44 protein-coding genes, 1 tRNA gene and 2 pseudogenes are annotated in these 43,021 nt (G+C 64.4%); 24 read left to right on the forward strand and 23 right to left on the reverse strand.

What is annotated here, in order from left to right; translation table 11 throughout:
* The first annotated feature begins 85 nt into the window (after positions 1 to 85).
* Positions 86 to 325 (forward strand): type II toxin-antitoxin system CcdA family antitoxin, encoded by a 240-nt coding sequence (locus tag BFE01S_RS29975; protein ID WP_042339043.1) that lies wholly within the window; start codon positions 86 to 88, stop codon positions 323 to 325.
* A 59-nt stretch (positions 326 to 384) separates the two neighbouring features.
* On the opposite strand, the gene BFE01S_RS42095 is transcribed toward BFE01S_RS29975, so the two are convergent.
* Positions 385 to 744: a DUF7673 family protein gene (locus BFE01S_RS42095; protein WP_052421026.1), complete on the reverse strand. Its 360-nt coding sequence runs from the start codon at positions 742 to 744 to the stop codon at positions 385 to 387.
* 117 nt (positions 745 to 861) lie between these two features.
* Here BFE01S_RS42095 and BFE01S_RS29985 point away from each other — a divergent pair, with 117 nt between their 5' ends.
* The gene (locus tag BFE01S_RS29985) at positions 862 to 1,176 is read left to right on the forward strand and encodes a cyclic-phosphate processing receiver domain-containing protein (RefSeq protein ID WP_028228674.1); all 315 of its coding nucleotides are present in this window, start codon (positions 862 to 864) and stop codon (positions 1,174 to 1,176) included.
* A gap of 34 nt (positions 1,177 to 1,210) precedes the next feature.
* On the opposite strand, the gene BFE01S_RS44715 is transcribed toward BFE01S_RS29985, so the two are convergent.
* Positions 1,211 to 1,960 (reverse strand): hypothetical protein, encoded by a 750-nt coding sequence (locus BFE01S_RS44715; RefSeq protein ID WP_156967204.1) that lies wholly within the window; start codon positions 1,958 to 1,960, stop codon positions 1,211 to 1,213.
* Positions 1,961 to 2,373: 413 nt separating this feature from the next.
* Here BFE01S_RS44715 and BFE01S_RS40755 point away from each other — a divergent pair, with 413 nt between their 5' ends.
* The 3 genes and pseudogenes from BFE01S_RS40755 (at position 2,374) to BFE01S_RS43565 (ending at position 3,714) form a co-directional block, all read left to right on the forward strand.
* Positions 2,374 to 2,667, forward strand: coding sequence for a DUF2442 domain-containing protein (locus BFE01S_RS40755; protein ID WP_245621230.1), 294 nt, complete (start codon positions 2,374 to 2,376; stop codon positions 2,665 to 2,667).
* A gap of 12 nt (positions 2,668 to 2,679) precedes the next feature.
* Positions 2,680 to 2,832 (forward strand): annotated as a pseudogene (locus BFE01S_RS43560) (DUF3363 domain-containing protein); the annotation flags it as partial.
* A 141-nt stretch (positions 2,833 to 2,973) separates the two neighbouring features.
* Entirely contained in the window at positions 2,974 to 3,714 is a 741-nt protein-coding gene (locus BFE01S_RS43565; RefSeq protein ID WP_174464472.1) for a hypothetical protein, read from the forward strand.
* 64 nt (positions 3,715 to 3,778) lie between these two features.
* Here the strand turns inward: BFE01S_RS43565 and BFE01S_RS43570 are convergent, their stop codons facing one another.
* Positions 3,779 to 3,937 (reverse strand): DUF2442 domain-containing protein, encoded by a 159-nt coding sequence (locus BFE01S_RS43570; RefSeq protein ID WP_084170245.1) that lies wholly within the window; start codon positions 3,935 to 3,937, stop codon positions 3,779 to 3,781.
* Positions 3,938 to 3,991: 54 nt separating this feature from the next.
* Between BFE01S_RS43570 and BFE01S_RS30010 the strand changes: the two genes are divergently transcribed.
* Positions 3,992 to 4,798, forward strand: a complete 807-nt coding sequence (locus tag BFE01S_RS30010) for an IS5 family transposase (protein ID WP_028228677.1) — start codon at positions 3,992 to 3,994, stop codon at positions 4,796 to 4,798.
* Between the two features lie 134 nt (positions 4,799 to 4,932).
* Here the strand turns inward: BFE01S_RS30010 and BFE01S_RS42100 are convergent, their stop codons facing one another.
* The 3 genes from BFE01S_RS42100 to BFE01S_RS30025 all read right to left on the reverse strand — a co-directional run bounded on the left by BFE01S_RS42100 (position 4,933) and on the right by BFE01S_RS30025 (position 7,903).
* Positions 4,933 to 6,666 carry a DUF6538 domain-containing protein gene (locus BFE01S_RS42100; RefSeq protein ID WP_084170246.1) on the reverse strand — a complete coding sequence of 578 codons (1,734 nt, stop codon included), beginning with the start codon at positions 6,664 to 6,666 and terminating at the stop codon, positions 4,933 to 4,935.
* A 121-nt stretch (positions 6,667 to 6,787) separates the two neighbouring features.
* A tRNA-Pro gene (locus BFE01S_RS30020) sits at positions 6,788 to 6,864 on the reverse strand.
* A gap of 46 nt (positions 6,865 to 6,910) precedes the next feature.
* The gene (locus BFE01S_RS30025; RefSeq protein WP_028228678.1) at positions 6,911 to 7,903 is read right to left on the reverse strand and encodes a polyprenyl synthetase family protein; all 993 of its coding nucleotides are present in this window, start codon (positions 7,901 to 7,903) and stop codon (positions 6,911 to 6,913) included.
* 334 nt (positions 7,904 to 8,237) lie between these two features.
* Between BFE01S_RS30025 and rplU the strand changes: the two genes are divergently transcribed.
* The 4 genes from rplU (at position 8,238) to proB (ending at position 11,399) form a co-directional block, all read left to right on the forward strand.
* On the forward strand, positions 8,238 to 8,549 hold the full coding sequence (gene rplU / locus BFE01S_RS30030; RefSeq protein WP_006025184.1) for a 50S ribosomal protein L21: 312 nt from the start codon (positions 8,238 to 8,240) through the stop codon (positions 8,547 to 8,549).
* A 26-nt stretch (positions 8,550 to 8,575) separates the two neighbouring features.
* Positions 8,576 to 8,839, forward strand: a complete 264-nt coding sequence (gene rpmA, locus BFE01S_RS30035) for a 50S ribosomal protein L27 (RefSeq protein ID WP_028228679.1) — start codon at positions 8,576 to 8,578, stop codon at positions 8,837 to 8,839.
* A gap of 232 nt (positions 8,840 to 9,071) precedes the next feature.
* Positions 9,072 to 10,208: an Obg family GTPase CgtA gene (cgtA, locus tag BFE01S_RS30040; RefSeq protein ID WP_028228680.1), complete on the forward strand. Its 1,137-nt coding sequence runs from the start codon at positions 9,072 to 9,074 to the stop codon at positions 10,206 to 10,208.
* 72 nt (positions 10,209 to 10,280) lie between these two features.
* Positions 10,281 to 11,399: a glutamate 5-kinase gene (gene proB / locus BFE01S_RS30045; RefSeq protein ID WP_028228681.1), complete on the forward strand. Its 1,119-nt coding sequence runs from the start codon at positions 10,281 to 10,283 to the stop codon at positions 11,397 to 11,399.
* Positions 11,400 to 11,524: 125 nt separating this feature from the next.
* Here proB and BFE01S_RS30050 read toward each other — a convergent pair whose 3' ends face one another.
* Complete coding sequence (locus BFE01S_RS30050; protein WP_028228682.1) at positions 11,525 to 12,088, reverse strand: CNP1-like family protein; 564 nt, start codon at positions 12,086 to 12,088, stop codon at positions 11,525 to 11,527.
* Between the two features lie 128 nt (positions 12,089 to 12,216).
* On the reverse strand, positions 12,217 to 12,888 hold the full coding sequence (locus tag BFE01S_RS40765; RefSeq protein WP_062871688.1) for an RNA pyrophosphohydrolase: 672 nt from the start codon (positions 12,886 to 12,888) through the stop codon (positions 12,217 to 12,219).
* 279 nt (positions 12,889 to 13,167) lie between these two features.
* Between BFE01S_RS40765 and BFE01S_RS30060 the strand changes: the two genes are divergently transcribed.
* Positions 13,168 to 14,904, forward strand: a complete 1,737-nt coding sequence (locus BFE01S_RS30060) for a proline--tRNA ligase (RefSeq protein ID WP_028228683.1) — start codon at positions 13,168 to 13,170, stop codon at positions 14,902 to 14,904.
* An 18-nt stretch (positions 14,905 to 14,922) separates the two neighbouring features.
* Positions 14,923 to 15,522: a MarC family protein gene (locus BFE01S_RS30065; RefSeq protein WP_028228684.1), complete on the forward strand. Its 600-nt coding sequence runs from the start codon at positions 14,923 to 14,925 to the stop codon at positions 15,520 to 15,522.
* Positions 15,523 to 15,647: 125 nt separating this feature from the next.
* On the opposite strand, the gene BFE01S_RS30070 is transcribed toward BFE01S_RS30065, so the two are convergent.
* Entirely contained in the window at positions 15,648 to 16,199 is a 552-nt protein-coding gene (locus BFE01S_RS30070) for a hypoxanthine-guanine phosphoribosyltransferase (protein WP_028228685.1), read from the reverse strand.
* A gap of 150 nt (positions 16,200 to 16,349) precedes the next feature.
* Positions 16,350 to 17,717 carry a signal recognition particle protein gene (gene ffh / locus BFE01S_RS30075; RefSeq protein ID WP_028228686.1) on the reverse strand — a complete coding sequence of 456 codons (1,368 nt, stop codon included), beginning with the start codon at positions 17,715 to 17,717 and terminating at the stop codon, positions 16,350 to 16,352.
* An 84-nt stretch (positions 17,718 to 17,801) separates the two neighbouring features.
* On the opposite strand from ffh, the gene BFE01S_RS30080 reads away from it, so the two are divergent.
* From BFE01S_RS30080 to BFE01S_RS30105, 7 genes are all read left to right on the forward strand, one after another.
* Positions 17,802 to 18,734 carry a cytochrome C assembly family protein gene (locus BFE01S_RS30080; protein WP_028228687.1) on the forward strand — a complete coding sequence of 311 codons (933 nt, stop codon included), beginning with the start codon at positions 17,802 to 17,804 and terminating at the stop codon, positions 18,732 to 18,734.
* Between the two features lie 60 nt (positions 18,735 to 18,794).
* A complete protein-coding gene (locus tag BFE01S_RS30085; RefSeq protein ID WP_028228688.1) occupies positions 18,795 to 19,157 on the forward strand; it encodes a PP0621 family protein in 363 nt (120 codons plus the stop codon).
* Positions 19,154 to 19,762 (forward strand): 1,6-anhydro-N-acetylmuramyl-L-alanine amidase AmpD, encoded by a 609-nt coding sequence (gene ampD, locus BFE01S_RS30090; protein WP_028228689.1) that lies wholly within the window; start codon positions 19,154 to 19,156, stop codon positions 19,760 to 19,762. The genes BFE01S_RS30085 and ampD overlap by 4 nt, the downstream gene beginning before the upstream one ends.
* Before the next feature lie 574 nt (positions 19,763 to 20,336).
* Positions 20,337 to 23,342 carry a ribonucleoside-diphosphate reductase subunit alpha gene (locus BFE01S_RS30095; protein ID WP_028228690.1) on the forward strand — a complete coding sequence of 1,002 codons (3,006 nt, stop codon included), beginning with the start codon at positions 20,337 to 20,339 and terminating at the stop codon, positions 23,340 to 23,342.
* A 479-nt stretch (positions 23,343 to 23,821) separates the two neighbouring features.
* Positions 23,822 to 25,045 (forward strand): ribonucleotide-diphosphate reductase subunit beta, encoded by a 1,224-nt coding sequence (locus BFE01S_RS30100; protein WP_028228691.1) that lies wholly within the window; start codon positions 23,822 to 23,824, stop codon positions 25,043 to 25,045.
* 101 nt (positions 25,046 to 25,146) lie between these two features.
* Positions 25,147 to 25,458, forward strand: a complete 312-nt coding sequence (locus BFE01S_RS46060) for a hypothetical protein (protein ID WP_084170249.1) — start codon at positions 25,147 to 25,149, stop codon at positions 25,456 to 25,458.
* Between the two features lie 34 nt (positions 25,459 to 25,492).
* Complete coding sequence (locus BFE01S_RS30105; protein ID WP_028228692.1) at positions 25,493 to 26,059, forward strand: histone H1-like DNA-binding protein; 567 nt, start codon at positions 25,493 to 25,495, stop codon at positions 26,057 to 26,059.
* Positions 26,060 to 26,370: 311 nt separating this feature from the next.
* On the opposite strand, the gene BFE01S_RS30110 is transcribed toward BFE01S_RS30105, so the two are convergent.
* From BFE01S_RS30110 to BFE01S_RS30155, 10 genes are all read right to left on the reverse strand, one after another.
* Complete coding sequence (locus BFE01S_RS30110) at positions 26,371 to 26,847, reverse strand: outer membrane lipoprotein (protein WP_028228693.1); 477 nt, start codon at positions 26,845 to 26,847, stop codon at positions 26,371 to 26,373.
* Positions 26,848 to 26,885: 38 nt separating this feature from the next.
* On the reverse strand, positions 26,886 to 27,827 hold the full coding sequence (locus BFE01S_RS30115; RefSeq protein WP_028228694.1) for a carbohydrate kinase family protein: 942 nt from the start codon (positions 27,825 to 27,827) through the stop codon (positions 26,886 to 26,888).
* 68 nt (positions 27,828 to 27,895) lie between these two features.
* Positions 27,896 to 28,396, reverse strand: a complete 501-nt coding sequence (gene tpx, locus BFE01S_RS30120; protein WP_028228695.1) for a thiol peroxidase — start codon at positions 28,394 to 28,396, stop codon at positions 27,896 to 27,898.
* Between the two features lie 108 nt (positions 28,397 to 28,504).
* Entirely contained in the window at positions 28,505 to 29,722 is a 1,218-nt protein-coding gene (locus BFE01S_RS30125) for a zinc-ribbon and DUF3426 domain-containing protein (protein WP_028228696.1), read from the reverse strand.
* Positions 29,723 to 29,776: 54 nt separating this feature from the next.
* On the reverse strand, positions 29,777 to 30,673 hold the full coding sequence (prmA, locus tag BFE01S_RS30130; RefSeq protein WP_028228697.1) for a 50S ribosomal protein L11 methyltransferase: 897 nt from the start codon (positions 30,671 to 30,673) through the stop codon (positions 29,777 to 29,779).
* Between the two features lie 3 nt (positions 30,674 to 30,676).
* Positions 30,677 to 32,044, reverse strand: coding sequence for an acetyl-CoA carboxylase biotin carboxylase subunit (accC, locus tag BFE01S_RS30135; RefSeq protein ID WP_028228698.1), 1,368 nt, complete (start codon positions 32,042 to 32,044; stop codon positions 30,677 to 30,679).
* 151 nt (positions 32,045 to 32,195) lie between these two features.
* A complete protein-coding gene (gene accB / locus BFE01S_RS30140) occupies positions 32,196 to 32,660 on the reverse strand; it encodes an acetyl-CoA carboxylase biotin carboxyl carrier protein (RefSeq protein WP_028228699.1) in 465 nt (154 codons plus the stop codon).
* A 104-nt stretch (positions 32,661 to 32,764) separates the two neighbouring features.
* The gene (gene aroQ / locus BFE01S_RS30145; RefSeq protein WP_028228700.1) at positions 32,765 to 33,217 is read right to left on the reverse strand and encodes a type II 3-dehydroquinate dehydratase; all 453 of its coding nucleotides are present in this window, start codon (positions 33,215 to 33,217) and stop codon (positions 32,765 to 32,767) included.
* A 193-nt stretch (positions 33,218 to 33,410) separates the two neighbouring features.
* A complete protein-coding gene (locus tag BFE01S_RS30150; RefSeq protein WP_042339065.1) occupies positions 33,411 to 33,956 on the reverse strand; it encodes a TlpA family protein disulfide reductase in 546 nt (181 codons plus the stop codon).
* A gap of 52 nt (positions 33,957 to 34,008) precedes the next feature.
* Positions 34,009 to 34,677 (reverse strand): hypothetical protein, encoded by a 669-nt coding sequence (locus BFE01S_RS30155; RefSeq protein ID WP_028228702.1) that lies wholly within the window; start codon positions 34,675 to 34,677, stop codon positions 34,009 to 34,011.
* Positions 34,678 to 34,886: 209 nt separating this feature from the next.
* Here BFE01S_RS30155 and mpl point away from each other — a divergent pair, with 209 nt between their 5' ends.
* From mpl to mtgA, 5 genes are all read left to right on the forward strand, one after another.
* The gene (gene mpl, locus BFE01S_RS30160; RefSeq protein WP_028228703.1) at positions 34,887 to 36,278 is read left to right on the forward strand and encodes a UDP-N-acetylmuramate:L-alanyl-gamma-D-glutamyl-meso-diaminopimelate ligase; all 1,392 of its coding nucleotides are present in this window, start codon (positions 34,887 to 34,889) and stop codon (positions 36,276 to 36,278) included.
* Entirely contained in the window at positions 36,275 to 36,895 is a 621-nt protein-coding gene (locus BFE01S_RS30165; protein WP_028228704.1) for a YqiA/YcfP family alpha/beta fold hydrolase, read from the forward strand. The genes mpl and BFE01S_RS30165 overlap by 4 nt, the downstream gene beginning before the upstream one ends.
* Before the next feature lie 132 nt (positions 36,896 to 37,027).
* Positions 37,028 to 39,139, forward strand: a complete 2,112-nt coding sequence (locus BFE01S_RS30170; protein ID WP_028228705.1) for a ribonuclease catalytic domain-containing protein — start codon at positions 37,028 to 37,030, stop codon at positions 39,137 to 39,139.
* Complete coding sequence (aroE, locus tag BFE01S_RS30175) at positions 39,136 to 40,014, forward strand: shikimate dehydrogenase (protein ID WP_028228706.1); 879 nt, start codon at positions 39,136 to 39,138, stop codon at positions 40,012 to 40,014. The genes BFE01S_RS30170 and aroE overlap by 4 nt, the downstream gene beginning before the upstream one ends.
* Positions 40,015 to 40,055: 41 nt before the next feature.
* On the forward strand, positions 40,056 to 40,778 hold the full coding sequence (mtgA, locus tag BFE01S_RS30180) for a monofunctional biosynthetic peptidoglycan transglycosylase (protein ID WP_028228707.1): 723 nt from the start codon (positions 40,056 to 40,058) through the stop codon (positions 40,776 to 40,778).
* Positions 40,779 to 40,878: 100 nt separating this feature from the next.
* Here the strand turns inward: mtgA and queF are convergent, their stop codons facing one another.
* The 3 genes and pseudogenes from queF to BFE01S_RS30195 all read right to left on the reverse strand — a co-directional run.
* Positions 40,879 to 41,703, reverse strand: coding sequence for an NADPH-dependent 7-cyano-7-deazaguanine reductase QueF (gene queF, locus BFE01S_RS30185; RefSeq protein ID WP_028228708.1), 825 nt, complete (start codon positions 41,701 to 41,703; stop codon positions 40,879 to 40,881).
* Positions 41,700 to 42,626, reverse strand: a complete 927-nt coding sequence (locus BFE01S_RS30190; protein ID WP_028228709.1) for a 5'-nucleotidase — start codon at positions 42,624 to 42,626, stop codon at positions 41,700 to 41,702. The genes queF and BFE01S_RS30190 overlap by 4 nt, the downstream gene beginning before the upstream one ends.
* Positions 42,627 to 42,644: 18 nt before the next feature.
* A pseudogene (locus BFE01S_RS30195) lies at positions 42,645 to 43,021 on the reverse strand (threonine ammonia-lyase, biosynthetic); the annotation flags it as partial.

Below are 43,021 nucleotides of genomic sequence, written 5' to 3' on the forward strand. Positions count from 1 at the left end.
CCGTATTTTGCGTTCTAGAATCTGGGAAATGGATACGCAATGACGTTGAAGCTGTGCTGACCGAAGATCAGTCTGGAGATTGACGATGGCAACCTATACCTGCATCCCGAAAAGAATGGTGGATGCCTTGTCGACTGAAGACCTTTTCTCGGAAGCCAAAGATCTTGGCATTGATGTATTGAAAGTCACCGAGGCTGAGTTCGCCAGAGCCGTGTCCGACAAGCGTGCCGAGCGATGGCTGAAGGAAAACGCAGAAGCCATCGAGAGCTACAACGCTTATGTTGAGCAACACGGGCTGCCGCTCGAAAAGTACCGGATGTTCTGACGGAACGGTTCCGTGTCCTGGCTTTTTCCCCGTGGCATTGCCACGGGGAACCGCTTCCGTTAATCAGTCGAATCAATGAAGCCCCAGTCGATGGCCAGTTGCTCAAAGCGTTTTACGCCGTGGGCGAAGTAGTGGGCAACGTTATGCGAGCAGGCTCGCGTATCCATTTGCAGGACGCGCAGGACATCGGCGAAACATTCCTGGTCTAGCATGCGCAGATCTGCAAGCGGAAACGGGAAACGCTTCTGGTCATAGAGGCCGAGCAGGAACTCGGCCGCGACGTAGCTCGAACCGCCATCTTCGTGTGCGATGGCAAAGAGCCGGCGCAGCGCAGGCAGTCCGGCATCGATGAGATCCTGATTGGGGTTGCCGTGCAGGACCTTGTTGAGAAATTTCCGGAAAGGGTCATGGGGTGACATGCGATGGCTCCGATAGGTTGTCGTGGCACATTGGTCATGTCGAACAGCGGCGAATAAGAATCCGGGCCATCGAGAAAAAGGCAGACTTCGGTGATCGGGATGAACCAGGGGGGCACAATGAAAGTATTCCTGGATGATGAGCGTTCGACTCCCAATGGGTGGGTCCGAACGTTTTGGCCCGAAGAGGTCATTGCGTTGCTTAAAACAGGGAAAGTGACCGAGTTGTCGCTTGACCATGATTTGGGCGATGACGCGCGAGGTACCGGCTACGCGGTTTTGCTCTGGCTTGAGGAGCAGGTGGCCTTGCACGCGATGCTGCCGCCGCGTATTCATATTCACTCGGCGAATTCGTCTGCCCGGCTGAAAATGGAAGCAGCTGTTGCGTCGATAAATCGACATGCCTGTTGGAGGTGTGCGGATCAGCTTCGCTAACGCCGTTCGCACCAAATCCAGAAATCCTCCATTTTCAACCATGGCCTCGGGCCATTGGTGTTCCCGCCTGATCGGGAAATGCACTCAGGAAAGCTTGCCGTCGCTCTGCGTGGGTGAGCCCGTTGATTACTGGCTGGTCTGGCAGAAAACGGATATAAGCCAGGAAAGAACGCTCCGACAACTGCGGGCCATTGGATGGCCGCAGTCGTCTCCAGTCACGCCGCAATTCGCCGACGAGCTTTCCGACCTGCCGGCGCACGAGACGAAAACCCGGCTCGGCGTAGAGCCGGTCGAGCAGGATTTCGGCGTCGGCGTCCCGCAGCACGCCGTCGATTTCAATGTATCGGCGCCGATCCGGGGACAGTGACGCGATCCGGTGAATTCGGTCGAGACATTGGTTGTAGCTGCGATGAGTCAACCGCCATGACCAGGTTTTGCCGTCGTGGACCAGTTCGTGTTGCTGATCGGATGATTTCAGCCGTGAATGCGGATCGCGCAGATCCTGGAGCTGCTCGCGCTGGATCACGAGACCACGGCCTTCGCTTACCAGTAACACCCAGTCGACAGACCGTTGTCCGTTTTCGCTCCGGGTAGTCAGGCGTACACCATGAAGGAGACTGCTGGCCTCACCGGCCAGCCGGCGCTTGTGCTTGGTCTGGCGGCTGAGTTCCGTGCCATAGACATCGGCGAATTTTTTCGTCAGCCGGTCGAAGCCCGCGAGGTCTGTTCGCCCCGATGTATAGAAGAAGTGCTGATGGGTCGCAGCCTGCTGGAGGCGCTGCATGAAACGTATCTTGTCAGGATGGAGCATACTACCACACCGGGAATGATTTACATGATTATAAATTCGGAAAACTGATTAATCAGGGTTTAAATTTATTATTACAATTATCAATACGTGTTATGGGTAGTGTGCGGTGCCGCTCAAATCGAAGCTCCGCCGCGCGAATGTGCAATGCGATATGTACAGTGCGCAGTGCACATTCGCTGGATGAGTATCGGCCAGTCCGATGTAAACGGGGACGGCATAAAGAGACATCATATGTGTCACGCGGGTTTGTGGTCGTAAAAATGGGTCGCCGCAGGCGACATTATTAATAGAGGTTCCGGTTTTGCGATTTCGATCGATAAATCGCGCGAGTGGATGCTTGGTGGGCAGCGATTTTTGCGTAGGAAATTGACAAAAAACTCAAGGTTTTGACTGATCAATGCAGCAGAACATTTGGCGAGTTTGTCGACGAGGTTTGGGATGAGAGCTACGGTGAGGCACCGCGTTTTGATGAGCATACGATGTGGGGCGAACTATCGGAAAGCCGCACGCTGGGCGTGCTGCTCACGTGGTTTACGCGGCGGCTGAACGCCACGCCTGAACAACGTGCCGGGTACGAAATTGGACGCTACGGCCTGTACTGGGCTGCACTCGATGAAGACATTTCTATCGGAGGCGTGCTTGCTGGACGCGGCGACATGGCTCACCGTCCCAAGTTCTAGCCATACCCTGAGCGTTATGCCATGCTCGATGACGGCATGGGCCTCTCGCTTGTGCCGTGGAAGCCGGTGATCGAACACTGGCTGGGATGGCAACTTGTCGCGACAATGCGTGGCGGTGGCGTGTCTTGGGGGATCGGACGACAACGTGGTTTGGGCATTGATTAACTTCGTTAAGGCCACGATTCCCGGTGCGGTTCAAAGATTGAAGCAGATCACTGATGACCTATTGTGAATATGAAAAAAATATATGCTACAGCGAAGAAGTTCTTGATACGGGAACTCGCGCGATCGGACGCGCGAGAGATCGTGGAAAGTTACCTTATAGCTCCAAATGCGAGCATCGCCCCAGCGTCAATTAATGACCTGTTTGGCCGTCTGCTCAGCTCGGCCCAGAATGCGAACATGAAAGCTGCCGTTATCGGTAAGTCAATCGGTGGCGTGGAGAATCTGAGCCGTGCCCTCTTTCGCTTTAATCCGAAGAAGGTCAAGCGTGAATTTGATGATGATCCAGATGGGCTTCTTGCCCACATCATTGAGACGCTGAATCCGAGCGGTCAGATCCGGACGACTTCTCGTAGTATTTGGCCTAAATACTGCAAAACTATCCTGTCAGTCGCGACGTTTCTCGGTCAATTCAAGGATGGCAAAGATTTCTACGATTGGGCAAATCATTTCTATTCTGACAACAAATCTATAGCTGCTTTGCCCATGATCTTGGCAGCCGAGATTGAAGGAATCGGATATCCACTAGCTTGTGATTTTCTTAAGGAGCTCGGCTTCGTCAGTTACGGTAAGCCTGACGTACACGTGCGACAGATATTCGAGGGAATTGGGGTGTGCCCTGAAAAATCCACTGCGTATCAAGTTCAAAAAGTTATCGTCCAGATCGCTGAAGCCTCAGGTGTTTCAGCATATAACGTTGATAAGATCTTCTGGCTTATAGGTAGCGGCAAATTCTATAAGCATCCTCATATCGGAAAAGCAGGTCACATTGGCCGAAAAAAAGCTCAATTTATCAGAGAGTTCAGTACCTTAGATCGACATTGATCTAGTTCGTCGGAAACGACCGCGCGAGCTATATGGTATGCAAGGAGGAGGCTTAGTGGGCCGCTTAGGGTCGAGAAGCGCCGCGCGCGTCGCCGCGACCGGCCAACAGACCGTCGATAGAGATGTCCTCATCAATGGATTCCCAATGAAGTCCATAACGGCCAATATCGCAAGCGGCTCGTTGCTCTGGTGTCGCGTGCAGCAAACGAGGGAACCGGGCCATTGGAACATCTAGAGCGTGTTAGGCACTTTCGTTCAAACCTGGTAACCTGGCGGAATGCCAGAACGCAAGCCATACCCCACGGACGTTTCGGACGAGGAATGGAGCTTTGCCGCTCCATACCTGGTCTTGATGAACGAAGATGCGCCGCAGCGGCGATACGAATTGCGTGAAATGTTCAACGCGCTGCGCTGGATGGCGCGCGCCGGTGCGTCGTGGCGCATGCTGCCGACCAACTTTCCGCCTTGGGAGATGGTCTACCAGCAAACGCAACGCTGGCTCAACGCGGGTTGCTTCGAGGCGATGGTCAACGATTTGCGCTCGGTGCTGCGCGTGGCCCAGGAGCGGCAGGGCCAGCCCAGTGCGGTCATCATGGATGGCCGCACGTTGCAGTCCACGTGTGAAAGCGGTCCGCGCGCGGGCTATGACGGTCATAAACGCAAGCGGGGCAGTAAGGTCCACATGGCTGTCGACACGTTGGGCCTGCTGCTTGCGGTCCACATTACGCCGGCCAACGAGCAGGAGCGTGCACAGGTGGGCGAACTGGCGCGTCAGGTTCAGCACGTCACCGGTCAAACGGTGAAGCTCGCCTTTGCTGACCAGGGCTATACGGGCAACACGGCCGCCCAGGCCGCACGTGACGAAGGCATGGAGTTGCAGGTCATCAAGCTGCCCGAGGCGAAAAAGGGCTTCGTGCTGCTGCCGCGTCGCTGGGTGGTCGAGCGCAGTTTCGGATGGCTCAACCGCTTCCGGCGGCTGGCACGCGACTACGAGCGTTTGCCTGAAACCTTGGCAGGCCTGCACTTCGTCGTCTTTGCCATGCTCATGCTCGTCCATGCCGTGCCCATTATCCAAAGTGCCTAACACGCTCTAGCGTGCGGCCGTCAGATAGTTCCACCCACATGGTGCAATAGTCGAATCGAACTTCTTGAACCGAAATGCTCATTCCATGCTTTCTCGATTTCGTCACGATGTGCCTCTGACAGTGCGGATCAGGTTTAGCTGCCCTGGGCGATGCGATTCTGAGATCTGCCTATACACGTAATCCTGGGCCATTCAAGACGATCTAGTGCCTCACGCATGGTCTTGGGGCTTGCTGCCTTGGTGTAGTCCACGCGACCGCTAGAACCCTGCGCCGCATGGCCCGTGATTGAGTCCGACGTTTCGGTGCCGATTCCCTTGTCGGCCAGTGCCCCGCGTATCCAATGGCGGAACTTGTGCGATCCGTGAAGGCGGCCAGTCGGCAACCCGAGGACGCGCCTAAGCTCCAGGAACCATTTGCCCAAAGTGTCGCCCGGTGCGCTTGCCCGGCCGCTCAATGACGGGAATGCATTGCCCGTACCACCTGCGATTCTCTCATGCCACGCGGAGAACCATGGGTCTGCCAGCAGGTGAGAGGCCAGTGCAACGATACGCTCCGATTCGTCGGTCTTTACCGTCCCAGCCTCAGCGGTAATGCGAATGGTCTTGATGCTGTGGCGGATCTGAAAGTCCTCGCGGCGTAGCTGTGCTATCTCGCCGATGCGGGCTCCGGTATGCAGCAGTAGCAGCAGGGCGGCGCGTCCATCTTCAGGCGTCACATTGTCCCAATGCTGTACCTCTTCCATCTGGTCGGAGAACAGTGGCGACCCGAACAATATAGCCAGTTGGTCATCGGTCCATCCTTCGCGTTTCTTCGCGCCCTTGGTCTTGTCGAATGAAACCGTGAACTGGTTGCGGTCGAGGATGCCATCCTTGACCGCAGTGTTCACTAAAGCATTTACGGACGTGTAGTGATTGTGAGCGGTCTTGGCCCCGAAGCCTCGCGCCTTGCTGTCCAGCAGGAACTTGACGAAGGCTGCTCCGGTCGCTCGCGTCAGATCGCTCAAGGGGACTGTGCCGCAGGCTTCCTCGAATAACGCTAGCGCCTTTCCGGTGCGCTTTACGGGGTTGTCTGTCACAGCATATCCGTTCCACTGCTGCCAGGATGGCACCATGTCCCGGACGGTTTTGGGTGCTTCGCGAGACTTCTTTGCGGGTTCGTCGTCGGGAGTGAGTCCCTTGGGGATGACGGGGGTAGGCGGCGTATCCACGGGTTCACCTTGGCTTCTCTGTGCCACTGCATCCATGGTCCTAACCAGAGTTCGCGTGATGCGCTGAAGTGCCAGGCGTCCCTCGGTCGTGTCCCATTCCACCCGAATAGACAGAGGGTCGCAAACGAAGTCTACGTACTCACGGGTGGCCGAGAAATCCCCCCGAGCTAATGCTGCCTTCCAGGCCTGCGCCTGTTCCTGGTCAAACCGTTGCACCGCTACGGCCTGCTCTTGGGTCAGGAAATCCCCTGTTTGTTCCCATGTGCCCTGATCGGTATTGGGGCGGTGGCCCCTGTAGGCGCCCACCAGTAGCGGGGTAACGCGGGTTTGTTCATCCAGCGTCAAGACCAGGTTTTGTACAGCCTGGGCGATGTAAGCCTCTAGCTCTTCTGACAGCGGGACGAATGGCGCGGGGCGCGTCCGGTCCTCCAGCGCCTGAAACCGGACTCGGTATTCGGCTATTAGCCGGTGTGCAATGGTGATCGCTTCAGCGCGGTTGCGGGTCTTGAGGCTGGCTCTGTATGCGTCGGTCGCCAACTTGCCGCTCCTCGTGCGAGGGAACAGGTGTCGAAGGTGCCTGGGGATGCCGATACGGAGCTGATAGACACCGCTTTGGGGATGCGGTTCCAGTCCAGGAGGCAGTGTCGTCATGTCGTCCATCCGCAGATTTTGACACGCGAATTGACAAGGTAGATTGACAATGCCGGAAAAGACAAAGGCCCGTAAGTCCTTGACTGGCTTGGTTTCCCAATTCAATCAATTACTTACGAGCCTTAAATTCTGGTCGGGGTGAGAGGATTCGAACCTCCGGCCTCTACGTCCCGAACGTAGCGCTCTACCAGGCTAAGCTACACCCCGAATTGACTGCCGAAACTGCTGGACTCTTCAACGTACTTTGTCTTGTTCAAGACTGGCGCGTCGTCGAGTAAGAACATAATTCTAGCAGGCTCTCTTTGTAAATGGAAGGGGGGAAGGCGCAAATCGCGTCCGCCGCGGCCTGTGCTTCTTCCCTTGCGCACTTGAGCGTATGGTCGAGTGCGCCCGAGCGCGTGATCGCCGCGAAGATGTCGGCGAAGCGCGTCGTGCCGCCCTGTTCGATGGCTTCGCGCGCGAGGGCCGCCTCGGCGGCCGTGCCGTGTTCGATCAGCCAGATGAGCGGCAGGGTGGGCTTGCCTTCGCGCAGGTCGTCGCCGGCATTCTTGCCCATCGCCTCGGCGGTGCCCGCGTAGTCGAGCCAGTCGTCCATGATCTGGAAGGCCGTGCCGATGCGCCGGCCGAATTCCGCCGCCGCCTCTTCCGTGCGCGCATCCGACCCCGAAAGCACCGCGCCGAGTTGCGCCGCCGCTTCGAAGAGCTTGGCCGTCTTGTAGCGGATCACCTGCATGTAGCGCGATACGTCCACGTCCGCGTCGTGCATGTTCAGCAACTGGAGAACTTCGCCTTCGGAGATGATCGTGGTCGCATGGGAGAGGATCTCCATCACGCGCATCTTGCCCACGCCCACCATCATCTCGAACGAGCGCGAATACAGGTAGTCGCCCACCAGCACGCTCGCGGCGTTGCCGAAGAGCGCGTTGGCCGTCTTGCGGCCGCGCCGCAGATCGGATTCGTCCACCACGTCGTCGTGCAGCAGCGTGGCGGTATGGATGAATTCCACCACGGCGGCGAGCTCATGCCGGTGCGTGCTGCGGTCGCCGAGCGCCCCCGCGACGAGCAGCAGCAGCGCCGGACGCAGCCGCTTGCCCCCCGCGCCGATGATGTACTCGGAGATCTGGTTGATCAGCATCACCTCGGACGCCAGGCTTTGCCGGATGACGCGGTTGACCTGCTCCATGTCAGCGGCAATCGGGGCGAGCAGGGCTGCTGCGCTGGGGGTGTGGGTGGCGGTGGACGACATGATGGCAAATAGGGGTAGTGCCGCGGATTATAAGGCGAATCGCGCGACAGTCGGACGCCGGGCCGCGGTATCGCCGTCCATCCGGCCAGGGGATTTCCTCGGGAAACGCCTGCCAGGCGGCGCTTTCGGCGCGCCAGGGCGCGCGCACGGGCGGATGCCGTGCCTCGTGCGGTGCGACAGGACGAAGCCGCTGTCAAGGCGTTTTGACTGTGCGGCTAACTCTATGTATAATCGACGGTTTCCAGCGCGCAATGCACCTTGATTGTCCGTGCAGGGCAGTCTGGCAGTGCAGTCTTTCAACAGGCTGGAAAAGTTACTCAGAGTGAGGTTCTCAATGTACGCGGTCATAAAAACCGGCGGCAAGCAGTACAAGGTTGCCGTTGGCGAAAAACTTAAAGTAGAACAGATACCGGCTGACATTGACGCAGAAATCACGCTCGACCAGGTTCTCGCAGTGGGCGAAGGCGAATCGATTAAGTTCGGTACGCCGCTGGTCAGTGGGGCTTCCGTCAAGGCCACCGTTGTGTCGCACGGTCGTCACGCCAAAGTGACCATCTTCAAGATGCGTCGCCGGAAGCACTACCAGAAGCATGGCGGCCACCGCCAGAACTACACCGAACTGCGCATCGACGCGATCAACGCGTAAGCGCACGAAGGTAAAGGAGCAAACAAATGGCACACAAAAAGGCAGGCGGCTCTTCCCGTAACGGCCGCGACTCCGAGTCGAAACGACTTGGCGTGAAGGTGTTCGGCGGCCAGGCGATCCTCGCCGGCGGCATCATCGTTCGCCAGCGCGGCACGCGTATGCACCCGGGCCTGAACGTCGGCATCGGCAAGGACCACACGCTCTACGCGCTGGTCGACGGCCACGTCGCGTTCACGACCAAGGGCGCAGCGAACAAGCACACGGTCAACGTCGTCCCCGCAGCGGCCTGAGTTCCGGCCCGCTCGCGAGCGGGCTGAAACGCGACGCAAGGAAAGCCCCGCGAAGTTTGCGGGGCTTTTTGTTTATCCGGGCGCTTTCCAGGACGTCTGTCCGGGCCCGGTTGCGCGGGCGTTGCGCTTCGCCGGCCCATCAGCCATTCGGCCAGGTGGGCAAGGAAAGCGGCGGCGAGCACAATACGTGGGCACAATAACGACACTCACCGATTTCGGGACGGAGTAACGCATGAAGTTCATTGACGAAGCGAAGATCGAAGTCATCGCCGGAGATGGGGGCGATGGCAGCGCGTCGATGCGGCGCGAGAAGTTCGTCCCGTTCGGCGGGCCGGACGGCGGCGACGGCGGGCGCGGCGGCAGCGTCTATGCGGTCGCGGACCGCAACATCAACACGCTGATCGACTACCGCTATACGAAAAAGCACCTGGCGCGCAACGGCGAAAACGGCCGCGGCTCGGACTGCTACGGCAAGGGCGGCGACGACATCACGCTGCGCATGCCGGTAGGCACGGCCATCAGCGACATGGACACGGGCGAGCTCATTGCCGACCTGACCGAGCACGACCAGCGCGTGATGGTCGCACAAGGCGGGGCGGGCGGCCTCGGCAACCTGCACTTCAAGTCGTCCACTAACCGCGCGCCGCGCCAGAAGACCGACGGCAAGCCGGGCGAGCGCCGCATGCTCAAGCTCGAACTGAAGGTGCTGGCGGACGTGGGGCTGCTCGGCATGCCGAACGCGGGCAAGTCCACCTTCATTTCGGCGGTGTCGAACGCGCGGCCGAAGATCGCCGACTACCCGTTCACGACGCTCGCGCCGAACCTCGGCGTGGTGCGCGTGGGGCCGAGCAAGAGCTTCGTGATCGCCGACATTCCGGGCCTGATCGAAGGTGCCGCGGAAGGCGCGGGCCTTGGCCACCAGTTCCTGCGCCACCTGCAGCGCACGAATCTGTTGCTGCATCTGGTCGATCTGGCGCCGTTCGACGAAAGCGTCGACCCGGTGACGGAGGCGAAGGCGATCGTCGAGGAACTGCGCAAGTACGACGAAACGCTCTATGAGAAGCCGCGCTGGCTCGTGCTGAACAAGCTCGACATGGTGCCCGAAGACGAGCGCGCCGCACGGGTGGCCGACTTCGTGAAGCGCTTCGAGTGGGATGGCCCCGTGTTCGAGATTTCGGCGCTGACCGGCCAGGGCTGCGAAAACCTCTGCTACGCGGTGTACGACTACATCGCGGCGCATTCGGACGCGCGCCGTGCGGAGCAAGCCGAAGATCTCGCCTCGGACGTGCGCTTTCGCGACACGCCGGAGCGGAAGGGCGATCCTGGCGGCGAATTCAAGGGCGAAGGCGCGGCAGAGCCGCAGGAGTAACGCTGCATCTTTGCCGGCGCGCAGCGTGCCGGCCGCTTCACGCGTCATCAGTCACTAGGGAGACCGCGCAGTATGCGTTCCGTCATCGCCGATTCGCGGCGTCTGGTAGTGAAAGTCGGCTCGAGCCTCGTCACCAACGACGGGCGCGGGCTCGACCATGCGGCGATCGGCCGCTGGGCCTCGCAGATCGCGGCGTTGCGTGCGCAGGGCAAGGAAGTCGTGCTCGTGAGTTCGGGCGCGATTGCCGAGGGCATGCAGCGGCTTGGCTGGAGCAAGCGCCCGCGCGAGATCGACGAGTTGCAGGCGGCCGCCGCCGTTGGCCAGATGGGCCTCGCTCAGGTGTACGAAAGCCGCTTCGCCGAGCACGACATCCGTACCGCGCAGATCCTGCTCACGCATGCCGACCTGGCCGACCGCGAACGCTATCTGAACGCGCGTTCGACGCTGCTCACGCTCCTGCGTCTCGGGGTCGTGCCGATCATCAACGAGAACGACACGGTCGTGACCGACGAAATCAAGTTCGGCGACAACGACACGCTGGGCGCGCTCGTCGCAAACCTGATCGAAGGCGACGCGCTCGTCATCCTCACCGACCAGAGCGGCCTCTACACGGCTGATCCGCGCAAGGACCCGGCGGCGACGCTCGTTCGCGAGGCCGATGCGGGCAAGCCCGAGCTCGAAGCCATGGCGGGCGGCGCGGGCTCGAGTATCGGCCGCGGCGGCATGCTCACGAAAATCCTCGCCGCCAAGCGCGCGGCCCATAGCGGCGCGAACACGGTGATCGCGAGCGGTCGCGAGCCGGAGGTGCTGGTGCGCCTCGCCGCAGGCGAGGGGATCGGCACCCAGCTCGTCGCGCGCACGGCTCGCATGGCGGCCCGCAAGCAATGGATGGCCGATCACCTCCAGGTGCGCGGCCACGTGGTGATCGACGATGGGGCGGTGGAAAAGCTCCGTGCGGACGGCAAGAGCCTGCTGCCGATCGGCGTGATCGGCGTGCAGGGTGCGTTTGCGCGCGGCGAGGTGATTGCGTGCCTGAACAGCGCGGGCTTGGAAGTGGCGCGCGGACTCACGAATTACAGCAGCGCAGAAACGAAGCTGATCCAGCGTCGTCCGAGCGGCGAGATCGAGAGCGTACTCGGCTACATGCTCGAGCCCGAACTGATCCATCGCGACAATCTCGTGCTCGTCTGACGGGGCGCGAATCCTGAGCTTCGGCTGCGCTGCCTCGCTTCGCGCAGCCGATCGAAAAAAAGCCGCCCGGCATGCAGATGCCAGAGCGGCTTTTTCGTTTTGAGCCGGGGCCTCTCGTCAGGCGTTCAGCGCACCAGCGTCGATTGAGTGCGGCCGTAGCGCAGGTTTTCGACGATGGCCGACGCCTTGGCCACCGGCATCTTGTTCGCGCAGAAGTAGTCCTGATAGAGCGCGGCGCGATAGGCGTTGAGCGTGCCGTTCTCGATGCGCGACCAGTCGTTGGCCACGGTCTGGTCCCAGCCGTTGTGGTCGGCGTCGAGGCTCGCATAAAGGCGCCACTCGTAGGTGTCGCAGCGAATGCCTTCGTAGTTCACGTTACGCGCGCCCGAGGGGCTCGTAATGACGATCGTGTATCGAACGATGCCGTCCGTGCCCACGGTGAGCGAGGCCGGATCGATGGCGAACTTGAGCGGCGTGTTGTTCGAGACGTCGAACGTCAGCAGTTGCGCGCCCGGCTGCGGCAGCGGCGGCAGACCTTCGAGCTTGTTTTCCTGCCAGGCGCCTTTGCGGTCGAGCAGATAGGTGAACGCGCTGTCGTCCTTGTTGGTGGGGCCGGAACTGCCGCAGCCGGACAGGAGGACGCTACTTGCGGCCGCGGCGCACACCGCAGCGAGAGCCATTCGTTTCAAATTGATATTCCTTCGAAGCAACGGGCGAGCGCCTTGTCACCTTTTGGCGCGGCCCCGCAAATACAAACGGCGGCGCGAACCCGAGGTTCGCGTCGCCGGTTCTGGCGTTGAGCGCCGCCGTGGCCCTGTTAGTCGTGCTCGTCTGGCGCAGGCACGATCATACTCCCGCCGTCGGGCCCGCAGTCGTTTTCGAACGGGACGACAGCAAGAGCAGGCGTGGCCTGCACGGCGTCGGCATGGGCCGACGTGACGATGCGCGGGTAGCGGACCTCGTGGGCATGCATGCCGCCGCCATGCCGGTCTTGCCGCTCCGGGCGTGGCAAGACGGCGCGCCGCAAAAAGCGCGACAACTCGGTCAGCGCAAGCTGATAGACGTCGCGCTTGAACTCGATGACCGCCTCGAGCGGCACCCAGTATTCGTTCCAGCGCCATGCATCGAACTCGGGATGCTCCGTTGCCCGCAGGCAGATATCGCAATCGCGCCCCACCATGCGCAGCAGAAACCAGATCTGTTTCTGACCGCGATAATGGCCGCGCACTTCGCGCTTGATGAACTTGTCCGGCACCTCATAACGCAACCAGTCGCGCGTGCGACCGACAATCTTGACGTGCTCAGGATGCAACCCGGTTTCTTCGTGCAACTCCCGATACATTGCCTGCATGGGGGTTTCACCATACTTGATGCCCCCTTGCGGAAACTGCCAGGAATGTTCGCGAACCCGCTTGCCCCAAAACACCTCGTTGCGCGCGTTCAAGAGGATGATGCCGACGTTCGGGCGAAAGCCTTCACGATCCAGCATACAACCACCTTCGAATCCTTTAAAATTGCTTTGATTATAAACAGATAACGGTCCTGACGCACTCCGCGCCCAGAAGATTGGAGCGATTTGCCGCGAGTTCGCGCGAGGCGCGCGAATTCAGGGCATAGGAAACGCAGGAACCAGGTTCCCGGCTCTGCGAGGCAAGCTGGCGCCGGACGCAATGCGCTAGCATGTCGGCACCGCACCATTTTCCGGGAATCCCCACCGTATCACCTTCTTCGGGCGGTCCGCACGGGCCGCCGCTTTTGGAAAATCTGAATGAAAGCCTCCCGTTTCTTTATCGGCACCCTGAAGGAAGCGCCGGCTGACGCCGAAATCGTCAGCCACAAGTTGATGGTCCGCGCGGGCATGATCCGCCGCGTCGCGGGCGGCATCTACAACTATCTGCCGGTCGGCCTGCGCTCGATCCGCAAGGTCGAGCAGATCGTGCGCGAGGAAATGAACCGCGCCGGCGCAATCGAGCTTTTGATGCCGGCGGTGCAGCCGGCCGAGCTCTGGCAGGAATCGGGTCGCTGGGAAAAATACGGGCCGGAACTGCTGCGCTTCAAGGACCGCAAGCAGAGCGATTTCGTGATGGGGCCGACGCACGAGGAGGTCGTGACCGACATCGCGCGCAACCAGATCAAGAGCTACCGTCAGCTGCCGGTGAACTTCTACCAGGTGCAGACGAAGTTCCGCGACGAAATCCGTCCCCGTTTTGGCGTGATGCGCGGCCGCGAGTTCATCATGAAGGACGCGTATTCGTTCGATAAGGACGTCGACGGCCTCAAGCTGTCCTACCAGAAGATGTTCGACGCCTACACGCGCATCTTCACGCGCCTCGGCCTGCAGTTCCGCGCGGTCGCGGCCGACAACGGTTCGATCGGCGGCAGCGGTTCGCACGAGTTCCACGTGATCGCCGAAACGGGCGAGGACGACATCGCCTACTGCCCGACCTCGGACTTCGCCGCGAACGTCGAGGCGGCCGATGCGCTGCCGCTGATCGCCGCGCGCGCGCCGGCCACCGAAGCGCTCACGAAAACCGCCACGCCGGGCGCGGCGAAATGCGAGCAGGTGGCCGAGCTCCTCGGCATCGCGCTCGAGCGCACGGTGAAGTCGATCGTGCTGGCCACGGACAACGAAGGCGCCGAGCCCACGATCTGGCTGCTGCTGCTGCGCGGCGACCACGACCTGAACGAGATCAAGGCGGCCAAGCTCGAAGGCCTGGGCAACTTCCGCTTTGCGACCGAAGCCGAGATCGTCGAATGGTTCGGCACACCGCCGGGCTACCTCGGGCCGCTCAACACGAAGAAGCCGGTGAAGGTGATTGCCGATTCGACCGTCGCGAACATGAGCGATTTCGTGGTGGGCTCGAACGAGGTGGATTTCCACACCACGGGCGTGAACTGGGGCCGCGATCTGCCGGAGCCGGTCGTCGCCGATATCCGCAACGTGCAGAAGGGCGATCCGTCGCCGGACGGCAAGGGCGTGCTCGACATCTGCCGCGGCATCGAAGTGGGCCACGTGTTCCAGCTCGGCACCAGGTACTCCGACGCGATGGGCGCGACCTTCCTCGCCGAAAACGGCAAGCCGGCACCCATGCAGATGGGCTGCTATGGCATCGGCATCACGCGTATTCTCGGCGCCGCGATCGAGCAGAACTACGACGAGAAGGGCATCATCTGGCCGGAAGCGATCGCACCGTTCGAAGTGGTGGTCTGCCCGATGGGCATGGACCGCAGCGAACTCGTGCGCGAGCACGCGGAGCGCGTCTACGACGAACTCGTCAAGGCCGGCGTGGACGTGATTCTCGACGACCGCGGCGAGCGCCCGGGCGTGATGTTCGCCGACTGGGAGCTGATCGGCGTGCCGCATCGTCTCGTGATCGGCGAGCGCGGCCTGAAGGAAGGCAAGATCGAGTACCAGGGCCGCCGCGATACCGATGCGACGCTGCTGCCCGCCGAAGAAGCCGCGCAGACCGTCGCGCAGAAGGTCCGCGCGGCGCTCGCGCGCTAAGCGGCAGGGGACGCTCGCGTGGAATACAGCTTCGTCTCCGCGACGGTCCTGCTGCTGCTCATCACCGATCCGCTCGGCAACATTCCGCTCTTCATCGGATGTCTGCATCACGTGGCGCGGCCGCGCCGGGCGATCGTGATTCTGCGGGAAGTGGCGATCGCCTTCGTGATCCTGCTCATCTTCATGGTGGCCGGCAACGGCTTCCTGCGGATGATGGGGCTCACGGACACGTCGCTGCGCATCGGCGGCGGCATCGTGCTGTTCCTGATCGCGCTGCGCATGATCTTTCCGCACCCGGGCGGCCCGTTCGGCGGCGGCGACAAGGAGCACGAGCCGCTCATCGTGCCGCTCGCCATTCCGGCGCTGGCGGGGCCTTCGGCGCTCGCCACGGTCATGCTGCTCACTTCGCAGGCGCCGGGCAAGATGATCGAGTGGATCGGGGCGCTCACCGTGACGATGGTGGTGTGCGCCGTGGTGCTGGTGCTGGCCGAGCGCATCCAGCAGTGGCTCGGCGAGCGTGTGGTGACGGCGTTCGAGCGGCTGATGGGCCTCGTGCTCGTGGCGATTTCGGTGGAGATGATACTCGCCGGGATCAGCACCTTCGTGCATCACCTCTGACGCCCGATCGGGCGTGGCGGTGGAGGCGGTATAAACAAAAAAAGCGGCCCGTGGGCCGCTTTCTTCATGGTGCTACCGTTTGTCCGCTTCCCATGGGAGGGGACGCGCCTGGGACAATCCGAAACTCAGGCGCCTTCGGTCAGCGCGCGGATGGTCGGCAGATTACGCCAGTAGCCCTTCGCGTCCATGCCGCAGCCGAACACGTAGCGATCCGGCACCGAGAAGCCGCAGAAGTCCGGGTGCAGCGGCTTGGCCTTCGGGATGATCTTCTCGCACAGCACGGCCGAGAGGAAGCGCTTCGCACCCATGGCGAGAATGCGGTCGCGGATCGCGGCCATGGTTTCGCCCTCGTCGAGGATGTCGTCGAGCACGATCACCACGCGGTCCTTCACCGATTCGCGCGGCGCCACGCGCCATTGCATCTCGGCGCTGCCCTTGATCGCGTTGCGGTAGCGGGTGAGGTGGATGTAATCGAACTCGAGCGGGAAGTCGAGGTGCGGCAGCAGCATGCCGGTGAACACGGCGGCGCCGCCCATCACCGACAGCACGAGCGGGAAGTCCTCGCTGATTTCGCTGCGGATGGATTCGGCCATCCGGCCGATGGACGCATTGACGTCGCCCGCCGAAACGATCTCTTCGGAGTGGCGGAAAATGTGTAGGGCTTCTTCGCGATTCATGACTCTGGCGGGACCGTGGCTGTAGCTATGAAGTGTGGGAAATAACGCCGGCGCGCGCTACAGCATAAACCCGCGCATTCCAGCTTGCGCGCCGCGTTACGAAAGAGGGCATCGGGCGGCGCAGGTCGTGCGCCGCCCGATGCCCGGGGATCAACGCATGCCGGGCATCATGCCCTTCATGCCGCGCATCATTTTCTGCAGGTTGCCGCCCTTGAGCTTTTTCATCATGGTGCGCATCTGGTCGTACTGGTTCAGCAGGCGGTTGACCTCCTGGACCTGCACGCCCGCACCCGCCGCGATGCGGCGCTTGCGCGTGGCCTTGATGAGCTCGGGTTTGGCGCGCTCGGCGGCCGTCATCGAATTGATGATGCCTTCCATGCGGCGCATCTGCTTTTCCGCCACGCCCATGTCGGCGCCGGAGGCCGCCTGCTGGAACTGCGCGGGCAGCTTGTCCATGAGCGACGACAGACCGCCCATCTTCTTCATTTGCGAGAGCTGCGCGCGGAAGTCGTTCAGGTCGAAGTCGCCGCCTTTCTTGACCTTGTCGGCGAGCTTCTGGGCCGCCTGCACGTCCACGCCGCGCTGGGCTTCCTCGACGAGCGCGAGAATGTCGCCCATGCCGAGGATCCGGTTGGCCATGCGATCCGGGTGGAAGACTTCGAGGCCGTCGAGCTTTTCCGCCACGCCGACGAACTTGATCGGCTTGCCGGTGATGTGGCGCACCGAGAGCGCCGCGCCGCCGCGCGAGTCGCCGTCGAGCTTGGTGAGCACGACGCCGGTGAGCGGCAGGGCGTCGTTGAACGCCTTGGCGGTGTTGACCGCGTCCTGGCCCAGCATCGCATCGACCACGAAGAGCGTTTCGGCCGGGTTGAGCGAGGCGTGCAGCGCGGTGATCTCGTTCATCATCGCCTCGTCGATACCGAGGCGGCCGGCCGTATCGACGAGCAGCACGTCGTGGTAGTGGCGCTTCGCCCAGTCCACGGCGGCATTGGCGATATCGACGGGCTTCTGGTCGGGCTGCGACGGGAAGAATTCGGCGCCGACCTGCTCGGTCACCGTCTTCAGCTGCGCGATGGCGGCCGGACGATAGACGTCGCACGAAACGGTGAGCACCTTCTTCTTGTACTTCTCGCGCAGCAGTTTGGCGAGCTTGCCGACCGTGGTCGTCTTGCCGGCGCCCTGCAGGCCCGCCATCAGGATCACGGCGGGCGGGGTGACGGCGAGATTGAGTTCGGCGGCCTTGCCTTCGTAGTCGCCGCCGATCACGGCGGTCAGCTCGCGCTGCACCACGCCCACGAGCGCCTGCCCCGGCGAGAGGCTGCTGATCACCTCCTCGCCCAGCGCCTTTTCCTTGACCTTGGCGATGAATTCGCGCACCACGGGCAGCGCGACGTCCGCCTCGAGCAGCGCGAGACGCACTTCGCGCAGCATTTCCTGCGTGTTGGCCTCGGTCAGCCGGGCCTCGCCGCGCAGCGTCTTGACGACGCGCGCCATCCGTTGAGTGAGATTGTCGAGCATGGGGAGCGGTGAGCAGTGCGGCCGGGCCTCGGGCGCGCGGAGCTAATCCGGCGCGCACCAGGGGGCCTATAGTAAACTTCGAACATGGATATTGTACTGTATGCCCTCACCGTGCTCCTGTACGGCGGTTTGTGCGCCGCCGACTGGCGCGCGCTGCGCCATGCCGGCATCGAGCCGCTTCTCGGCAGCGCGAGCGCCGTGCCGGTGCCCGTTGCGGGCGGCGCCGCCGGCGCCGCGAGCACGCGCAGCTTCGGGCCGCTTTCCCGCTCGCTGCTCTTCGTCGCGCTCGCGGCGCACGGGGTGCTGCTGCACATGACGATCTTTCCGGCCAACGAAATGATCTTCGGCTTCGCGTTCGCGTTGTCGGCGATGTTCTGGCTGGGCGCCGGCATCTACTGGATCGAGAGCTTTTTCTTCCAGCTCGACGGGCTGCGTCTGCTGCTGCTGCCGCTTGCCGCCGTGGCCTCGCTCCTGCCGCTCGTGTTCGGCGGCGTGCGGGTGCTGCCCTATGCCGCGGCGCCGATGTTCAAGCTGCACTTTGTCATTGCCAACGTCGCCTATGGGCTCTTCGCCATCGCTGCGCTGCACGCGGTGCTGATGCTGGCCGTCGAACGCCGCCTGCACGCGCTGCGCGGCGGCGGCTTCCAGCGCAACGCCGGCACGCGCGGCGGCGGCTGGCTGTCGAACTGGATCGAGACGCTGCCGCCCCTTCTCACCATGGAGAAGCTGCTGTTCCGCCTCATCAGCGCGGGTTTCGTGCTGCTCACGCTCACGCTCGTTTCGGGCATCGTGTTCAGCGAGCAGTTGATCGACCGCCCGCTGTCGCTCGACCACAAGACGGTCTTCGCGATCCTCTCGTGGCTGATGTTCGGCGCGCTGCTCACCGCGCGCAAGATCTCGGGCTGGCGCGGGCGCGCCGCGCTGCGCTGGGTGATCGCGTCGTTCGTCGCGCTGCTGCTCGCGTATGTCGGCAGCCGCTTCGTGTTCGAAGTGCTGCTGCACCGGCCCGTTGTCTGAGCGCGTGCGAGCGCGCGCTGCCGCCTGACGCCTTCTTGCTGAGTTTTTTTCACTGGTCCCATGAGACAGATTCTTCTTCTGATCCTGCTGTTCGTCGTCGGGCAGTGGTTCGTCCGGGCGCTGCGCCGTGCGCAGCCGCAGTCGCGTCCCGGCGCGCAGCCCGGGCCGAATCCGCAAGGCGGGCAGGGTGCATGGCGCGCTTCCAGCGGCACGGGTAGCGCTGCGGGGGCCGATGCAGGCGCCGCGGCCGGCAACGCCCAGGGCGCGCTTCCCGAGCCGATGGTCCGCTGCGCCGAGTGCGGCGTGCATGCGCCGAAGAGCGAGTCTGTCGCGATGGGCTCGCAGTCGTTCTGCAGCCACGAGCACGCGCGCGCCTATGCCGCGCGTCATACGGGCCAGGGCCAGAACCGCGCTGCGCGATGAGCGGCGCGCTTCCCCGCTTCGAGGTGGACGCCCAGGGCTGGGTTGCCGCCGCCCGCCGCCTGCCTTCGCCGAACTTCGAGGCGCGGCCCGCGGGCGCGGTGCCGGTGCTCGTCGTCGTGCACAACATCAGCTTGCCGCCCGACACGTTCGGCGGCCCCGAGATCGCCGATCTGTTCCTCAACCGGCTCGACTGCGACGCGCATCCATACTTCGACCAGCACCTGCGCGGCGTGCGCGTTTCCGCGCACTTCGTGATTCATCGCGACGGCACGCCCGAGCAGTTCGTCTCCTGCGACGCGCGCGCGTGGCACGCGGGCGCTTCGAACTTCTTCGGCCGCGAACGCTGCAACGACTTTTCGATCGGCATCGAACTCGAAGGCAGCGACACCGCCGCATTCGAGCCCGCGCAATACGCCACGCTGGCGGCGCTCGTGAAGGCGCTCGTCGCGCACTATCCGATCGAGGCGCTGGCGGGCCATTCGGACATCGCGCCGGGCCGCAAGACCGATCCCGGTTCGCACTTCGACTGGGCGCGCCTGCAGCACGACACGCAACTCGGCGACGCCTTCTTCCCCTACCGGAAGCCGCTCGACGCGGCGTCATGACACACCCGAAGCCGCGCGGGAAGTCCACGCCGCTGCTCATCGAAGAGGCATCTGCCGCGCCCGGCGCACGGGGTTTCCTGCCCCTCTCGCGGACCACTTGAACGCGTGCCGGGCGACAACGCCCGCGCCGCCGGGCCTCGCGCCTTGTCAAGATAGGACCAGTAAAAAAAGGCGTTTGACCACCCGGCAAGTTCCACTATACTTTGTACCGCAAGCAGAGATTCACACCATATGTTGTGTTGTACCGCGGCGCCCCGCTCCACGAGCACGGCGCCGCGCGCATTAGCGGCATAGGAAAAGGAACTTTGTGCGGTGCACCCGGCCTCGAGAGCCGGCGCACCGGCTGTAATCGAGAGAGAAGGTACAGCCAATGATCGCGGCATCCACGATGAAGACCGGCGTCATGCGTTTGGCCCCATTCGCCACCACGTTTGTCCCATCAGCATTGCCGCATCCGGCAGCCTCGCCAGGCTGGCTTTTCGACTCCGCAGTATCGTCCGCGCACACGGGGGCGCGGCGTTCGATCTAATCCGCGAACACACTTCGCACACTTCCAGGACCAGGAGCTTTGCACATGCAAACGACCGATAACGTCTCGACCCGGTATGAAGGCGCGCCTGCCGCGCACACGCTGGGTGGCCAGCAGCAGGACGGCCAGACGGGCGCGACGCAATTCGCCGACTACAAGGTGATCCGCCGCAACGGCAGCGTGGTGTCGTTCGAGCCGTCGAAGATCGCGATTGCGCTCACGAAGGCATTTCTGGCCGTCAACGGCGGGCAGGGCGCGGCGTCGGCACGCGTGCGCGAACTCGTCGAGCAGCTCACGCAGAGCGTCGTGCGCGCGCTCGTGCGCAGCCGTCCGAACGGCGGCACCTTCCATATCGAAGACATCCAGGATCACGTCGAACTCGCGCTGATGCGCGGCGGCGAGCACAACGTCGCGCGGGCTTACGTGCTCTATCGCGAGAAGCGCAACCAGGAGCGCGGCGTCGCCCAGGAAGCGGCCGCGCCGGTCGCGCCGGGCCTGAACGTCACCGACAACGGCGTGACGCGCCCGCTCGACCTGAACGCGCTGCGCGCGCTGATCGTTTCGGCCTGCGATGGTCTCGGCGAGGCGGTGAACCCCGATCCGATCGTCGCGGAAACGGTGAAGAACCTCTACGACGGCGTGCCGATGTCGCAGGTCTACGACTCGGCCATCCTCGCCGCCCGCACGATGATCGAGAAGGACCCGGCGTACAGCCAGGCCACCTCGCGCATCCTGCTGCACACGATCCGTCGCGAAATTCTCGAAGAGGAAGTGACGCAGGCGCAGATGAGCCAGCGCTATGCCGAATACTTCCCGCAGTTCATCAAGCGCGGCATCGAAGCGGGCCTGCTCGACGACAAGCTGCTCCAGTTCGACCTGAAGCGCCTCGCCAGCGCGCTCGACGCGAACCGCGACCTGCAGTTCGGCTACCTCGGCCTGCAAACGCTCTACGACCGCTACTTCCTGCACGTGGACGGCACCCGCATCGAGATGCCGCAGGCTTTCTTCATGCGCGTCGCGATGGGTCTCTCGCTCAACGAAATCGACCGTGAAGCGCGCGCGGTCGAGTTCTACAACGTGCTCTCGACGTTCGACTTCATGTCGTCCACGCCCACGCTCTTCAACTCGGGCACGCACCGCTCGCAGCTCTCGTCGTGCTACCTGACGACGGTTGCCGACGACCTCGACGGCATCTACGAAGCGCTCAAGGACAACGCGCTGCTCTCGAAGTTTGCCGGCGGCCTCGGCAACGACTGGACGCGCGTGCGCGCGCTCGGCTCGCACATCAAGGGCACCAACGGCAAGTCGCAGGGCGTGGTGCCGTTCCTGAAGGTGGTGAACGACACGGCGGTGGCCGTGAACCAGGGCGGCAAGCGCAAGGGCGCGGTGTGCGCGTACCTCGAATCGTGGCACCTCGACATCGAAGAGTTCCTCGAGCTGCGCAAGAACACCGGCGACGACCGCCGCCGCACCCACGACATGAACACGGCGAACTGGATTCCCGACCTGTTCATGAAGCGCGTGATGGAAGGCGGCGACTGGACGCTGTTCTCGCCGTCCACCTGCCCGGACCTGCACGACAAGTTCGGCGCCGAATTCGAGCAGGCTTACACGGCTTACGAAGACAAGGTCGCGCGCGGCGAGATCAAGCTCTTCAAGAAGATGCCGGCTGCCCAGCTGTGGCGCAAGATGCTCGGCATGCTGTTCGAGACGGGCCACCCGTGGATCACGTTCAAGGATCCGTGCAATGTGCGCTCGCCGCAACAGCACGTCGGCGTCGTCCACTCGTCGAACCTGTGCACGGAAATCACGCTGAACACGAGCGACACGGAAATCGCCGTCTGCAACCTCGGCTCGGTGAACCTCGTCGCGCACATGGTCAAGCAGCCGGACGGCAGCTTCGTGCTCGACCACGACAAGCTCAAGCGCACCATCGGCGTGGCGATGCGCATGCTCGACAACGTCATCGACATCAACTACTACGCGGTGTCGAAGGCGCGTAATTCGAACCTGAAGCACCGTCCGGTGGGCATGGGCATCATGGGCTTCCAGGACTGCCTGCACCTGCTGCGCACGCCGTACGCGTCGCAGGAGGCGGTGGAGTTCGCCGACCGCTCGATGGAAGCGGTGTGCTACTACGCCTACTACGCTTCGACCGAACTTGCCGAAGAGCGCGGCCGCTACTCGAGCTACCGCGGCTCGCTGTGGGATCGCGGCATCCTCCCGCAGGACACGCTCAAGCTGCTGGCCGAGGCGCGCGGCGGCTACGTCGAAGTCGACACGAGCGAGACGATGGACTGGGCGGCGCTGCGCTCGCGCATTGCGGCACACGGCATGCGCAACTCGAACTGCGTGGCGATCGCGCCGACGGCAACGATCTCGAACATCATCGGCGTGTCCGCGTGCATCGAGCCGACGTTCCAGAACCTCTACGTGAAGTCGAACCTCTCGGGCGAGTTCACGGTGGTCAACGACTACCTGGTGCGCGACCTGAAGGCGCGCGGCCTGTGGGACGAGGTGATGGTCGCCGACCTGAAGTACTTCGACGGCACGCTCTCGCGCATCGACCGCGTTCCGGCCGACCTGCGCGCGATCTACGCCACGGCGTTCGAAGTCGACGCGACGTGGCTCGTGGAAGCCGCGTCGCGCCGTCAGAAGTGGATCGACCAGGCGCAGTCGCTCAACATCTATATGGCGGGCGCGTCGGGCAAGAAGCTCGACGAGGTCTACAAGCTCGCCTGGCTGCGCGGCCTGAAGACGACCTACTACCTGCGCACGATGGCGGCCACGCACGTCGAGAAGTCGACGGTCGCGCACGGCGCGCTGAACGCAGTGCCGACCGGCGGCGATGGCGGCAGCGGTGCCGGCGGTGCTGGCGGTGCATTCAGCGGCGGCTCGTTCGGCGCGGCCGGCGGTGCGGGTTCGACGGTGCTCAACGCAGCGTCTGCTGCGGCGGAGCAAGCCGTGGAAGCGGCACCGGAAGCGGAAGGCCCCGTGTGCATGATGCGTCCGGGCGACCCGGGCTTCGAAGAGTGCGAAGCCTGCCAGTGAGCTAGCGCCCGGCAGCACTCCATGCAGTAGATGAAGCAGAGGGCGGCGTGCGCGCCGCGCGCCGCCCGCATCGAATCCGCAGCCTGCCGCCGCTTGCTTCCAACCCGGCGTCGCGCACGACGGCTCACCTCCGGCCTCCTTCTCGTTACGCACGGCAGACATGCCGCGACTCACGCAAGAGAGGCCGGCGAGCGAAGGCATCAGGAATCCCTGGCGTCTTCGCCGATGCACTCAACACACGCCGCACGAAGTACGCAACGCGCAACGCGAAACACAGTGGCCGAGGGCTTGCGCGAATCGCGCGACGACCTTCGCATGCATCGTCATCGCATCGAACGCACGACTCGATCGACGCGTTGCAATCACAAAGTGTTGTATGCAGGTCGCAATGCGATTCGAAAAAAGGAATTTTCGTGTGCGAACCCTTTTATCGCTCACGAAAAGATGGTACAAACCGATCTAAATTGATGGTGACATTTATGCTCAACTGGGATGACGAGAACACGGCCGTAACTCCGTCGAGCGGTGCGCAGCAAAACGCAGTGCGCAACCCCGCGGGATTCGCCGTCTCGAACGCCGACGTGCAGTTCGGTCAGCGTCTTGCTCCTCAGGTTTCCACGGCGGAGAACATTTTCTCCAACGACTTCGCGGTCGCCCCGCCGGTCGCAGCGCCGGTGTCGTCCGAAGCGCGCGTGAATGTCGCCGACAAGCGCATCATCAACGGCCAGACCGACGTGAACCAGTTGGTCCCGTTCAAGTACAAGTGGGCTTGGGAGAAGTACCTGTCCGGCTGCGCGAACCACTGGATGCCGCAGGAAATCAACATGTCCCGCGACATCGCCCTGTGGAAGGACCCCAACGGGCTGACCGAGGACGAGCGCCGCATCGTCAAGCGCAACCTCGGCTTCTTCGTGACGGCCGACTCCCTTGCCGCGAACAACATCGTGCTGGGCACCTACCGCCACATCACGGCGCCCGAATGCCGCCAGTTCCTGCTGCGCCAGGCGTTCGAAGAGGCGATCCACACGCACGCTTACCAGTACATCGTCGAGTCGCTCGGTCTGGACGAGAGCGAGATCTTCAATGCGTACCACGAGGTCAAGTCGATCCGCGACAAGGACGAATTCCTGATCCCGTTCATCCAGACGCTGACCGATCCCGCCTTCAAGACCGGCACGCTCGAAGCCGACCAGACACTGCTCCGGTCGCTGATCGTGTTCGCCTGCATCATGGAAGGCCTGTTCTTCTATGTCGGCTTCACGCAAATTCTCGCGCTGGGCCGCCAGAACAAGATGACCGGCGCGGCGGAGCAATACCAGTACATCCTGCGTGACGAGTCGATGCACTGCAATTTCGGCATCGACCTCATCAACCAGATCAAGCTCGAGAACCCGCACCTGTGGACCCCCGCGTTCCGTGCAGAGATCGCTGATCTGTTCAAGCAGGCCGTGGACCTCGAATACCGTTATGCCGAAGACACCATGCCGCGCGGCGTGCTGGGTCTGAATGCGGCGATGTTCAAGAGCTATCTGCGCTTCATCTGCAACCGTCGTTGCCAGCAGATCGGTCTCGACCCGCTGTTCCCGAACGAAGAAAACCCGTTCCCGTGGATGAGCGAGATGATCGACTTGAAGAAGGAGCGTAACTTCTTCGAGACGCGCGTGATCGAATATCAGACGGGCGGTGCGCTGTCCTGGGAATAACCCGGACGCACTGCGGATCAAGTCTTTTGGGGATGCCGGCCGCGCAGCGTCACGCGACGCGCGCGAGGTGCCGGCCAGATGATTAGGAGCAGGAACGCCTGATGCAAAGCGTGCCCGGGGCCCCGGTGGCCTACCGATACGACTGGCACTTTGCGAACCCTTCAGAGGGATGGGCAAACTTCCCCCCGGAAAAAGGCGCAGGCCGTGTGGCCCGCGCCCTCAACGAACGTTGGCCGGCGTCGGTATCCGACGCCGGGTTGACCTGGCGCGCTGTGCCCGAGGGCACTGCGCGCCTTACCGCATTCATTAGCGTAAGCGCGCGGGATCAGCGTACGCCGATGAATAGCCCGCTTCGTAGTGTGCGCCGTGAGAAGCGTTCGCGGGAAGCGGGTTTTGACGAAGGGTGTGTTTGAACTAACTCTCATCTGAACCTGAAGGAGAAGAAAAATGGCAACTGCCAAGAAGAAACCGGCGGCCAGGAAGGTCGCAGTGAAGAAGGTTGCAGCGAAGAAGGCAGCACCGGCCAAGAAGGCGGCTGCGAAGAAGGTTGCGGTCAAGAAGGTCGCAGCGAAGAAAGTCGCCGTGAAGAAGGTTGCTGCGAAGAAGGCAGCACCGGCGAAGAAGGCCGCAGCGAAGAAGGTTGCTGCCAAGAAGGTCGCAGCGAAGAAAGTCGCAGTGAAGAAGGTTGCTGCGAAGAAGGCAGCACCGGCGAAGAAGGCCGCAGCGAAGAAGGTTGCGGTCAAGAAGGCGCCTGCGAAGAAGGTTGCTGCAAAGAAGGTTGCTGCGAAGAAGGCGGCGCCGGCGAAGAAGGCCGCGGCGAAGAAGACCGCAGCCAAGAAGGCGCCTGCGAAGAAGGCTGCTGCGAAGAAGGCTGCCAAGAAGGCGCCTGCGAAGAAGGCTGCCGCTCCCGCACCTGCTGCCCCCGTTGCGCAACCGGCCGCGCCCGCTGCAACGGTGAAAACGGCGCTGAACCCGGCTGCAGCATGGCCGTTCCCGACCGGAAGCCGTCCGTAATATGTCGTAGTACCAGGCGAGGCGCACACGATGTCGATAACGCGCGCTTCGCAGTTCGCCTGGCTTCGGAGCTGTTGCGAAGCCCGAACATGATCCCGTCGCCGGGCTTGCCCGCGGCGGGATTTTTTTCGCCCGGTAGTCTTGCCGTCTGAGGAGCCAGTGGACCGTATGGAGTCCCTGGTGTGCCAGTGCGGGGGCACAAGGGCGTGAAATTCGCAGGCATGAAAAAAGGCGCATGCACAGGGGAGCACATGCGCCTGAGGTTCCGCGTAGGGCGCGAGGCGCCGACGCGGTACAGGGGAAACCGGTAGTTAGTGAGTGACGCGGGTCACGCCGCCGCTCGACAGCAGGCGCACACGATCGCCCGCGTTGAAGACTTCGCCGGTGGCAGTCTGCGTGATCGCACGCAGGTCGCCGTTGTCGAGGCGCACCGTGATCTCCAGGCCGTCGCGCATGGCCACGCCGTTCTCGATCGCGTTGCCGGCCACGGCGCCCGCGATACCGCCGATGATGCCCGTTACGATCGAGCCCGTGCCGCCGCCGATCCGGCTGCCGGCCACGGCGCCGAGCGCACCGCCGCCAACCGCGCCAAGACCGCTCGGCTGGCCGTTGTTCGAGCTGATCTTCACCGCACGCACGCTCTCGACCGTGCCCATGCGGACCGTTTCTTCGCGCTGCGCCTGCGACGCCGTGTAGACATCGGACGAACTGCTGTTATACGCACACCCCGACATCGCGAGCGAACCCGCGATCAAGACTCCGACAATCAGACGATTCGTTGTTTTCATACCCGTTGCTCCAAAAGGCCCCCGCGCGGGGCCCGTGTTCATTTCGGCAGTTCGTAACCGAACGCTTCCTTGAACCGTTCATTGATCTGCGCCCGCGTGGGCGCATAGTTCTGCGGACCTTGTTGTTCGATCTTGAGCGCGCCCATCAGGCTTGCGAGCCGGCCGCTGGTCGCCCAGCCGAGGCCGTTCTCGATGCCGTAGAGCAGGCCGCCGCGGAACGCGTCGCCGCAGCCGGTGGGGTCCAGCACCTGGGCGGCCTTCACCGCCGGAATGTCTTCGATGCTGCCGCCATGGTAGATCTGCGACCCATGCTCGCCGCGCGTGACGATCAGCGCGTCCACCTTGCTGGCGATCTCTTCGAGCGACCAGCCGGTTCGATGGCTCACAAGATTGGCTTCGTAATCGTTGACCGCTACATACGTCGCAAGTTCAATGGCGCGTCGCAGCGACGCAGCGTCGAAGAGCGGCAGGCCCTGGCCCGGGTCGAAAACGAACGGGATGCCGGCCTTCGCGAATTGCTCGACGTGCTGGACCATGCCGTCGAAGCCGTCCGGAGCGACGATGCCGAGCTTGATGCCGGGCGCTTCGTCGGCGCGGTTCAGGTGGGACTGCATCATCGCGCCCGGGTGGAACGCGGTGATCTGGTTGTTCTCGAGGTCGGTCGTGATCATCGCCTGCGCCGACCACGTGTCGGCCAGCACGCGCACGTGCGCCTTCGAAAGACCGAGCGTGTCGAGGCGCTCGAGGTAGGGCGCGGCATCGGCGGCGCCGAGCGTCGCCATGATGCGCGCGTCGCCGCCGAGCAGGTGCAGCGCGTAGGCGATGTTGCCCGCGCAGCCGCCGAATTCGCGGCGCATCGTCGGCACGAGGAAGCTCACGTTCAGGATGTGCACCTGCTCGGGCAGGATGTGCTCCCGGAAGCGACCTTCGAAGGTCATGATGTTGTCGTAGGCGAGCGAGCCGCAGATCAGCGTAGCCAAGGCGGGATGTCCTGTAGGGCGTGGAATGAGGGCGCGCGCGCCGCGCGAGGCGGCGCGCCGGTCCCGGATTACTTCAGGGCTGCGAGGGCAGCGTCGTAGTTCGGTTCGTTCTTGATTTCGGAGACGCGCTCGGCGTACACGACGTTGTCGTTCGCGTCGATCACGACCACGGCGCGCGCGGTCAGGCCGGCGAGCGGGCCGCTCGTCACGTCCACGCCGTAGGCCTGGGCGAAGTCATGGCCGCGGAAGGTCGAGGCCGTCACGACATTCTCGATGCCTTCGGTCGAGCAGAAACGCGAAGCGGCGAAGGGCAGGTCGCCCGAGACGACCACGACCACCGTGTTGTCGAGCTTGCCCGCGGATTCGTTGAACTTGCGCGTGGAGGTGGCGCAGACCGGCGTGTCGAGGCTCGGGACGATGTTCAGCACCTTGCGCTTGCCGGCGAAGTCGGCGAGCGAAACGGGCTTGAGGTCCTTGCCAACGAGCGAGAACGCCGGTGCCTTCTGGCCGGCCGCCGGGAACGTGCCTGCGACGTCGATCGGGTTACCACCCAGCGTAACTTGACTCATGATGTGCTCTCCGGGAATGCATTCAGGGGTGAAAAAGCGCGTCCGGCAACGCCCGACGCAGGGAACGAGCGGGCCGCACGGCGTGCGGCGCCGCAAACGAAACAGGCATCAGGGATAGAAAATCTCGATGCGGAAGTTCGAGGCAACGACGTTGCCGGTGTCGAGGCGCACGATCATCGTCTGCGTGGTGCGCGCGGGCAGGCCGGCTTCGATGTGCGTGCCGGGACTCACGTAGTCCTGCGGCCACAGCACGCGCCGCACGACCACATTGTTCTGGCGGTCGAGCAGCGTGAGCTCGATGGCCGGGTACGCGAGCGCCACGCTGAAATGATTGCGCAGCGGCACCTTCAGTTCGAGGTGGTGCGGATCGTCCACCTGGCGCAGGTCGGACGGCTCGACCTGCAGGCCGTCGATGTCGCGCGGCGGCATCACGCGGCAGCCGATCTGCTGGCACGCCTGAACGTAAAGCGGCTGCGAATCGGGCCAATACACCATCACCGTTTCGCGCAGCCACCAGGCGAGCTGCGCCCCGAGCAGCGCGAGCAGCACGAGCGCGACGAGCCCGCCGACGATGCGCCAGCCCGTGCGGCGCGGCGCGCGCGCCGGCGCTTCGCGCGTGACGGCGAACGGCTCGGCGCCGTCGTTGGGCGAGAGCGCGCTGAATGCGGGGGCGGCTGCGGCGGCGGCTGCGCCAGGCGAAGCGGCGGCCAACGAAGCGGCGGCCGGCGAAACGGAAGAAGGAGATGAAGCGGCGCTGCGCGAGAACACGGGCTCGGGATCGTGCGCCCGCGCGCCAGCGGCATCGCCTGCCGACAGCGTGGGCTCGGTGAGGCCGGGTTCGACGCGGCGCCACGAGGAAGCCGGCGCAGCCTGCGGCGTAGGGGCGAGCGACGGTTCTTCGTCGGGGGCGATGTTCGTCTCGACGCCTTGCGCGGCGCCCGGCGCCATACCGGTACGCGACAATTGATCGGCGGTGTACTGCAGTCCGGGATCGACGCTGCCGCTGCCGGGCTGCGGTGCCCACGGGTCCCAGGCGCGATTCGAGAAGTCGGGTGCTGCGGTGTGTTCTGCCGCCGCCGCTGCCGCTGTTGCGGGCCCCGCGCTGGACGAAGCGGGTTCGCTCGCCGTCAGGCGTGCCGCCATGTCGGCTGCAACGGGCACGGCGCTTGCGAAGTCACCGCCCGCGGCAACTTCGAACAGGCTGCCCGACGCGTCGAACGCTTCCCGGCAGTGCCCGCAGCGCACGAGGCCGCGGCGCGCAGCAAGCTGCGCGGGCTGAACACGGAAGACGGTTTCGCAGAACGGACAGCGCGTTGCGAGGAGCATGTGGGCCGGGACCGGGAGGTGGGCGATACCCGCCATTCTACTGGCAATCCACGGCTACCCGCGCCGTGTGCCTGCAAGGCAAACCCAGCCTTCGTGTTCGCGCCAGACGGCGATGTCGATCCAGCTTTCGTACACGCGCGCAACTTCTTCGGCCTGGCGCGCGAGGATGCCCGAAAGCGCGATGCGGCCGCCCGGTTTCACGCGCGACGAAAGCATCGAAGCCATCAGCTTGAGCGGATTCGAGAGGATGTTTGCCACCACGATGTCGAACTCGCCCGGCGGACAGTCGTCGGGCAGGCCATAGGTGACTTCGGCGCGGTTGCGCTCGCTGTTGTGGCGCGCCGATTCGACCGCCTGCGGGTCGATGTCGATGCCGATCACGGGATCGGCGCCGCACTTCTTCGCGAGGATCGCGAGGATGCCCGAGCCGCAGCCGTAATCGAGGAGCGAATTGCCGGCCTTCACGTTCTGTTCGAGCCACTCCATGCACAGGCGCGTGGTGGGATGGCTGCCGGTGCCGAACGCGAGGCCCGGATCGAGTTCGAGCACGAGCGCGCCGGGGTCCGGTGCGTCGTGCCACGACGGCACGACCCAGATGCGCTCGCCGATGGCGATCGGCTCGAACTGCGATTGCGTGAGCCGCACCCAGTCCTGCTCCTCCACTTCGCGCAGCGAGAACTTCGGCGTTTCGCCGAGCCCCAGCTCGTTCGCGGCGGCCGCGAGCAGCACGGCGGGATCCTGATCGTCGCCGACCAGCGCGATCACGCGCGAACGCTGCCATGCGGTGCGCTCGGGCGTGAGGCCCGGCTCGCCGAAGAGCGGCTGCTCATCGGGCGTGTCGGCATCGGCGTCTTCCACCGACACCGACAGCGCGCCGAGTTCGATCAGCGCGTCGGAGAGCTCCTCCGCGCGCTCGCGATCGAGCTCGACGATCAGTTCCCGATAGCTCATGGATTACGCTTCTTCCTTCTTGACCTGCTGGCGCTCGGCCAGACGGTTTTCGAGGTAGTGGATGCTCGTGCCGCCTTCGACGAACTTGGCGTCGAGCATCAGTTCGCGGTGCAGCGGGATGTTGGTCTGGATGCCTTCGACCACCATTTCCGAGAGCGCGATGCGCATGCGCTGGATCGCCTGCTCGCGCGTGGCGCCGTAGGTGATCAGCTTGCCGATCATCGAATCATAGTTCGGCGGCACGAAATAGCCATTGTAGGCGTGCGAGTCCACGCGCACGCCGGGGCCGCCCGGCATGTGCCACGAGGTGAGGCGACCCGGCGACGGCGTGAACTTGAACGGGTCTTCCGCGTTGATGCGGCACTCGATCGCGTGGCCTTTCAGCTGGATGTCGCGCTGGCGGAACGAGAGCTTTTCGCCGGCGGCGATGCGGATCTGCTCCTGCACGATGTCGATGCCGGTGATCTGCTCGGTGACCGGGTGCTCGACCTGCACGCGCGTGTTCATTTCGATGAAGTAGAACTCGCCGTCTTCGTACAGGAATTCGAACGTGCCCGCGCCGAGATAGCCCATCTTCTTGCAGGCGTCGGCGCAGCGGTCGCCGATGCGGTCGAGCAGGCGTCGCGCGATGCCCGGCGCCGGCGCTTCCTCGATCACCTTCTGGTGGCGGCGCTGCATCGAGCAGTCGCGCTCGCCGAGCCACACGGCATTCTTGAACGAATCCGAAAGCACCTGAATCTCGATGTGGCGCGGATTCTCCAGGTACTTCTCCATGTACACCTGCGGGTTGCCGAAGGCGCGGCCCGCTTCTTCCCGGGTCATGTTGACCGCGTTCACGAGCGCCGCTTCCGTATGCACGACGCGCATGCCGCGGCCGCCGCCGCCGCCCGAAGCCTTGATGATGACCGGGTAGCCGATCGAGCGCGCGATCTTCACGATCTCCTTCGGATCGTCGGGCAGGGCGCCTTCCGAGCCCGGCACGCAGGGCACGCCGGTCTTGATCATCGTCTGCTTCGCGGTGACCTTGTCGCCCATCATGCGGATCGTGTCCGGGCGCGGGCCGATGAACACGAAGCCCGATTGCTCGACGCGCTCGGCGAAGTCCGCGTTCTCGGAGAGGAAGCCGTAGCCGGGGTGGATCGCTTCGGCGTCGGTGACCTCGGCCGCGCTGATGAGCGCCGGCATGTTGAGGTAGCTCAGATTCGACGGAGCCGGTCCGATGCAGACCGCCTCGTCGGCGAGCTTCACGTACTTGGCTTCCTTGTCGGCTTCCGAATAGACGACGACCGTCTTGACGCCGAGCTCGCGGCATGCGCGCTGGATGCGGAGCGCGATTTCGCCACGGTTGGCAATGAGGATTTTTTCAAACATGGTGGGTATTCGGCTCATCAATGGGCGCCGCCGGAAACGCGGGCGGGCCGCCTCAGAGGATCGGTCGCGCATGCGAAGCCTGGCAAGGCTGCGGCACGCGCCACAAGCGACTCGTGCGCTTCTCCCGCGTGCGGAAAAAGCGCGGACAGCTTCAGGCGATCACGTACAGCGGCTGGCCGTATTCGACGGCCTGGCCGTTATCGACGAGGATTTCCTTGACCACGCCGGCCACGTCCGACTCGATTTCGTTGAGCAGCTTCATCGCTTCGATGATGCACAGCGTCTGGCCTTCCTTGACCGTGTCGCCCACCTGGACGAACGGATCGGCGCCCGGCGACGGCGCGCGGTAGAACGTGCCGACCATCGGCGAAGTCACGACGTGGCCCTGCGGGACGGCCGGCGCTGCGGCGGCCGGTGCGGCCGCTTCGGCAGGGGCGTGGCCGGGGGCGGCGAGCGGGGCGGCTGCCGGCATGGCGTATTGCGCGCTCGGCTGGACGTACACCGGCGGCGCATTCTTGACGATGCGCACCTTGCCTTCGCCCTCGGTGACTTCGAGCTCCGAGATGCCCGATTCGGAGACGAGGTCGATCAGAGTCTTCAGCTTACGTAGATCCATGGTGCAGCCCCTTTGAATACGTGAAGTGCCGGGGTGCGGGCCCCGGCACGGGATTGGTGTTGTCTGTCAGATGCGTCGGCCAGTCTGCCCGCGCGGCCCGCGAATCAGGCGCTCTTGCCGGCGGCGAGCCGGTCGAGCGCGAATTCGAGCGCGTACAGATAGCCCTTCCAGCCGAGGCCGCAGATCACGCCCTCGGCCTGGTCGGAGAAGTACGAGTGATGCCGGAAAGCTTCGCGGCGATGCACGTTCGACAGGTGAATTTCGACGAACGGAATGCCGACGCCCGCAAGCGCATCCCGGATCGCCACGCTCGTGTGCGTATACGCCGCCGGGTTGATCAGGATGAAATCGGTATGTTCCGCGCGCGCGGCCTGAATGCGATCGACGAGCGCGCCTTCGTGATTGCTCTGGAAAGTCGCGAGATCGACGCCCGCGTCCGCGGCGCGGTCGCTGAGCGCCTGATCGATCTGCGGGAGCGTCACGCGCCCATAGACCTCGGGTTCCCGGGTGCCGAGAAGATTGAGGTTGGGGCCGTGCAGAACCAGCAGTCGCGTCATGGTTGCTTCTTTTCCGTGGAGTTGCGCGAACTTTAGCGCCGATTAGAGAAATTTGTCTAGTTTTCCGAACGGGGGATATGACCCCAGGCGCGTCCGGAGCCCGGCTGAATCCCTGATTTTCCGTCAAATAGCGTAAATTTCACGGCAAAAAGTGCTGTACGGCCGTTAAGCTCAGGCCAAAGTTTCCCCTGCTTCAAAGCGCGTCGAGCGTGCGGCGCAATTCGTCCGGCTTGATTTGGCCTAATTTTGTCGCGCGTACGTTGCCGTTCGCGTCGATTACGACCGTGTAAGGCAGGCCGCCCGCCGTGTTGCCGAAGGCGCGCGCCACGTCCGCGCCGCCGAATCCGGCGACATAGACCGGGTAGTCTACGTGGACTTTCTGAAGGAAGGCCTTGATGTTGGCGCTCGAATCGACGCCGAGTCCCACGAACTGGATGCCTTTTTTCGCGTACTCGCGCTGAAGGGCCGAGAGTTCGGGCATTTCCTCGACGCATGGCCCGCACCACGACGCCCAGAAGTTCACGACGATCGGCCGGCCCTTGTAGAGAGCGAGCGACTGGGGCTTGCCGTCGGGCGTCGTTACCGCCGCCGACCAGAGCTGGCCGACCGCGTTCTGCGACGTGGCGACGGAAGCCGCATCGGCCGTCCCCGCGTTGCCGCCGTCGACCCAATGTCCCGCCAGAATGCCGCCGCCGGCGGCCACCGCCGCCACCGCGACGCCGGCCAGAATCCGCTTCATGTTCATCGCTGCGCTTTTCAGTTGATCGTGCTGGTTGAGGGGGATGCACCGGTCAGGGTGCGGGGGAGCCGCCGTTTGCGTTGCCTTCGTCGCTTTGCCGGGCTTCGTCGATCAGCGCCTGCAACGCCTGCGCGTTCGCGCGCGCGAGGCGCCCGCGCGCATCGGCGCGCACCGCGCCGCGCAGGTCGTCGGTGTCGTAGAGCGCCACGTGGATGCCCACTGGCGCCTCGTCGCGGGCGGTCCTGTAGATGAAGCTCAGCGTTTCCACGTAGCCGCGCGCCGCGAAATGGCGCGTCTCCGACACGTCATACTGCACATTCGCATTCAGCAGCCAGATGGCGACGTCTTTCGGGTTGTCGCAGAAGATCTGCAAGTGGATGTCGGAATGCTCGCCCGCCGTGCCGTTGAGCACCGCGCCCGTCACGAAGGGCTGGAAGGCGTCGAGCCGCTTCATCCAGTCGAGCGCGATTTCGCGCAGGCGCCGCAGCACGGCCGGCTGGCTTTCGCCCTGGAACAGGGCCTGATATTCGCGGATCTCGTCTTCAATCTGGTCGTTATCGGGCAGCCAGCCGCCTTCGATGCGCGTTTCCCCCACGACCTGCCGCGCTGCCTTGCGCTTGGCCGTTGCGTAGTCGAGTCCGTCCTCGGCGATCATCCGTGCTGCCGCGATGGCGATTTCCTCGCGCACGCGTTGCGGATCGAAATGTGATCTGCGATTCATGCATCAATCATACTAGAGAAAGCCCGGGGTCCCCGGAGGGCGCGGTCCGCCGCCAGCCCGGGCGGCCCGCCCGGCCCGCGCCGAAAACGCGCGGGGCCTCGGGTACAATACTGTCCTTTGCTGCGGCGGCGCACGCCGCCGTCTTCGCTCACCCCACCCCGGCAAACCCAATAACCCGTTTCCCGGCGCCCGCGCGGCGCGCAAGGCTTATGCACATCCATATCCTCGGCATCTGCGGTACGTTCATGGGCGGTCTCGCCGTGCTCGCGCGCAGCGCGGGCCACACCGTGACAGGCTGCGACGCGGGGGTCTATCCGCCGATGAGCACGCAGCTCGAAGCGCAGGGCATCCGCCTGATCGAGGGCTATGACGCAAGCCAGGTCGAACTGAACCCCGACCTTTACGTGATCGGCAACGTGGTCTCGCGCGGCAATCCGCTGATGGAGGAGATTCTCAATCGCGGGCTGCCGTACACGTCGGGGCCGCAGTGGCTGGGCGAACACGTGCTGCGCGACAAATGGGTGCTCGCGGTGGCGGGCACGCACGGCAAGACCACGACGAGCTCGATGCTCGCCTGGCTGCTGGAAGACGCGGGCCTGAATCCCGGCTTTCTGATCGGCGGCGTGCCGCTCAATTTCGGCGTTTCGGCGCGGCTCACCGATTCGAGCTTCTTCGTGATCGAAGCCGACGAGTACGACACGGCGTTCTTCGACAAGCGTTCGAAGTTCGTCCATTACCGGCCGCGCACGGCCGTGCTGAACAACCTCGAATACGATCACGCCGACATCTTCCCCGATCTCGCCGCCATCGAAACGCAGTTCCATCACCTCGTGCGCACGATCCCGGGCGTGGGCCGCATCGTGACGAACGGCCGCTCGGATGCGCTCGAGCGCGTGCTCGCGCGCGGCGTGTGGAGCGAGGTGGAGCGCTTCGGCGTGGACGGCGGCTGGCAGGCGCTGCCCGCGGAAGACGGCGTGCCCGTGGACGAGCGTTTCGCCGTCTATCACGACAGCGCGCGCGTGGGCGTGGTGGCGTGGCAGATCCAGGGCGAGCACAACCGCCAGAACGCGCTGGCCGCGATTGCCGCCGCGCGCAGCGTGGGCGTGCCGCCCGCGCAGGCCGCCCGCTCGCTCGCGGACTTCCGCAACGTGAAGCGCCGCATGGAAGTGCGCGGCAGCGTGGACGGCGTGACCGTCTACGACGACTTCGCGCACCATCCCACGGCGATCGAAACGACGGTCGCCGGCCTGCGCACACGCGTGGGCCGTGAAAATACCCGCATCCTCGCCGTGCTGGAGCCGCGCTCGAACACGATGAAGCTCGGCGTGATGAAGGCCCAGTTGCCGGCAAGCCTCGCCGACGCCGACCTCGTGTTCGGCTACGGCGCGCCGGCCGGCAAGGACGCGCTCGGCTGGGATCTCGCGGGGGCGCTCGCGCCGCTTGGCGAGAAGGCCCGGGCGTTCCACGATCTCGGTGCGCTGGTGAAGGCGGTGGTGGCCGCCGCCCGTCCCGGCGATCAGGTGCTCGTGATGAGCAACGGCGGCTTTGGCGGCGTGCATCAGAAGCTGCTGGATGCGCTTTCGGCGCGGAGCGCCACGTGATCGTCTATCTGCACGGCTTTCGCTCGTCGCCGCAGTCGTTCAAGGCGCGGCTGCTCGCAGCGCGCCTCGCCGGGCTCGGCCGCAGTGCCGAATGGCTCTGCCCCATGCTGCCGGTCTCGCCGGCCGAGGCGATCGCGCTGGCCGAGCGCGAGATTGCCGCGCGCCTGCAAGCGAACGGAAGCGGCGATGCCGGCGATGCCGGTAATGCACGCAAGGCAAGCGAGCGCGTGACGCTGATCGGCAGCTCGCTCGGCGGCTATTTCGCGACGTATCTCGCGCAAAAGCACGGCTGGCGCGCCGTGCTGCTGAACCCCGCGGTGGTGCCGGACCGCGACCTGTCGAAGTATCTGGGCGAGCAGCCGCTCTGGCACGGCGGCGGCAGCATCGTCGTCGAACCCCGCCATCTGGACGAGTTGCGCTCGCTCGCTCTCGCGCGCGTGACGCAGCCCGAACGCTACTGGCTGATCGCCGCGACGGGCGACGAGGTGCTCGACTACCGGGAAATGCTCGCGCACTACCCGGACGTGCCCACGCGGCTGATCGAGGGCAGCGACCACGGCATCAGCGAATTCGCCGATTACGTCGATGACGTGATCGCATGGTGCGACGCGCCCTGACGCGTCGATTCGTCTTCAGGCTTCGCGCAGCGCGCGCGAACGCCTATATGTATATAGCGCAGCACCGCTTCCGTGCCGGTCTTACGCATGGCACGAGCGGTTCGAGCCAGTCTGAACGAGAGTGAGTGTTGAGTGAACGTTTTCTTTGAGGAATCGGGTAGTTTCAAGGCCGGCAGCGTGCTGTCGCGCCAGGGCGATGCGTTCCAGGTCGAGTTGCCGGGCGGACGCCGCGCGAAGGTGCGCGCGAAAGACGTGCTGATCGAATTCGACAAACCCACGGCCGGCGAACTGATGGAGCAGGCGGAAGCCGCCGCGCAGGAGATCGACCTCGACTTCCTGTGGGAGTGCGCGCCGGCCGACGAATTCCCGTTCACGGCGCTTGCCGCGGAATACTTCGGCGAGACGTCGGGGGCAACCGAGCGCGCTTCGCTCGTGCTGCGCCTGCACGGCTCGCCCGTGTACTTTCGCCGCAAGGGGCGCGGCCAGTATCAGCGCGCGCCCGAAGAGCAGCTCAAGATGGCGCTCGCCTCGCTCGAGCGCAAGCGCCAGCAGGCGCTCGTGCAAGCCGGCTTCGAGGAGGAACTGAAGGCGGCCAAGCTGCCCGAGGCCTTCCAGGGCAAGGCGCTGGGCCTGCTCACGAAGCCCGACAAGAATTCGATCGAGTACAAGGCGCTGGAAGCCGCCGCGGCCGCACGGGGCATTTCGATGCCGCGCCTGATGCTCGAATGCGGCGGCATCGCTTCGCCGCGCGCGCTGCACGAGGCGCGCTTCCTCGCGGAATTCTTCCCGCACGGGACGGGCTTTCCGGCCGTGCAGGTGGGCGTGCTGCCCGACGATCTGCCCGAGGCGCATGTCGAGGCGTTCTCGATCGACGACGTCACGACCACCGAAATCGACGACGCGTTTTCGATCGAGCATCTGGCCGACGGCCGCGTGCGCATCGGCATCCACATCGCGGCGCCGGCGCTCGGCATCCAGCGCGGCGATACGGCGGACACGATCGCGCGCACGCGCCTTTCGACGGTCTACATGCCCGGCGACAAGATCACGATGCTGCCCGACGATTTCGTCGATGCGTTCACGCTCAAGGAAGGCGGCCTGCGCCCGGCGCTCTCGCTGTATTCCATCGTGAACCGCGAGACCCAGGAGATCGTGGCCACCGAAACGCGCGCTGAGCGCGTGTTCGTGAAGAACAACCTGCGCCACAACACGCTCGACGAACTCGTGACCGAAGAGACGCTGGCGGCCGGCACGGGCGAGTACCCGCACAAGGACGACATCGCCGTGCTGTGGCCGTTCGCGCAGGCGCTCTTCGAGAAGCGCCAGCAGGCGCGCGCCGGCTACGGTCTGCGCCGCGAAGTGCAGCGCAACACCGACTTCAACTTCTACGTGGACGGCGAGCACGTCACGATCACGCCGCGCCGCCGCGGCTCGCCGCTCGACACGATTGTCGCGGAGCTGGCGATTCTCGCGAATTCGACGTGGGGCGCTTTCCTGCACGACCACGGCGTGCCGGGCATCTACCGCTCGCAGCGCGCGTTCGGCGCCCCGAGCGGCCCGAAGCGCACGCGCATGCAGACCACGGCCGCGCCGCACGAGGGCCTGGGCGTTGCGCAGTATGCCTGGAGCACTTCGCCGCTGCGCCGCTACGTCGATCTCGTGAACCAGTGGCAATTGCTCGCGTGCGTGGAGCACGGCGTCGCGGCCAAGCTCGCCGCGCCGTTCAAGCCCAAGGACGCCGACCTGTTCGCCGTCGTGCAGGGCTTCGACGAAACCTACACGGCCTACGCCGACCACCAGCGCCGCATGGAGTACTTCTGGTGCCTGCGCTGGCTCAAGCAGGAGAACCGCCGGGAGTTCGCGGCGACGGTCATCAAGGACGATCTCGTGCGCTTCGAGGAAGTGCCGCTCATCATGCACGTGCCCGCGCTTGGCGTGCACGCGCGCGGCACGCGCGTGCTGCTCGAGGTGATGTCGATCGACGAGCTGACTATCGAGGCTTCGGTGCGCATGCTGCGCGTGCTCGACGCGCCCGTCGTGACGAGCGGGGCCGAAGAAGAGGAAGCGGGCGAGGACGAAGAGCTGATCGAAGCCACGGAAGAATCGGCTGAGAGCGAAGCCGAGGCGCTGGCCGAATCCGATGCCGGCGCTGCCGAGGCTGAGGCCGAGGGGGAAGCCGGCGAGGGCGAGGCCGGCGGCGAGGAAATCCAGCAGTCGCAGCACGCAGCGGAGACCGGTGAATGAGTGCCGCGACGCCCGTCGATGAGACCGCTCTCGCGGCCGACCGCTATGCCGTGATCGGCAACCCGATCGCGCACAGCAAGTCGCCGCTCATCCACGCGCAGTTCGCGCGCCAGACGGGCGAGCACATCGATTACGGGCGCCTGCTTGCGCCGCTCGACGGCTTCGTTGCCGAAGTGAACGCGTTTCGGGCCGCGGGCGGCCGCGGCATGAACGTGACCGTGCCGTTCAAGCTCGAAGCCCACGCGCTCGCGCACCGGCTCTCGCCGCGCGCTGCGGCGGCGGGCGCGGTGAACACGCTGCGCTTCGACGCCGAGGGCATCTTCGGCGACAACACCGACGGCTTCGGTCTCGTGCGCGACATCGAATCGAACCTGGGCGTGGCCCTGAAGGGCGCACGCGTGCTGCTGCTCGGCGCGGGCGGTGCGGCGCGCGGCGTGGTGTTGCCGATGCTCGAGCGCGGCCCGCGCGAGATCACCATCGTGAACCGCACGGCCGCGAAGGCGCACGACCTGATCGGCCAGTTCGCCGCGGCGGCGGCCGAGGCAGGCTGCCTCCTCAACGGCGGCGGTCCGCACGCGATTGACCCAAGCCCCTACGACGTGATCGTCAACGCGACGGCGGGCAGCCTCGACGCCACGCTGCCCGAGTGCGACGAGCGCGCGTTCGGCACGGGCACGCTCGCCTACGACATGATGTACGGCGCGCAGCCCACCGTCTTCATGCGGCACGCGCAGTCGCTGGGCGCGCGCGCGGCGGACGGCCTCGGCATGCTGGTCGAGCAGGCCGCCGAATCGTTCTACGTGTGGCGCGGCGTGCGTCCCGACAGCGCGCCGGTGCTGGCCGCGCTGCGCGCGCAACTCGCGGCGCAGGGCTGACGCGCCGCATCGTGCGCACCGCACCGACGCGCAAGGCGGCGATGCCGGGCCAGGAGGCCGCGCGGCGCCCGGGCGCGCTGCGCTGGCTCGCGTACGCGGGCTCGGTCTTCGCCATCGCGTGGATCGCGCTGCAGGTCTTCTACTTCGCGCAGATCGCCTTGTGGAACTTCGTCGATCCGCAATCGACGGCCTTCATGCGTACCGACGAAGCGCAACTGGGCGCCGGCCATCCCGGTTTCTCGATCCAGCACCAGTGGGTGCCGTACGAGCAGATTTCGCGCAATCTCAAGCGCGCGATCATCGCCTCCGAGGACGCGAATTTCGTCAACAACAACGGCTACGAGACCGATGCGATCCTGCAGGCGTGGGAGAAGAACAAGCAGCGCGGGCACATCGTGCGCGGCGGTTCGACGATCACCCAGCAACTCGCCCGCAACCTGTTCCTGTCCCGCGAGAAAAGCTATATCCGCAAGGGGCAGGAACTCATCATCACGTGGATGCTGGAGACGCTGCTCGACAAGGAGCGCATCTTCGAGATCTACCTGAATTCGGTGGAGTGGGGCAACGGCGTGTATGGCGCCGAGGCCGCCGCGCATTACTACTACGGCACCCCGGCCGCGAAGCTCACGGCCTGGCAGGCGGCGCGCCTTGCCGTCATGCTGCCGCGCCCCAAGTACTTCGACGATCATCGCAATTCGCCCTATCTCGCCCAGCGCGCTGCCGTGATCGCGCGGCGCATGGGCGCCGCCGAACTGCCGCATTGACGGCGGCAGGTGCGGGTTCCTGTGGCGGAGTCGGCGTAAAAAAAACGCCGGACTTTCGATCGCTCCGGCGCTTCTTCTGTCATCCCCTTGCAACTTCGCTTTACTGGCGCGCGAGCCGCGCGTTATCCGGCATCGGCATGTTGAAGTTGGTGCGAAACGGATTGATGTCGAGCCCGCCGCGGCGCGTGTAGCGCGCGTACACGGCGAGGCGGTCCGGCTTGCACGCTTTCATGATGTCCACGAACATGCGCTCCGCACACTGCTCGTGAAAGCCCGTGTGATTGCGGTACGAGATGATGTAGCGCAACAGGCCCGCCTGGTCGATCTGCGGCCCCACGTAGTGAATCTGCACGCTGCCCCAGTCGGGCTGGCCCGTCACGGGGCAGTTCGACTTCAGCAGGTTCGAGTACAGCGTCTCTTCCACCGGCACTTCGCCGACGGCTGCGGTGAGGAGCGTGGCGTCGGGGTGATAGACCTCGGCGTCCAGATCGAGACGGTCGAGCGAGAGACCTTCGAATTCTTCGAACGCGATCTTGCCGAAGGCGCCGGGCTGTTCGAGCCGCACCGCCACCGTGGCGCCGCACGCCGCCGAGATATCGCGCTTGAGCGTGTCGCGCACGGTGTCCACGGAGTCGAACGGCGTCTGCGCAAACGAGCCCAGATAGAGCTTGAACGACTTCGATTCGACGATGTTGGGCGAATCGGCGGGAATGAAGAACGTTGCGATGGCGATCTGCGGCTTGCCGCGCGCGTTGAGCCACGAAAGCTCGTAGGCGTTCCAGATATCGGTGCCGAAGAAGGGCAGTTGCGCGCCGATGCCGATCGCTTCGCGCGCGCCCACGCGCGGGATCGGGAACAGCAGCGAGGCGTCGTACTGTTCGGTGTAGGCGGCGGGCTTGCCGAGCGGGGAGTGTTCGAGAGTCATGATGCGCTGGTTACGGTTGCTGCGTTGTTCGCCACGCCGCCGGCCACGTGCCCGGTCGCCGTGACCGAGCGTGCCGATTCGCAGTGGCGGATCTGGTCGTCGAAGAAAAAGTCGGGTTCGAACTCGCGCAGGAACGGGCCTTTGTCGAGTCCGCCCAGAAACATCGCTTCGTCGATTTCGATGTTCCAGGCCATCAGCGTGCGGATCGCGCGTTCGTGCGCCGGCGCGGAGCGCGCGGTCACGAGTGCGGTGCGGATGCGCATTTGCGCATTGGCGTCCGCGAGCTTCTGCAGGCGGTGCAGTGCTTCGAGCAGGGGCTTGAGCGGCCCTTGCGCGAGCGGCAGATCGCGGTTGTCGCGCTCGTGGCTCACGAAGGCGGAAAGGCCCTCATGCTGGAAGATCTGCTCGGCTTCGTCGGAAAACAGCACGGCATCGCCGTCGAACGCGATGCGAATCTCGTTCGCGTTGCGTCCCGCTATTGTCGCCGATTCCGGAAAGACGCGCGCGGCGGGAAAGCCGGCGGCCAGCGCGCTGCGCACGTCGTCCTGATTCGCGGACAGAAAGAGCGACGCGTTGAGCGGCTTGAGATAAGCCCACGGCGAGCGCCCGCGCGTGAACACGCCGCGCTCGACGTCGTTCAGGCCGTGTTCGCGGCACGAGCTGAAAGTGCGCAGGCCGCTGATCGGATCGCTGCGCGAGAGGATCACCACCTCCACGTGGCGCGCGCCGTTGTTCAGCGCGAGCAGCTTGCGGATCAGCGCAAACGCGACGCCGGGCTGCGCGGGCACGGTGAGGCGCTCGCGCTGGAGCGCCTCGTAGGTCGCGAGGTCGCCGGTCTCGAACACGCGGTTTTCCTCTTCGAAATCGAAGAGCGCGCGCGACGAGATGGCTACCACGAGTTTGTCGGAGAGCGAAACACCCACGGTTGCTTTCCCTTTCCTTCAGCCGAGGAACAATCGATAGGCCGGATTGTGCGTCTCTTCCCAGTGCGGATAGCCGAGCGTGGCGAGAAAGCGCCCGAACTCCGCGTCGTCCGCCGCCGGCACCTGGATGCCCACCAGGATCGAACTGTAGTCCGCCCCCTGGTTGCGGTAGTGGAACAGGCTGATGTTCCAGTCCGGCGCCATCGACGAGAGAAAGCGCATCAGCGCCCCCGGGCGCTCCGGAAACGCGAAGCGGAACAGCCGCTCGTCGTGCGCCAGCGGCGAGCGCCCGCCCACCATGTAGCGGACGTGCTGCTTGGCGAGTTCGTCGCCCGTCAGGTCCACCGTCGGGAAGCCGTGCGAGACGAACGCCTGCGCGATCTGCGCCGATTCGC

This window comes from Paraburkholderia ferrariae NBRC 106233, from assembly GCF_000685035.1.
Lineage (GTDB): Bacteria > Pseudomonadota > Gammaproteobacteria > Burkholderiales > Burkholderiaceae > Paraburkholderia > Paraburkholderia ferrariae.

Excerpts from the sequence above, each read along its gene's own strand:
- BFE01S_RS30095 (WP_028228690.1), top strand. The coding sequence starts at position 20,337 with ATGCAAACGACCGATAACGTCTCGACCCGGTATGAAGGCGCGCCTGCC.
- rplU (WP_006025184.1), top strand. The coding sequence starts at position 8,238 with ATGTACGCGGTCATAAAAACCGGCGGCAAGCAGTACAAGGTTGCCGTT.
- prmA (WP_028228697.1), bottom strand. The coding sequence starts at position 30,673 with ATGAGCTATCGGGAACTGATCGTCGAGCTCGATCGCGAGCGCGCGGAG.
- BFE01S_RS46060 (WP_084170249.1), top strand. The coding sequence starts at position 25,147 with ATGCAAAGCGTGCCCGGGGCCCCGGTGGCCTACCGATACGACTGGCAC.
- BFE01S_RS42100 (WP_084170246.1), bottom strand. The coding sequence starts at position 6,666 with ATGGACGACATGACGACACTGCCTCCTGGACTGGAACCGCATCCCCAA.
- tpx (WP_028228695.1), bottom strand. The coding sequence starts at position 28,396 with ATGAGTCAAGTTACGCTGGGTGGTAACCCGATCGACGTCGCAGGCACG.
- BFE01S_RS30025 (WP_028228678.1), bottom strand. The coding sequence starts at position 7,903 with ATGTCGTCCACCGCCACCCACACCCCCAGCGCAGCAGCCCTGCTCGCC.
- BFE01S_RS30085 (WP_028228688.1), top strand. The coding sequence starts at position 18,795 with ATGAGACAGATTCTTCTTCTGATCCTGCTGTTCGTCGTCGGGCAGTGG.
- BFE01S_RS42095 (WP_052421026.1), bottom strand. The coding sequence starts at position 744 with ATGTCACCCCATGACCCTTTCCGGAAATTTCTCAACAAGGTCCTGCAC.
- mtgA (WP_028228707.1), top strand. The coding sequence starts at position 40,056 with ATGCCGGGCCAGGAGGCCGCGCGGCGCCCGGGCGCGCTGCGCTGGCTC.
- BFE01S_RS29985 (WP_028228674.1), top strand. The coding sequence starts at position 862 with ATGAAAGTATTCCTGGATGATGAGCGTTCGACTCCCAATGGGTGGGTC.
- accC (WP_028228698.1), bottom strand. The coding sequence starts at position 32,044 with ATGTTTGAAAAAATCCTCATTGCCAACCGTGGCGAAATCGCGCTCCGC.
- BFE01S_RS30080 (WP_028228687.1), top strand. The coding sequence starts at position 17,802 with ATGGATATTGTACTGTATGCCCTCACCGTGCTCCTGTACGGCGGTTTG.
- ampD (WP_028228689.1), top strand. The coding sequence starts at position 19,154 with ATGAGCGGCGCGCTTCCCCGCTTCGAGGTGGACGCCCAGGGCTGGGTT.
- proB (WP_028228681.1), top strand. The coding sequence starts at position 10,281 with ATGCGTTCCGTCATCGCCGATTCGCGGCGTCTGGTAGTGAAAGTCGGC.
- BFE01S_RS30110 (WP_028228693.1), bottom strand. The coding sequence starts at position 26,847 with ATGAAAACAACGAATCGTCTGATTGTCGGAGTCTTGATCGCGGGTTCG.
- BFE01S_RS43570 (WP_084170245.1), bottom strand. The coding sequence starts at position 3,937 with ATGGCCCGGTTCCCTCGTTTGCTGCACGCGACACCAGAGCAACGAGCC.
- BFE01S_RS44715 (WP_156967204.1), bottom strand. The coding sequence starts at position 1,960 with ATGCAGCGCCTCCAGCAGGCTGCGACCCATCAGCACTTCTTCTATACA.
- BFE01S_RS30155 (WP_028228702.1), bottom strand. The coding sequence starts at position 34,677 with ATGAATCGCAGATCACATTTCGATCCGCAACGCGTGCGCGAGGAAATC.
- BFE01S_RS30125 (WP_028228696.1), bottom strand. The coding sequence starts at position 29,722 with ATGCTCCTCGCAACGCGCTGTCCGTTCTGCGAAACCGTCTTCCGTGTT.
- accB (WP_028228699.1), bottom strand. The coding sequence starts at position 32,660 with ATGGATCTACGTAAGCTGAAGACTCTGATCGACCTCGTCTCCGAATCG.
- rpmA (WP_028228679.1), top strand. The coding sequence starts at position 8,576 with ATGGCACACAAAAAGGCAGGCGGCTCTTCCCGTAACGGCCGCGACTCC.
- BFE01S_RS30105 (WP_028228692.1), top strand. The coding sequence starts at position 25,493 with ATGGCAACTGCCAAGAAGAAACCGGCGGCCAGGAAGGTCGCAGTGAAG.
- BFE01S_RS30010 (WP_028228677.1), top strand. The coding sequence starts at position 3,992 with ATGCCAGAACGCAAGCCATACCCCACGGACGTTTCGGACGAGGAATGG.
- BFE01S_RS30100 (WP_028228691.1), top strand. The coding sequence starts at position 23,822 with ATGCTCAACTGGGATGACGAGAACACGGCCGTAACTCCGTCGAGCGGT.
- BFE01S_RS30070 (WP_028228685.1), bottom strand. The coding sequence starts at position 16,199 with ATGAATCGCGAAGAAGCCCTACACATTTTCCGCCACTCCGAAGAGATC.
- mpl (WP_028228703.1), top strand. The coding sequence starts at position 34,887 with ATGCACATCCATATCCTCGGCATCTGCGGTACGTTCATGGGCGGTCTC.
- aroQ (WP_028228700.1), bottom strand. The coding sequence starts at position 33,217 with ATGACGCGACTGCTGGTTCTGCACGGCCCCAACCTCAATCTTCTCGGC.
- queF (WP_028228708.1), bottom strand. The coding sequence starts at position 41,703 with ATGACTCTCGAACACTCCCCGCTCGGCAAGCCCGCCGCCTACACCGAA.
- ffh (WP_028228686.1), bottom strand. The coding sequence starts at position 17,717 with ATGCTCGACAATCTCACTCAACGGATGGCGCGCGTCGTCAAGACGCTG.
- aroE (WP_028228706.1), top strand. The coding sequence starts at position 39,136 with ATGAGTGCCGCGACGCCCGTCGATGAGACCGCTCTCGCGGCCGACCGC.
- cgtA (WP_028228680.1), top strand. The coding sequence starts at position 9,072 with ATGAAGTTCATTGACGAAGCGAAGATCGAAGTCATCGCCGGAGATGGG.
- BFE01S_RS29975 (WP_042339043.1), top strand. The coding sequence starts at position 86 with ATGGCAACCTATACCTGCATCCCGAAAAGAATGGTGGATGCCTTGTCG.
- BFE01S_RS40765 (WP_062871688.1), bottom strand. The coding sequence starts at position 12,888 with ATGCTGGATCGTGAAGGCTTTCGCCCGAACGTCGGCATCATCCTCTTG.
- BFE01S_RS30150 (WP_042339065.1), bottom strand. The coding sequence starts at position 33,956 with ATGAAGCGGATTCTGGCCGGCGTCGCGGTGGCGGCGGTGGCCGCCGGC.
- BFE01S_RS30060 (WP_028228683.1), top strand. The coding sequence starts at position 13,168 with ATGAAAGCCTCCCGTTTCTTTATCGGCACCCTGAAGGAAGCGCCGGCT.